This window comes from Bacteroides parvus (assembly GCF_017309675.2).
Lineage (GTDB): Bacteria > Bacteroidota > Bacteroidia > Bacteroidales > Bacteroidaceae > Bacteroides > Bacteroides uniformis.
In genome coordinates this window covers 1,845,491-1,903,161 of the sequence record NZ_CP084680.1, presented here as the reverse complement: position 1 = coordinate 1,903,161, position 57,671 = coordinate 1,845,491, and the positions used below count along the sequence as shown (strand labels likewise).

Genomic DNA, 57,671 nt, shown 5'->3' with positions numbered 1-57,671 from the left:
TTTTCTAAAGACTTGACTCCCATACATTCCATCTCTATCAGCCAACCCGGACGACATACGGGAGCATATACAAACACTCTCGGAGTATCCGGAAAACGCTCGTCATACATTCCTTTGACCACGGTATAGTCTGCAACATCCCGCAGATAAACAATCATCTGTCCTAAATCATCAAACGTACAGCCAGCCTCTTTCAACAAAGCCTCCACATTCTCCCACATACGTTCCGTCTGCTTGCGAATGTCTCCGGGACATACCACCTCACCTTTATTATTGATGCTCGCAGTACCCGAAATAAACACCTGGCGACGGTCGCCATAATCCACATACGTACCTCGCTCGAAACTCACACCGTATTCGTATGTGGGATTCAGATGTGTCGGTGCGTAAAGGTAGTGAATTTGTTCAGATTTCAAACCATCTACAGCATAAGTATCCATCTGAACCGTCACTTTTGGGTCGGCATGACGGCCACCGATACCGGTACTGGAAATATAATGAGTCTTCTCCGTCAAGTCCTGGGTAACAAACACCTCATTACGCGCCTTCACCACTCCGGCATAATTCACATCCACGTTCTGTACAAAGAACCAGGTACGTATGCAATTATCAGCCAGCTTACAGCCCTGTTCCATCAGCTGCATCACATAGTCATTCAACAGCAGACGGGTCTGGTATTCCGAATTGGCAGCACGATTGAAAGAGCCGCCTCCCCAAAGGTGACGGTAGGCGCCATGTCTCACTTCGAACAATCCGTTATGAAGCACCTGTGTTTCCACACCTTTCTGCAGATAGACCCACAGTGCAATCTTTGTACCGTTCAACGGCGGCTGCTCTACCACGGAGAGTGCACAATCCGAACATTCTGCCGAAAGCGCCAGTAGCATATCTGCTTGATTGGCGGCGTCACTTAGAAAGTAGCGTTTAAAGATGGCAACAGCACCTTGTAGTTCACTTTCACGCAGTTGGCAGTAAGTGTCGACCACCGCATTCAGCTGTTCTTCATAAGTCGCTTCCGGTCTGGTGGCATGAATCATTACATGATATTCCGAAACACCCGCTTCTACCTCATATTTAAAGATTTCGGTTAAGGTATTCTCCAATTGATTAGTTTGTTGTTGTTTATTTTTCATATTAAATATCAATTAGTCGTTGTTGTTCAAAAAAGTACCGGTATTACCAGTAAGGCCCATCATTATTACGGCTGTGCACCATCGTCAATCCAGTTGCCAATCAAAGACTGCATATCAGATGAGGTTATCATCTGAGAATGGTCTATACGCCAATCCGAGCTGATGTCCGTACCCAATATGAGATGCAAGACACTTTCTGACGCATTACCGGGCATAACCCTCATTTTACCGTCCACCGTCGTTGAAGCCCGGTTGACCAGATCAGCATGGCTATGTCCTTCCAGCAGATTCAAGCCACCACCCGGAGTGGTGCTAAGACCATGGCAAGCCGTACAAGTGGCATTGAATATTTTTTGTTGAATGGCATTGTACATACTTGCATCAACTGTTCCTGCATCCATAAGTATAGTATCAGCGATTTCAGTACATTCCATTGCCACCAAACTGACAATGCGCTTCCTCAACTTATTGATTACACATAGCTCGACAGTTGTCACCTCATCCGTTATGCCGGACATTGTCAACTGGATTTCATCATTATCCGATTCGGATGCCGGAACAACCTTTGAAACAATGGCATAATCGCTTTCATCATCAAATCCTGCCACTACCACACTATAGTCGCCCGACCACTTATCCACACCACTAATCCGGCCTGTCATCTTCACTGTGCGTCCTTCACCCGTGGCCACAACGGCATTCTCATAAATTCTCCCCTCATCGCATGCATGCAGACCTATAAGAAGCACGGGCAGAAAAAAGAAAAGAATGTATTTTTTCATAGACGAATCCTTTCCTGACTTCATTTAGAATGTATATTGAAGCATCACCGTGGCAGAGTGAGTGGCCAGACCTAAATTATCATTATCACGGTCGAGCTGCGTGTCGTGTCCCCAACGGGCTACATACTGATACATTGCCTGCAATTTCAAGTTGCATCCTCTGAAAAAGTAGTTCATACCTACAGCAGGCATATTCAGGAAACCGTCGTCATCCGTACCGTTACGATTGAAGATATCGTAGCGTGCGGCAAGCTGTAGGCGGGGAGCGACAAAGTAACCACCTTGCACATAACCGCCTAAAAAGCTATACGATTCATTTATCTTTTGCCGTTTGGTGAAACCTACATTCATATAATAAGCTTCAGCCGCCAGATAGAGCTTGTTCTTCAACATAGCAAATTCCAACCCCACACGGGTATCATTGGTACTCTCATTTTCACTCTCCACATTGATAGAACCCGAAAGACCGAATAATATCTTATCCTCGTTCAAACGGTTAGGATTACCTTGTGTGGAAGGCATCACCCCCTTGGGCATATAAGTCAGACGTCCGGCATACAGCAATGAAGGGATATGCCAGTCATCACTCATCGTCTTTGAAGCTGTATTCACGGAAGCTCCGGTTCCATTGAACAAGCCGACTTCATAACCGAACTTATCTGCCACCAGACCGTGAACTTCAACACCCAGGTCAAATCCCGTACCGATATTAGGCGTCACGGCATTCAACGAATAAGGCAAAATTACAGAAGACGTCAGAGAAACCGGCAACTGGGGAAGCAGTGTTTCGCCAAGAGTTGTCAGATAGGCATGCGAGAATGGAGTCTTGAACTTTCCGACACGAATCGCAAATTGTTTTTTCAGCTGTACATCGAACCACGCCTGCTGTAACAGCGCTCCTCCACTTGCAGCAGCATTGATGGACAGATTGAAAGCCACTTTTCCAAAAGCCTTGCCAGTAAAGCCAAGTACGGCATAAGGAATGGAAAAACCCGAATTGGCAATATTATCTTGGTTATAAGCCTTATCCAAGCCTTCATCATCATACCAATTGAAATTAGCACTCGTTTGTACCAACAGATAAGGCTTGAAAACAAAGTCACCTTTCTTTGTTTCAATGGTAAAACCTTCTCTTCCGGCCAATGACACTACACCATTCTCCGTATCTTCCTCATGTTGCGCCATAGCGGTCAAAGGCAAAACAGCCAGCATGGCGACATATAAAAATTTCTTCATAATTACTTTTTATATAAAGCTTATTAGTTCTAAAGTGAATTTAAAAATGCAATCAGGGCATCACGGTCATCCTTGCTCATGTTCTTAAAGAGATTTTTCGATGCTTCTCCCTCTCCCCCATGCCACATTATGGCTTCAACAAGATTGCGGGCACGGCCATCGTGCAAGAAGTAGGTATGTCCGTTTACCTTTTCCTGAAGCCCGATACCCCAAAGCGGAGTAGTGCGCCATTCATTGCCACGCGCCAACCCACTTACATAGTTATCATTCAGACCGACTCCCATAATTTCGGAGCCCATATCATGCAGCAAAAAATCCGAATAGGGGTGAATTGTCTGACTTCCCAACCATGGCAAACGGGTACCGTTCAACAGCACGGAGCCCCGAGGCTTGGTATGCAACGTGGTGACATGGCAAAGATGGCACTTGGCTTTATAGAAATTCTGTTCTCCCCTTATCACCTGCGGGTCATTCACATTACGCCGTGCAGGAACACCAAGACTCTGCATATACAAGTCAACATCTTCCATATCTTCTGTAGAAACATCCAACTGGGCATAAGAAAGCCCCATCATGCTGCCTTGATTCACCTGGGCCTGCCCCTCGCATATCTCTTCCGGATAGCGGCTATTGGTAACACCCATATCACTTGAAAAACCAAGTTCAACAGTCAAATCCGCATGTTGAGCCTTATTTCCCGACAGCCCCAAGCTTCTCACACCACGTTCGGTAATGTAATTGCAACGGCCACTTATACCATACTCCGGATAATTACTTTTTGCAGCAAGCGCTTCAATCTCCGTAGGTTCCAAAGCCATCATTTGCCCCATACCGACATGTCTCAACGGGATACGCACCGTACAGAACATATCTTCAGGCTTTATACTGTCAGCATACCATTCGGATATGGAATAAGCCGGTCTGCAAAGTTCATACTTCTCTCCGTCGGGAAAGGTAAAAGTCTCATAAGTATACTCCACAGAAAGCTTTCCCTCCGGTTTCACTCCATAAATGGCCTGGTCATGGAGAACACGGCCATAATCCTGAAAAAACGCACCATTCTTGCGGCTTATATAAACCAGCATCGAGGAAAACCCGTAACTACCCGATCCGCCTTCACTCCACAGCGTCGGTTTGGTACGGCCGGCATTACGATGACAACTGCCACAAGAATACCCCGCATAGACTGGGCCAAGCCCCCCTCCCATGCCATTGCTACTCGTACGCACATCATCGTAAAGCCCGTCACCATCATTAAAGCGACTGTTGTAAACACCCGACACCCAATCTGCCGGTGAATCATAGGCCTTGGATGAATTCATGAAGATTGTGGACGTTCCGGCAGACAGAGCGTATCCTTCAGGAATCTCTATATCCAACACGTCAATCCCATCATCATCACAAGCAGTCAAACCTGCCGACAAACAAAGGAGAAGACATGAATATCTCATTAAATGATTCATCATCTTTATCTACTTTTTAATAATGGCATATCCAAACATGCCAAAGAAGTAAAGGCAGGATTCTCCAAATCCCCCCCTTTACTTCTTGAGTATTGTTTATAAATAATTCTTATTTAACTGTACGAGGCTTGCCATCCTTGAAAAGCAGGAATTCTAAAGTATGGAATCCGCGTACATTTTGGGCAGATTCAACTTTTGCATCATCATCACCCTCGCTCCATTCCAAATCGCCCCATTTCTGGGAATTCAGAATCTGGACAATGGCGTTCTGGTCCAAAGGCCAACTATCCATATTCGGGTCAAGCCCCAGCTCATCCACCGGCCCAAATAGGAACGCCTCACTTTCCTCCCAAGGTTCACGGGCTGTTATCCAAGCATTGCATGCCGTCTCAAAAGCACTGTTAGAGGGATTGTTGGCAAGAGCCACCACAGCGTCATACAGCGTACTATTCTTCTCCTTCAAATCCTTATAGGTAGGCAAAACCACAACATTGACATAATTTTCAACAATCGGGTCAAGTGCTTCATTGCTGTTAATGGTGCTATTGTCCCTGATATAAGGTTTCAACTCCTTATCCAATACACTTTCCAGTTCTTCACAAGCCTTGATAGCCGCTACCGTTTCCTGACTGTTGATATTATTACGGAAAGGTTGGGGAATAGCCTGAATAGCCGATGCTGCCGTAGTGATAGCTGCCGACACTTTCGTATCCAACTCCGCATTGGCTCCAGCCACCAATTTTGAAATTGACTTGTCGCTCACCTTACCGTCCAAAGAGCCGTAATAGGCATTGCGGATTGAGTAAATATTATTGGTATAATCATCACGGGAATGCCAGCTATACCATGACTCAACAGCATAGAGGGCCTCTGTAACATTGTTTGCCATATATTTATTATATGGATCACCAATCTTCGTCTCACCTACCTCATTGGAGATTTCAACACAACCGTCGATAACCTGCTCTATACAGTTCCAGGCACTTGAAAAGTTATAGGCACCATTATGAGCTTTGAAGGAAGTTGCAAAACTTGCCCCACCCTTATAACTCGTATTCCAAGAATCATAAAGATTGGTGGCATCTGTCTTCAACAAAGCCGCCACATTTCTCATGTAGTTGTGCCAACTTGCTGCATTCCCCGAATTATACTCAATGTCAGCAGGATTAACTGTACTGTTGTCATCATCATCGCTACAAGCAGTAGCCGTAAATGCCAGCCCTAATACCAAAGCTGTCGCATAAAAGAAATTTTTCTTCATTTGTATAAAATTAATTGATTACTATTCATCTACTTCTTGACAAACCAACCGATATAGGCAATACCGATCGAAAACTCATTTTCACTATTATACTTACCAGTTCCAAAAACCTTGTTTGTTCCGATTTGGCGGGTGGTGTAATCAGCCTTTACCACCAGATTAGGCAAGGCATACCAATTCAATCCAGCAGTCCACATGCTTACTTGACAACGTTTCTCCATTATCTGGCTGGCCTCTCCCTTTTCTTGCGGATTATAATATTCATAACGTGCAAAGGGGTAGATAACCGGAACTTTCCTGTTTCCTTTGAAGAAAGCGCTGATATTCAAACCGGCCTCGGCTGCATAACTGACTACATTCTTTGCAATGGGGGTTATACGGCTGTAAGGAGATTTATTCGACAATTTGGTATTTGCCTCACTAAGCTTCGCTGAATTACCCAAATTTCCGTATACCATATTGGCACGGGCAACCACATATTTATTACGGTATTGGGCATCTGCCGTATAGATTCTTACCGGAATCTTACCGGTAGACGAATAAGTATCCGCTTTGTCAGAATTGGAACCGGCATCAGCGCAGTAATAAAACGAAGCGCCTATACGCAACCCCGGAACCCCCTTGTAGTCCAGACGAGCCACATAGCCCGGTGAAGTAAAGTTGTCTTCTTCAAAGATGCCTTGTTTGCCACTTGCTATCCAGGTGTTACGGTCAAAACCATTGGCATTCAGACCGGCCACTATCATGGCTTGATAATCAAAGCTGGCATATCCTTTTCCAAAAGAACCAAAAAACTCGAGTCCGTTTTCATGCCACGTAGAAGGAAGGATGGTTGTCTCTCCTTCCGGCCGATAAGTTCCAAAGAAATTGATTGGTTCATGATGGGCGTTGGTCAATCCTACCGGGACAATGATGTGACCGGCACGTATGTTGAATTGTGGAACAATTAAACGGGTAATGTGGAATTGCTCGATAGCCACTTCGCCACCCTTTTCCACCTCCGTTTCATACTCACCGTTTTCCGTATTCTCAAGTTCATAAGCAGTACCCGTACCACCGGATTCAAACTCGATTTCAGCACCGAGTATCCATTTGGAATTGAACTTGTAATCCAGAGCCAACACGAAACGGGGTATAGAAATTGTATTCCTATGTTTGTCTGGATTGCCTTCAGGCGCACCATAGAAACGGTTAATACCATAATCCTTAAAACTTGCAACCATTTCTCCGTATCCACCGAAACGGAATTTCTTGTAGTTGTCGCCATCATTCGCTACTTTTTCCTTTTTCTCTTTGTCTGTTGAAATTTCCGTACTCTCTGCTGCAGAAGTAACTTTTTCAGGTTCAGCAGCCTGCAAAGCATTGGCAGAAAGCAGAAAACATAAAACGAATAAGCCTGTTAATTTTCTCATCTTTTATCTTAAATTTTATTGGGGCAAAGGTAGAGGTAGTTAAAAAGGAGAACAATACCTAAAAATTACAAAAAGAAGAGAAAGAGTAACCATTAGTAGGTAATGGCAGATTTATAACAACAAATAAAGATGAGAAAGGAGGGTAAGTGGTAAAAAGGACTATTAAACAGACTGTAAGGCTACTTATATTTAAACGCCAGTATATAGTACCCTATAAATGCCACCCCCAACAAAACAAACGAGACAAGGAGCAGGAGTTTGCCGAATGCATAATACAAGCCCCAAACACTGCCCAAAAGCACTAACAACAGAATGATGTTCATCACCCGGGTAAGGCGTATGGCAAACAAATATTGAACAGCCGCATTGCGCTCGGTGACCCGAATAGGGAAATTGATGAAACGGACGGGAAGATACGCCAATCCCCCCATCAAAAGGAAACAGAAAATGGAACAGCCACCCATCACCCAGACGGCGGGCAGCAGGGCACCTTCTCTTTGGGTATACAGCCAGTAAATGCTAATCCACGTAACGAGCACGATAAGCAGGGCCGTACCTTCCAGAATACGGTCAATCACAGTGGGTTGAAAACGGACATTAGGGCAATTCTTGCCGGAATAAGGACCAAGATTAATCATACTATCTGCGATTTAGAATCTGTTATTACGAATCCTCCTCTGCTTTCTCTTCAGACGGAGGAGGATTCTTGGACTTCTTCATCCGCCCACTCTTCCGCAATGCTTCAGCGATAATCCACTGAAGCTGTCCATTGGTACTACGGAACTCGTCGGCTGCCCATTTTTCAATGGCATCCATCGTTGCAGCATCCACACGGAGGACAAAGCTTTTGGTTGAAGTTTCTTTTTTAGCCACTATTTATTTACTATTTAACAATTTACGATTTACGATTGAAGTTACTTTGATATAACCAAGTACCAATCAAAGAGTATTCTGCTTGCCCCGCACGAAGGAGGCAATGTCATCCATAACATATGCTGGGACGGGCGAAGCATGGCTATACTCAAACGGAGTCGCCTTGCCGCTGCCTTCCTGCAACAAGTGATTCAATTTCGGATAAGATTTGAAATATGCATTCTTGCAGCGCAACAAACCGGAACGCCATAAACCGAAGTCTTCCATAGTCACCTGATAATCTCTCTCCCCTTGAAGAACAAATATAGGCAGCTTTAGTTTAGCGGCAACTTCCACCGGTTTGTAAGCATTGGCAAACAGCCAATATGAGCGGGGCTGCCCCAATGGCAAGGAAATCGTTTCATCAAACTCTTCCGTACCAAGCTTTTTGACATTAGCCAACTGTTGTTTCAATTCATCAAGTTGAGCCTTTACATTGACTGAAGAATCCGTCAAAGAAGAGGTATAATAAAACTGTTCCTCAAGAGCATCTTCAAGCGGTCTTGCCAGCCCGGCAAGGATAATGATACCTGCCAAACCTTTCGAACGCCCGGCAATACGGGGAGCCAATGTACCTCCCAGGCTGTGCCCCAACACATACACACTGTCAGGAGCCAGCTCGGGCAAAGCCCTTACCTGCTCCACTATGGCAACGGCATCGTCCACGGCCTCAGTATCATAATCGAGTTCGCGACCGGCAGGAACGCAAGCCACACCATATGCTTTTGTCCGTTTTTCATAACGGACGACGGCAATGCCGCGTTCCGCCAATCCCCAGGCCAGGTCACGGAAAGGCTTGTTGGGACCTATCGTCTCGTCACGGTCGTGAGGACCGGAACCATGTACCAAAATAACACAAGGAACCCTGCATGCATCCGGACCGACTGCCCGCTTGGGCAAAGTCAACGTTCCGGGAAGCTTGTAGCCGTCGGCTCCCAGCGTAATATCCCTTTCATCCATTTTTGTCTTATCATAGGCTACCGGTTGGGCAGTGCTAACAGCAGGTGCAGGGACCAGCCGGATTGTATTCAGTGCCCCGTCAGCATCAAAAGCCACTAGAAAGCGGAGATTATAACGTTCAAATTCCACATCGGAATAATAGATAGTAATTCCCTGGGCAGAATCGGTCTTCCATTCTCCTTTTGATATGGATTTACCAAACATTTTCTCTGCTTGCCGGAAAGAATCATTGAAGAGTGCCGGAGCCAGTTTCTCCTGCAACTCCCGGTTCAATGCCGCATGGATACTGTCATCTTGCCCTGCCACAAACAATTCATAAATGTGCTGCGCGCGCGCAGTATTCGCATCTTGTGCAAAGCCCCCATATACATTGCCCAGCAAGAGCAGTATAAGAGCCCATCGTCCTATAACCCCCATCTCTTTCATCCGTATCCTTTATCAATGGTTCAACGTTCCCGTATTGACTACCGGTTGTGCAGCCTCGTCCGCACAAAGCACTACCAACAGATTGCTGACCATTGCTGCTTTCTTGTCTTCGTCCAGTTCAACAATTTCTTCTTCAGAAAGTTTATGGAGCGCCATTTTTACCATAGAGACTGCCCCTTCCACAATCTTCTCGCGTGCCGTAATGATGGCGGATGCTTGCTGGCGACGCAGCATCACAGCAGCAATTTCGGGTGCATACGCCAGATAGTTGATGCGGGCTTCCACCACTTCCATACCCGCCATGGCCAGACGCTCGTTCAACTTCTGTTCCAACTGCTCATTGATTTCCTCGCCACCGGAGCGAAGCGTCAGTTCCTCCGTATCAGCCTCATTATCATCATAGGCATACTGACCGGCAACTTGACGAAGGGCGGCATCACTCTGTATCTTCACAAAGTTCTCGAACGCATTCATACGGTTGGCCACCGCATTACCAAGGCTCACCTGGTTGGCATTGCCTGCTGTGGGAGTGGATGCAGCCATCGTCTGCGAGTCAATCTCAAACATGGCTTTATAAGTATCTTTCAACTTCCACACCAATACCAATCCTATAAGTATGGGATTGCCAATCTTATCATTCACCTTTATCGGCTCCACATCCAGATTGCGTGCACGAAGCGAAAGCTTCTTCTTATTAAGAAAAGGGTTTACCCAGAAAAAGCCGGTCTCCTTGAACGTCCCTTTATATTTACCAAAGAACACCATAGCACGCGCCTCGTTCGGCTCCAGCTCCATATAGCCGGCAAACATAATAAACCATATCAGACACAGACACACCGAAAGGATCAAGGTAGGCACAGAAATGATAAACCCAAAGATTATCACTGCCGTAAGCACTACCAAATGAAGGAACAAGGCCAAAAAGCCATTCATCTTGAAACCACTGAAACCACACTCTTTTGTTTCCATATTCTATAGATTTAATTGATATCATAATGATATCACAAATATATCAATTAAAATTAGATAAGAACAGAGAAGCAAGGAAGTTAACATATTGTATTAAGGATTATTAAGAACATGTATCCCCAGTACACAAAAATTCCGCTTGAGGGTCATGACTTACCTTCAAGCGGAATTTTCTTTTTCGACTTTGTCAGCAATGTATCAAGGCTGAATGACAAAAGACCGGCGCAGCAAACCAGCAGTCTGCGAGCTACCGCCCACCATAAGTTCATAACTGCCTTCGGAAACGCACATGGTATTGCTTTGCGGATTCCACCACACCAACTCTTTATCGCCCAAATCAAACTCTACATCGACCGTCTTTCCTGCCGGGATATGTACCCGTTTGAAAGCACGCAATGCCTTGCTCGGTCCTTCGACATCATCGTTTTTCTTCAAATAGACCTGCACAACCTCTTCACCGTCACATTTGCCGGTATTGGTTACGGGGACATTCAATCTCAATTTCTCACCGGACTTTATATTATCCGAACCAAGCACCACAGCGCCATAGCAGAAAGAGGTATAGCTCAATCCATGACCGAAGGGGAAAAGCGGTTCCTGGGTCATGTAACGGTAAGTCCGGCCGGTCATATTATAATCCTCAAAATCAGGAAGCTGTGACACATTACGGTAGAAGGTTACCGGCAAGCGTCCTGCCGGATTGTAATCACCGAACAAGACTTCAGCTACAGCCGTACCGCCTGCCTGACCGGGATACCATGCCTGCAGGATAGCTCCACACCTCCCGGTTTCCGGCTCCAAGCCGATAGGAGAACCTGAACAGTTCACCAACACCACCTTTTTACCGGCATGGTGCAAAGCGGCAATCAGTTCCCGCTGGACAGCAGGCAACTCAATATCAGTACGGTCGCCTCCTCTGAATCCGGGAAGCTCAACACCCATCTCCTCGCCTTCGAGGTTCGGAGAGACTCCTCCCACAAAGACCACGACATCAGCATCCTTTACACGCTCCACAGATTTCCTCACATCCACTTCATTCTTAAATCCAAGGTCAAAGTTCAGCTGTGCATCGCTACGGAAATATTCAAAATCCAATTCAACGTCATACGTTTTTCCTGCTTGTACCTGCAAAGTATAAGCACTCTTCTGCCCACCGTGCTGATTGGAGAATCCTCTCACTTCCTCCCCATTTATCCGCAATCTCCCTGAGCCATAAGCATAGATGTCAAAGACCACCTCTCCCGACTGGTCGGGAGTGAATACGCTGTTGTAGGTAGCCGAGAAGTCGGTAAGGTTCACACCCGGAGCAAAAACCGTGGCACCGGATGTACAGAAATGGAAAGGAGTGGTCACTTGGGCAGTAGTGACTGGCTCACCGTCACGAGTCACGTTATTCCAGTAGCGTGCAGTAAATCCGGGTTTCCCGTCGGCAGTCTTGCAACGGTTGAAGACGCTCTGTATCTGAGCTCTCTCCACCCATCCGCAGCCTTGTTCATAAATAAGCCGATCATCACTCCCCAAAGCTTTTCTAATTCCGTCCAGAATGGTAACTGTGTGCGGAGGCATACCGTTATAATTTCCCCACTGCATCACAGAATCATTGGCATTCGGACCCATCACGGCTATAGTCAGCCCTCCACGCTTCAACGGCAAGGTATTATCCTTGTTCATAAGCAGTGTCATTGACTTGCGCGCCATGTCGAGCGCCAGAGAATCGTGTCCGGCAGAAGCCACCACAGAAAAAGGAATGCCAGTCCAGGACACCTTCTCCGGCTCGTCCATTTCACCCAAGGCAAAGCGAGCCGTCAAAAGACGCTTGACTGCTACATCCACTGCTTTTTCATCAATCTTTCCCTGCTTCACCGCTTCTACCAGGGCCTCGTAACTCGAACCGCATTCCAAGTCAGTCCCACTCAGCACCGCAGCCGCCGAAGCGGACTCTGCATCAGGATGCGTCTTATGACCATAGTCTCTGTAAAAATCGGCAATAGCTCCACAGTCCGAAAGGACAATACCATCAAATCCCCACTCATCGCGCAAAATCTGCATCAGCAGGCGGTCGCTACCGCAGCAAGGATCGCCCTCAAAACGGTTGTAGGCACACATCACCTCCTTCACTTTTCCTTCTTTCACCAAAGCTTCGAAAGGAGGAAGATAAGTTTCATACAAATCACGGGGCTTGATATTTTCCGCATTAAACTCATGGCGGTTCCATTCCGGACCTGAGTGTACGGCAAAGTGCTTGGCACAAGCATGCAGCTTGTCATATTTTCCATCGTTCGTACCCTGCAACCCCTTTACAACCATCACTCCCATACGGCTGGTCAGATAAGGGTCTTCCCCATAAGTCTCTATACCCCTTCCCCAACGGGGGTCGCGGTAGATGTTCACCGTAGGCGTCCACATCGTCAATCCTTGATAGCGTTCACGACTTCCCTGAGATGCATAGTAGGCATTCTTGGCACGGGCTTCATCGGATACGGCAGTAAATACCTCGTATACAGTCTCCGGCGAGAAAGATGCCGCCATACCAATCGGTTGGGGAAACACTGTGGCCAGCCCGGCACGCGCCACTCCATGCAACGCTTCATTCCACCAGTTATAGGGTTTGATGCCCAGACGTTCCACCGGTTTGGAGCTGTCCATCATCAAGGACACCTTCTCTTCGAGCGTCAGTTCCTTCAGCAAAAGTCCGGCACGCTCTTCTGCCGGCAGAGATGCATTCTTGTAAGTAGCCTGCCCGCATCCCGACAATAGGAAGAGTGGCAATAGGTAAAGAAGTTTCTGTTTCATCATGGTTTTATATTAATCGTTGTTACAATCGCTTGTATCACAAAGATAAATATTTTCTCCCAATTGCCAACACGCAATAAACTTCTTATTATAATCTTCTCTGAATATCCTCGTTACTGTTCCGCTGCCCCTTGCTACGTATATCTCCACCGAAAGTATAGGATACACCGATACGGAAACTGGTAAAGGAGAACTGGTTATCTGCAATTATCTTCAGCCCGTTGGACATGGTTTCCAATTTGGAATGGCTGACAAACAGATTGTTGACATTCAGGCTGAGGTTGAGCTTATTGTCCAACAACCGGTAAAGCATACCTGCACTGACGCTGTAAGTGGGACTCATCAGATAGATGCCCTGATACTGACGGGAAGAATAGGAACCGGACAACGTGGCCAGAAGAGTCTTCTTTTCATTGAAGAAGAAAGTGTTGCGCAGACTGGCGTCATAAGCCCATCCTTTCTCCTCGGGAGAGGTGGTGACAGCGCTGGAGGTAGTCCGGCGATAGCTCACTCCATGCTGGGCGTAAGCTTGCAGCCATTTGGTACGGAAAGTGTACGAATTGTTAAGCCCGAAAGCATGCGTCTTCATGAAATTCTCCCAAAGGAAAGAAGTCACATTCGTTTCGGCATCCAAGTCCACAACCTGGAAGAATACATCGTCCGAATAAGAATAATAAGCGGAAACATTGAAGTTGTTCTTCAACGTATATCCCAGTTCTGCATTGTAAGTGTAGCTGGGTTTCAAGTCCTCACGTCCGCAGGCATACGTATATTTGTTCTGATAGAACGGAAAAGGATTGACCATATTCTGCGACGGACGGGAGATGCGGTTGGAGAAACTGAAGTTCAGCGCATGCCCGTCTGTAGGCGAATAAAGCAGATAGACAGTAGGGAACAAGCGCGTATAGTCGTGCTTGTCCTCCGTATCCTTCGCTTCGGAAATACCGGTAGTGCGGGTGTGCTCCATACGCAAGCCCAACTGCATGGAAAAACGTTCGGAATATTCACGGCTATAATCAGCATATAAGGCATAGATTTGCTCCTTGTAACGGAAATAATCATCCTGCACCAGCGTAGGGTCCGACGTATCGTAATTGATACCGTTGCGAGTGTTGGTAAAGGAGACCTTGGCACCTGCCGTTATCTTGTACTTTTCAAAAGGAAGGATGAAATCAAGAGCGGAGGAGACTACATCCACCTTGCGATGTTGCAGATAGTTGTAGTCGAAGTTTGTACCCGGAATCTCCGTACCGTCAGGCAGGAGGGTTTTCGAGAGAAAGCCCATATTTTCGTCCCGGTTGTCACGCAGGTAATCCACATCCCAAGTCATTTTCTTGCCTTTGTCATCCCAGACCTTATCGGTATGAAAATTCAGATTGAGGCGGTCGGAACCGGTATCCTTGTCACTGTTGGAGTACAGCAGAGAATCCAGTACGGCGGTAGAGGCATCGTAAACTTCCGTCCATGAAAGGGCGTTGCCCGGTTTGGGAGCACTGTGATTATAGATGGCCTGCATACCTGCACTCCAGTCCCGTTCCAACGATACATCCACACCTCCCTGAAGGTAGAAGCTATTCATGTAATTGGTGTAGTCGGCACGGCTGTTCCAGGTGTTCTGCGGAAAATAGCGGTAATTCTTCTCACGCGTCTCATAGTTGCCCTGCGTAGTACCCCCGTTGAGAAAGGATGACACGCGCCCATTGCTGAGGTTCAGGCTTACCCCGCCATATCCGTAATTGTCCTTTTCACCAGCGCTGTAGGAAGCGGAAGCCGTACCACCCACGTAATCTTTGGGACGTGACTTCAAGCGAATATTGATGATGCCTGCATTTCCGGCGGCATCGTACTTGGACGGAGGCGTGGTAATCACCTCCACCTTCAGTATCTGGGAGGCGTCATAGGAACGGAGGTAATCTATCAGTTCATCTCCCGACAGCTTCGTCTCACGGTCGTTGATATAAACCCTGATGCCCCCTTTACCTATAATACCAATGCTGTTTTGTCCAACCTGCAGACCGGGCACTTCACGCAGAAGGTCGAGTGCACTGCCACCGGCAGAGGCTATGGTATTATGTGCATCGAACACTACCCTATCTACCAGACGCTTGATAACAGGACGCGCGGCCGTAACGGTCACTTCGTCCAGCAAGGCGGAAGAAGATTTCAATGTCAATTCGCCAACGTTTTTGTTTCCTCGCAGCACAACGGGAACGTAGAGGTCTTCGCTGCCGATAAGGGTAATGTGCAACAAGTATTCTCCCAGTGGCTGGTCAAAGGAAAAACAACCTTGCGTGTCGGTCAGCATACCGGTAATATAGGCACTGTCTTTTGCCTGCTTCAGCAGCACATTCGCCACCTCTACCGGTTGGCGGTTCTCGTCCTGCACACAACCGGAAAGCCGGTAAGTCTGGGCGGAAAGGAAAGTGGCCATACTTGCCAAGGCCATCCATACCATCACTTTTTTTCTAACGTTGTTCAGTAGATTTTCTTTCATTATGCGTTTGATTTCAATGTTTTACTCTTTGTATTTCGCTGAAACAAAGATAGAGGTAAAACATGCCTCAAACGGTCTATATCGGGGAATAAAAAGTCTATATCCCAAAACTACAAATCACTACATATCAACACTTTAATTTTACAAAAGTCTATATTATGCCTTTTCCGGTCTATATGCTGCCTATAAACTCTACGATGCCTTCCTTCTCCCCCATCCCCAGCTTCTTGCGGATATTCGTCTTTCGCTGGTAAATGGTGGGAATACTTTGTTGTGTCACCACACTAATCTCCTTCGTCGAGAAGTCCGCACAGAGCAGGCAGCAAAGCTGCTTTTCTTTGTCAATGAGCACATCGCCAAAACAGCTGTCCATCTTTGTGTAGAAGTTATCATAAATCCGGTCTATGATAGGATACAAGTCCTCCCATACCAGCAAACTCTCTACCGGCAGTTCATGGCTGGTAATACCCGAAATGCGGCGAAGCAGCTCCTGATTCTGTGAGGTAGGTTGTTTAGCCACCAGCCGTATCATGCCTAATTGCTGCAACAGTATTTTCCGAAAAAACTGCCCGTCTTCCCCTTTCGACTGGTTCCTGGTCACATCTTCCAGCAACCGGGTCAGTGTTTCCGCCCGTTCTTCCGCTTCAATCAGCCTATTACGCCGGTTACGGATATAAAGGGACACACCGCCACCTGCAAGCACCAGTACCAACAGTGCCAGCAACAAATTCAACTGTGCCTGCTTCCGTTCCACCGTCAGAATCAAGTTGGCTTGCGAAAGCGTCTCCTTCGACTCGTCCTTACGCCGGACGGTACTCTGCAGCGCAGCAAGAGCATTGGCAACAGAATCATTATAGCGCGCCACGTCCAGCACATCAAACGTACGGTGACGTGTATAATCTATCAGTGCCCTATATACCGCCACCATATTCTCTTCCGTCAGAAACCGGTTCCGACCCTCGCCACGTTTCCTCTCCTTATTCAAATAGTATTCCGCCGAATCAAGCAACCCTTCTTTCAAGAACACTTCCACTTTCACCAGATCTCCCATACGCAGCTGCACCGGGTCGACGACATACTGCTCCATACGACGAATAGTAGCTATTGCACCGGAAGGTTCATCAAAAGAGTAAGCCTGCATCTGGGCATAGTTACGCAAATAATGCACTATCTTACTGGTATCTCCTGCCTCCACTGCCAGTTCTATGCTGCGCTCCATGTAATAGGATGCAGAATCATTCTTGTTCAGCCCCATGGCAATTCCCATAGAGAAGAAGCTTCCGGCTCTTGCGTCCAAAGCTATGGCGGTACGGAAAGTTTCTATCGCTTTCTCATAATCTTTCCAGACATACACATACCAGTATGCCTTATCAATCAGCATATCAGCCATTCTTCCCGTGTCCTGCAGCGCCTTGGCCAAAGCTACGCCGCTGTCAATGGCAGCTATACACCGTTCGTGCTCTTTCAGCCAATACCAGTACCAGGCTTTCAACTGATAGGAAAACAGATTCTTCGCCGTGTCGTTGCGGAAGACGTAATAATCGGAAGCAGGCAATATCAAGGAATCTTCCGCCATCGAGTTGTGCCGCTTATAGTGCACATAAGCATTCAGCCATCCATACAACAGCCTCTCCTCATCCGAAAGTTGCGATGGCCTCTCTATCTGTACCAGCAAGGCATACACGCTGTCCACATTCATATTCACCTGCTTTTCTGCCAGATGTAACAGATGTGCCTCATTCATCTGCCGGCAGGCAACAAGGCACAGCAACGCAAACAATAGTCCAAGGAAAGGTAATCTATTCATAATATAGGAGATATAGTTTTTTCTATCATTTGTCTGCAACCGCAGTTTCCAGTTGCTTCAGCGCCTGCTCCAGCACCGAACGCGGACAGCCGACATTCAGCCGCATAAATCCCTTGCCCGGTTCACCGAACATGGTGCCGTCATTCAGTGCCAGATGTGCCTTGTCTACAAATAGTCCCACCAGTTTCTCCTGAGTCAGTCCCAATCCCCGGCAGTCCAGATAAATCAGGTAAGAAGCCTGCGGATGTATCATGCCGATGCCCGGAATATGCTCGCGCAGGTAGTTCTCCGTGAAATCGATATTGCCCTTTATATAGTCCAGCAGCTGTTCCAACCATTCCTCACCATGCATATAGGCAGCAGCCGCACCGATATAGGCCAGCATATGCCCTTCGCTGAACTCGCCCGCTTCCATGAACTCCTGAAAACGGTGGCGGATGTCCTCATTGAGGATAATGGCGTACGAACTTCCCAATCCCGGCATATTGAATGTTTTGCTGGGTGCCATGAAGGTGAGGGAATTCTGCGCAGCAGCCCCCGAAACAGTAGCAAAAGGATGGTGTTTGTAAGGCGGCAGAGTCAAGTCGGCATGAATTTCATCGGAGATGACAAACGTATGGTTTTCCATACAAATATCAGCAATCCGGCGTAATTCGTCCATCGTCCATACACGCCCGCCCGGGTTATGGGGATTGCAGAGAATCAATACTTTGCATCCTTGTATATCCTTACGGAAACGCTCAAAGTCAATCTGATACTGTCCGTCTTTCAGGTCGAGCGGAGAGTAAACCACTTCGCGCTTCATGCGTTGCGTCACCAGGAAGAAGGGATGATAAACGGGAGTCATCACCATTACCCGGTCGCCGGGATTGGTGAAGCATTGCAATGCGAAGGCTTGACCGCGGACAATGCCGGGTACAAAAGTCAGCATCTCGCGAGTGACGTCCCAACCGTGGCGACGACTGAGCCAGCTACAAATGGAAGTATACCATTCCTCACACGCAGACGTATAGCCCAGCACTTCATGTTCAAGACGCTTCCGCAAGGCTTCCATCACAAACGGGGGCGTGCGGAAATCCATATCCGCCACCCACATGGGGAGGAGATCATCGCGTCCCCATACACTCTTCACACCGTCCCATTTCACGGAGTCGGTACCACGGCGCTCTATTACTTCATCAAAATTGTAAGTCATTTGCTTGTTTTTTTATTGTAGTTTCACTAATTCAACGCATCAATTTGTCTTGTTTTTATACCGCCCGAGAGAGAATTTACAACTATCTGATTATCAACATGTATAAATACATCCTATTTCTGTCGTATACTGAGCCCTATTCAGTCGTATACTGAGATAGGTTCAGTATACGACTGAATAGGGCTCAGTATACAATCCATTACCGCCACCTTATTTTTGTAAATAATAATCATATCGGGAAAAATATAAATACCGCCACATCCCACACTGCATGAGACAAGATAATAGCGGCAAAGCCGTTCGGAAAGAAACGGTAAAGCGCCCCCCATGCCGCCCCCACCACCAGAGCCGCCATGACCAGCATGAAGTTGCAGGAACCGGCATGCACCAGTGCATAAATCAAAGTAGCCACCACAAAACCCGCATTCGGATTCCAGCGTTTGGAAAGCGTGCGTTGCACATAGCCGCGCCAGAAAATCTCTTCCGCCGGCCCTATCAGCAACAGCAGCAATGCTGCCAGCAGCCAAGGAGACTCTCCCTCTTTCATCCCATAAATGGAGTCCACCTGCGGACGGGCAAAATCGAACATCCAAGATGACACCTTGTCTCCCAACCAGAAAACGCCCCACAAAGCAACAGCAATGCCAAGTCCCAGCAAGACATTCGGCAAGCTCCACTTCACCTCCCGCCACCAGCCGGGATTGAACAAGGTGGCAAACACGGACAGTGTGAGCGCAGAACCGGTCATCATCCACCAGAAATTCACGAAAGGAGCCGTCCAAGGCGAAAACATGACCGTCCACAGCACGGCAGCCAGCAGAATGGTAAAAATCAGCTTCTTCATGACAGCAGACCAGCTACAACGAACGACAACGTGAACAGCAGACTGAACAACAACTGGAGTTTTGCAGTCATCTCATCCAGACCGGCTATGGCACTTTCTCCCTTTCCGGGAAAACGGGACACCACCCGTACATTGCCTATGGCAGGAACCAGTGCCGGCATCACCAGCAGGGTCCATAAAGGAAGAGTTCCCGCAGCTATCAAGCCGGCTATCCAGCCAAAAGGAAAAAGGACTTCGGCACAATAAACGTACATCGACGCCTTTCCTCCCAGCTTCATGGCCAGTGTCTGAATCTCTGCACGGGCATCGGTACGCATATCCCGTGTATTATTGGCATGCAGAATGGCCACCGTAATCAGTCCCACCGGCAGAGCTATCCACAAGACATTCCAGTCAACTACTCCCGTAGCCACATAGCAGGTGCCCAACGTCGGCAGCAAGGCATACGCCAAAAAGATGACGACATCGCCCAACGCACGATACTTGAGCGGTGGATAAAGCAACGAGCAAGCTGCACCGCCTATACCTATATACAACAGCGGCAAGCCGGTACGCCACAACAAGCCGATACCCGCAACAAGAGCTACTGCCAGCAATGCCATCGACAAGCGGTATATCTCGCGCGGGGTAAACATCCCATCAGTCAGAGTCTTGGCGCCAAAGGTATCCCTTGCATCGACCTTATGCTTATAGTCAAAATAATCACTCCAGGTATTCCCGGCAGCGTGAAACACAATGATGTTCAACAATGCCCAGATACCGTTCACCCAGTTTATGTCCTGCCGCATCCAATACAGATATGCCAACGTCACCACCACCGGCATCGAAGAGGCGGGGAATGACCACGGACGCACCGCTATCATCCAATCTTTCAAAGAATGTTTCTTCATTTGTTATTTATCATTTATTTGTGCGCAAAAGTACGAAATATCTTCGCTTTTTTAAGTAATTTCGCGCACAAGATAAAAGAACCCCTTATGATAAAAGCTCTGTTTTTTGACATCGACGGAACCTTGGTCAGCTTCAAGACCCACGAAATTCCCGTTTCCACTATTGAAGCGTTGACTGCCGCCAAAGCCAAAGGCATACATATCTTCATTTCTACCGGACGTCCACGCGTCATCATCAACAACTTGTCCGCCTTGCAAGAACGGAATCTGATAGACGGCTACATCACGATGAACGGCGCCTATTGCTTTGTAGAAGACACCGTTATCTACAAAAGCCCCATACCGACAGCGGAAGTGGATGCCTTGACAGCTTTCTGCCACGAACGCAACATCCCATGCATCCTGGTGGGAGAGCACGACATCTGCGTGAACCAGCCCGGCGAAGTAGTGGAGGAAATCTTCCATCGCCAACTGAAAGTGGACCCCATCGAAGCAAAGCCCTATACCGACAGCCATGCCGACAAAGCCTTCTTCCAGCTGACTCCCTTTATCAACGCCGAGGAAGAAGCAATCATCCTGCCCTCCGTCCCTCACTGCGAGATGGGCCGCTGGCATCCTGCCTTCGTAGACGTGACAGCCAAAGGAAACACCAAGCAAAACGGTATCGACCAGATTATCCGCCACTTCGGCATCAAGCTGGAAGAGACCATGGCCTTCGGCGACGGAGGAAATGACATCAGCATGTTGCGCCATGCCGGTATCGGTGTAGCCATGGGCAATGCCAATAACGACGTAAAAGCTGCCAGTAACTACACAACCACTTCTGTTGATGAAGACGGCATCGCCAACGCCCTGAAATATTTCGGCATAGTCGGGAATCCATCATAAATCTGAAATCTTTTGAGCTTCGTTCCCGATACACAAAACAAAGAGTTTCAAGATGCCTTGAACCTCATTCAGTATACCTGTCAGTCCGTATTCCTGACGGGCAAAGCAGGTACGGGCAAATCGACCTTCCTGAAATATATCTGCGCGAATACGAAGAAAAAGCATGTAGTGCTTGCCCCTACCGGCATAGCCGCCATCAATGCCGGAGGCAGTACCCTGCACAGCTTCTTCAAACTGCCTTTCTACCCCCTGCTGCCCGATGACCCGAACTTCAGCCTTCAACGGGGACGCATCCACGAATTTTTCAAATACACCAAACCCCACCGCAAACTACTAGAAGAACTGGAACTGGTCATCATCGACGAGATTTCCATGGTACGCGCCGACATCATCGACGCCGTAGACCGCATCCTGCGCGTCTATTCCCGCAACCTGCGCGAACCCTTCGGCGGCAAACAGATACTATTGGTGGGCGATGTGTTCCAGTTGGAACCCGTCGTCAAAGGAGATGAACGGGAGATACTGAACCGATTCTACCCTACCCCTTATTTCTTCTCTGCCAGGGTATTCGGCCAGATAGACCTTGTCTCCATCGAACTGCAGAAAGTATACCGTCAAACAGACAGCAAGTTCATCCATGTGCTGGACCACATCCGCAACAATACCGTCGGCTCTACCGAACTTCAGCTGCTCAACACCCGCTATGGCACCCAAATAGAGCAATCGGAAGCCGACATGTACATCACCCTCGCCACCCGCCGTGACAATGTGGACTACATCAACGACAAGAAACTGGCGGAACTTCCCGGTGACCCGGTCACCTTCTACGGCGAAATCATGGGAGACTTTCCCGAAAGCAGCCTCCCCACCTCGCAGGAACTGGTACTGAAACCGGGCGCACAAATCATCTTCATCAAGAATGACTTCGACCGCCGCTGGGTGAACGGCACCATCGGCGTCATCAGCGGCTTCGACCCTATTGAAGAGACCCTCTACGTCATCACCGACGACGGCAAGGAATGTGACGTCAAACGAGAGTCGTGGCGAAACATCCGCTACAAATACAACGAAGAAAAGAAACAGATTGAAGAGGAAGAACTGGGAATCTTTACACAATATCCCGTGCGCCTGGCATGGGCCATCACCGTACACAAGAGCCAAGGGCTGACCTTCAGCCGGGTAGTCATCGACTTTACCGGCGGCGTGTTTGCCGGTGGGCAGGCATACGTAGCCCTCAGCCGCTGCACCTCGCTGGAAGGCATCCAGCTGAAAAAGCCCATCAGCCGTGCCGATGTATTCGTGCGTCCGGAGATTGTCAGCTTCTCCGAACGCTTCAACAACCGCACCGCCATCGACCGTGCCTTGAAGCAAGCACAGGCAGACGTTCAATACGTTGCCGCCGCCAAAGCCTTCGACAAAGGGGACTTCGGCACTTTCCTGGATGAGTTTTTCAAAGCCATCCATTCCCGCTACGACATCGAGAAACCGAACGTGCAGCGCCTCATCCGCCGGAAGCTGAACATCATCAACCGTCTGAAAGAGGAAAACCGTGCACTGAAACAAGCAGCATTGGAGAAAGAGAAAGCCCTCGTGAAGTATGCCCGCGAATACATCCTTATGGGTGACGAATGCCTGAAGCATGACATGAAGGAGGCGGCCATGAAAAACTATGAGAAAGCCGTCACCCTCTGTCCCAAATTCAAAGAGGCCTGGAAGAAGATAAAGAAACTGGAGAAAGAGATGCTAAAAAGGTGAATTGCTTGTTTATAAGCCGATTATTATCTATTTTTGCATGTAATATAAAACTCAAATCCATTTCTGCCATGCTTCTGAAACTTTATGAAAAAAATAACAATCCCGCCGACCTGCAGCAGGTGGTCGACCTACTGAATGACGGTGGTATCCTTATCTACCCTACCGACACCATGTATGCCATCGGCTGCCACGGACTGAAGGAGCGCGCCATCGAGCGCATCTGCCGCCTCAAGAATATCGACCCCAAGAAGAACAATCTTTCCATCATCTGCTACGACTTGAGCAAGGTCAGCGAATACGCCAAAGTGGACAACAGCACCTTCAAGTTGATGAAGCGTAATCTGCCCGGAGCTTTCACCTTCATTCTGAACGGCACCACCCGCCTGCCCAAGATATTCCGTAACCGTAAGGAGGTCGGCATCCGTATGCCGGACAATTCCATCATTCAGGAAATAGCCCGCCTGCTGGATGCTCCCATCATGACAACTACATTGCCGCATGATGACAATGAGGACATTGAATACTGCACAGACCCGGAACTGATTGACGAGAAATTCGGTGATATTGTCGATTTGGTAATAGACGGCGGTATCGGCGGTACGGAAGGCTCTACCGTAGTGGATTGCACCAATGGGGAGCCGGAAATCATACGCCAGGGGGTAGGCTGGCTGGACGAAGGATAAATATTGAATTCCGGCCACAATTTCCAAACCTTTTCAACTTCTTTTATGTTTCTTTACTAAGAAATACAGGAACTTTATGAGCACAAAAGAACAATACTGGAAATATTCATTGATAGCTATCATTATCGGGCTGGGAATCATTCTTTTCAGACAAATAGCCCCATTCATGGGCGGTCTGCTGGGAGCCTTGACTATCTATATCCTGGTGAGAAAGCAGATGATGTATCTTTCCGACAAGCGGAAAATGAAGCGCAGCATAGCTGCCACCCTCATTACAGCAGAGGCCATTCTCTGCTTTCTGGTTCCGCTTGGGCTGGTGGTATGGTTGGCTGTGGTCAATCTTCAAAACATCAATCTGGACCCGCAAGCCATTATAGCTCCTTTCGAAGAAGCGGCCAACATCATTAAAGCCAAAACCGGCTACTATATCTTGGGGAAAGACACGGTGGCATACGTCATTTCAATTCTTCCCCGCATCGGGCAAGCCATCATGGGAGGTATCAGCAGTTTTGCCGTCAACATCTTCGTACTGGTCTTTGTACTCTACTTCATGCTGATAGGGGGCAAAAAGATGGAACAGTACGTCAACGACCTACTGCCGTTCAACGATGACAATACACAAAACGTCATCCACGAAATCAACATGATTGTCCGCTCCAATGCCATCGGCATCCCCTTACTCGCCGTCATACAAGGAGGAGTAGCCATGATAGGCTACTGGATTTTCGGTGCTCCCAACATATTGTTCGCCGGTTTCCTGACCTGCTTCGCCAGCATCATCCCAATGGTAGGAACAGCGCTGGTATGGTTTCCGATAGCTGTCTACATGGCATTGATAGGCAACTGGGTTCAAGCTATCGGGCTGGCCATCTATGGCGGTGCAGTCATTTCACAGCTCGACAACCTGATACGCTTCATCATCCAGAAGAAAATGGCAGACATTCATCCGCTTATCACTGTCTTCGGAGTTGTAATCGGCTTGTCCCTTTTCGGATTCATGGGTGTCATCTTCGGGCCACTGCTCTTGTCACTATTCTTTCTGTTCGTGGATATGTTTAAAAGAGGGTATTTGGATACAAGGGGGAAGATGACGGAATAAGTACTTCATTTTTCATATTTCACCATTTTCCTCAACGGAGCCAACAACCTTTCCAATACATTCTTGTCAGCAAGGATAATGTCTGCCGTACCTTTCAACTCACGCGAAACAGGCAGCTGCTTGCCGTAGTTGGTCTGCATGCCGTCAAGCAAAGTTATTTCTACTATATACATTCCCTCTTCCGTTGGAGCAGGAGAGATACTTGCAACCTGCCCTTTTACATAGCCAAACTCCTGGTCAGGATAATTATTCAGACGTATATGCACCCGCTGTCCCACATGTACCTTACCCGAACCCTGCAAAGGAAGTAGAGCCTTACCTAACACCCTTGAACTGTCGGATGGCTGAATCGTGAAAACCGTTTCACCGGCTTTCACATTCTGGTTACGACTCCAAACCGTCATAAAAGTAACCTTCCCCCTGACCGGACTTTTCAATAAATAAGAGTGCTCCCATTCACTCAATTGCGCGGCTAACTGCTCTATGGCATTCTTTAAATCAGTCCGGCGACTCTGTTCCTCATCGTATGCTTGCTTACGTATATCCAACATATTCTCCTCATGTTGCACCAACTGCATTTCTGCCTGAAGCAAACTCATACGTACCTCTTCTTTAGAACGCAAACTTTGCAAATATCTGCTTCCAGACTCCTCAAATTCCGCAGCAATCATAGCCTTACGCACATATAGAATAGAATCACGGGTATACATACTTTCGACAAGCTTTATATCCTTATCAATCAACTCATACTCCCGCTCTGCCAACCGAAGATAGGAGCGTTGTCCACCCAGTTGTTTTTCCTGAAAACGAAGTTTCCGAGCGTAATAGTCCAACTCCATAAAACGTGCATATTCTGTAAGTGAAGTAATGAAAGCTGCAAAAACCGATTGCAGTTCCCCCAACTGCCAGCGCCTACCGGCAAAAAACTCCACCCCTTCCCGCCAGTCATAATCTTGCGCTTCCCAGGCTTTCATCCTCTCCTTAAGAAAACGCACATCTTCAGAAGACGCAGCATTGCCAATCACTCCTAAATCCGCATCCGCACTCACCAGACTCCCATTCTTCACATAAAGTGTATCCAGCTTCCCCGTAGCATGTGACAGCACAAAGGCGGGGGGCTCTTCCGTAGCCAGAGTCACCTCTGCCGCCAAGGTGTCCGGATACCTGAATATCCAACAACCAACCAGTACCATCAACAGAATCACTGCCAAGACAGTAATCCCACACCTCACCACCCAAGGAGAAATGTGGTTCATCACCTCCTGTACTTCTTCACTGCGAAGTTCTATATCCTTATATATCTTCTCTTCCTCCATTCATTAGCTACCCAATTCCAGCTGATTCTTAACCAGCCGATAATACATTCCTTTCCGCTCCGTCAGTTCCCGATGGGTACCTTCTTCCGCAATGCATCCCCTATCCAGCACCACAATCTTGTCGGCATCCTTCACCGTACTGAGCCTATGCGCCACTACCACTACGGTTTTCCCTTTATAGAATTCATGCAGATGTTCCATAATCTCCTTTTCATTATTCGCATCCAAGGCATTGGTAGCTTCGTCGAAGAAAAGAAATTCCGGATTTTTATATACGGCACGCGCTATCAGCAAACGTTGTTTCTGCCCCTGACTGATGCCGTTTCCCTCCATACCGATTTTGGTGTTATACCCCAATGGAAGCGAGTCTATGAAATCACGGATATTGGCCACCGCCACGGCATGGCGCAGCCGCTCCACATCGATCTGCTCCTCTCCCACAGCAATATTCTGCGCAATGGTTTCCGAAAAAATAAAGCCGTCCTGCATCACGGCTCCCGTCTTGGCACGCCACAAATGAGGATTTATGTTCTCCAACGAAGCATCCCCTACCTTCATGCTTCCTTTATTGGGCGAATAGAAACCTAGCATCAGTTTCACCAGAGTGGTCTTTCCACTCCCGCTCGCACCTACAATAGCTGTCACTTTATGTTCGGGAATCACCAAAGAGACATTATCCAGCACATAGTCTCTATCCGCTCCATCGTAACTGAAGCACACATTTTCCATTCTTAGCTCCCGCTTCTCAGGCAAAACAGACAATTTAGAAGCGATATCCTGCTCCTCGTCCGGCTTCCCATGTACCTCATTCAGCCGTTCCAGACTTATCTTGGCATCCTGAAACTGTTGCGCAAATCCTATAAAAGAAGAAACCGGCGCACTGAGCTGGCCGATGATATAAGTCAGAGACATCATCATACCCAGTGTCATCTGACCGTCTACCACTGCTTTTGCCGCTATAAAGGAGATTATAATATTCGTGGTCTGATTGAAAAATACAGAACCTACTTGTTGTACTTGCCCCAAAGCCAACCCTTTTACGCTGATTTTAAACAGTTTCACCTGAATACGCTCCCACTGCCAGCGCTTCTGTGTCTCGCAGTTGTTCAACTTAATCTCCTGCATAGCGGTCACCATCTGTACAAGGTTACTCTCCTCATCCGCAGCTTGTTCAAACCGTTTAAAATCCAATTCGCGACGATATTTCATAAAAAAAAGGATCCAAGCTACATACAATGAGTTCCCAATAAGGAAGATTACCAATATAGTCAAATTATAGTAAGCCAATACACCTGCAAATATAAAAAAAGTCACAAAAGAGAAAGCCGTGGATATGGATGAACCCATTAGGAAAGATCTTATCCGTCCATGATCCCTGATTCGCTGCATGATATCTCCCACAAATTTCACATCGAAAAAGTGTAATGGAAGTTTCATCAGTTTTATCAAAAAATCAGATATTAACGATATAGAAATACGTGCATTTACATGAAGCAATATCCAGCTTCGAATAAATTCGACTGAAAGTAAAGAAGTAGAAAGAACCACTTGTGAAATTAGTATCAAGGTTATGAAATTCAAATTACCGTCCCGAATACCTACATCCACCAAAGTCTGAGTCAAAAAAGGGAAGATAAGCTGTAATAAAGCAACTATCAACATCCCTAATACTAATTGTAACAACTGCTTTTTATAGGAAGTCAGGTATTTTATAAAGAACATCAACTTATGTCCTTGCCCAACTTCAGGCTCATCATCTTTTTCAAAGAAACGTGCTCCCGGCTCTAAAGCCAATACTATTCCGAGTTCTCTTGAGTCAGATTCTGCAGATAACCAATATCGTTTAATTTCCGCTTCCGAGTAAACAAGCAAACTACTGGCTGGATCTGCTATTTGAAAAAGGCATCTGCCTCTCTGCTTTTTTATGCCATAACAAACCACAAAATGATTCTGATTCCAATATAAAATGCAAGGTAAAGGCACATCTTTCTTCAACTGTTCCAATGTAATGCGTAGACCGACAGTACGAAGTCCTATAGACTCAGCCGCATCACTAAGTCCCATCAATGAAACACCTTCCCGCGATAGAAAAGAATATTCACGAAGAGTCTGTAGAGAATAATTTTTCCCATAATATTTTGCAATCATACGTAAGCACGCAGGACCACAATCCATTTTATCCAACTGCTTATAGTATGGAAAAGTTCTCATTCTATTTCGGATTCAATCTGTCTACATCAATAGAAACAACCTCTATCGAAGGAAGCCCCTCCCGATAAGCACCTATGATATACAATTTACCATCGGCATAACAAAATCCCGGTTTCTTTATACCATACGTAAAATAGCATGTATTCACTTCATTGGTCTCAATATTATAAATCTGTAAAACATTCGCATCATAAATATAAATCAAAACTCCGTTAAGAGCCACTTCCGGTGCGTACACCACCTCTTTCAAGTTACATAATGTTTTCCATTCGCCACTCAATAAATTAAAACTTCTTATAGTCCACTTCGAATCCGTGCTATTTCCACCTATCAAATAAACTGTATGTCCCGCCAAAACGCCCTTCAGATTATCCATCCATTCTTTGGGAATTTTTATTCCTGCGTCGTACCAAACACCGGTTTTCAAATCGAGCATATGCACCTTATCGGAATATTTATTCTTTTTAACCGTACCACCCATCACATACAAGCAATCATTATAAATAAACGTAATGGGGTTAACAGCCTGATGTGGAATACGCTTGTCCACATACACCGTATCTTTCTCTATATCATATACTTCAAGCTGAGGAGACGTAAATTCCAATCTACGATTAGTAGAAAAATACTTGCCTCCCAATATGAACAATTTGTTTTTATAACAATGCACAGCATGACCAATACGGGCCTTAAAAGAATGCCTGCACTTTTTCCAAGCATCCCGAGCAATGTCATATATAAACATTTTCTTCACCAAGTTATCATAACGTGTAACTCCTATACCCTTACCGCATATAGCATAAGATTCCTCTCCCGAAACAACATAAATTTTTCCATCACACGCAAGTACGGCAGAAGAATAAAGCCCTTGCGGCAAGTTATTCAAAAATTCATACTCACCGAAAGTACGCCTAGATTCTCCCTTCACTACCACTTCCTGCAGCGACTGGGAATAGCTATACAGCTTAACTATGTATCCAGAAGCCTCTAATTCTTTCAAAGTATATTTCATAGGCATATAGCCAACGTAAGAGAAGACAAGAGTATCATTCAGAATCCCCTGATTCCAATCACCAAGTTTAAATTTGCCCGAATCATCCGTTATGGCAATTCCAGTTGAATCACGTTGCAAATAGATATTGACCCCAGATAGCGGGGATTTATCTCTCCCGTCAACAACACATCCCCTAACCTGAGAATTTAAAGAAGAAGTACAGCAAAGGGAAAAAAGAAAAAGAAATATATATAATTTCATATAGCCAACGTATTCAACAACATATAAACGTTTTCTCTAACTTGTACACATCATGTCGGATCCATACTAAAACAACTATCCATGCCCATATCAAAGCATGCATCAGGGCTATAAAAACAACCTACAAAATCATTATAAGGAGTGCAACCATCCCATTCACAAGCAGGTGCACAATTTCCATCACAACGATTACAATCCGATGAGCATCCCCACATGGACGGACAAACGTAGGTCGGACAATCCATTCTTACACAAGTTTCACCAGCCCTTATAAGTTTCAACTCATTAGACTCCAATCTTTGCAATCTTGCATCTAAATTCAATTCTTCTTCAAATTCTACTTTAGTAGTATTCAAAGAGATAATTTCCATCTTCTCTTTCATAAATCTTCCTATTTTTAATAAACATTATTTATATAATTCTCAAAAAGTTCTTTTAGTTGCCTATATGATTTAAAACTATAAGGTAAGCATCCCTTCAGTTTCTCATATAATATATAATCATCTTGTTTTATTACGTCATATGGATTACAACCTTCTAATTTCTGCACAATTCTATCTGCATGAAACTTCAAATAGAATATAAAAATTATCATATTAATTATGTTACAACTTTTTCTTTTTGCATCAAAACATGAAATTGGCTCTATTTGCAACTGAGTTTCAATACGAGCTTTCAACTCATCAATCAGGACATACTTTAATGCTTTACGTCTCTCTATAGCCTCTCTAATAAAACCTTTCAAATCAGCTATTAGCTTTTTATTATCATATATAACTACCACATTTAGAATAAAAGCAACTGGCATATTGTGATGGTTCATCAGAAATCGCTGCTCGCTCCAACGCAAACCATCTCTACTAAATCCAAAAATACTGACCTTAATTCCTCTATGGGAAAAAGAGACTAAGAAGTTTTTATGACAATCCTCTTGTTGAAATAGGATATCAACATCACTATCAGCTCTATAAGTTCCTATAGCAACAGAACCACCAACCCCAATAGAAGCATCAGGATAGGCTTTATGCAAATAATCTACTACTTCACTCAATACTTTTCTCTGCATTAATTAACCTCCAACAATATTACACCATTATTTGCATACTTTTCAAGATAAAGATTCCGCATACACTTAAATATAACTTCACAGCGACACAATTTTTCAAATGTAAAATCCGATTTTAGCAAATTTTTCAGTTCGCATATATGAGACTCCAAAAAAACATTATCGGCATTCCATGTACAAAATGAAATTATTTCAGCTTCTACAATTCCCAAACGAATATCCATTTCTGCATTTTCTAAACTTTCAAGCAATTTAAAAAAACCAACAGTTACAGAAAAAAATTCTTTAGGAAGATACTTTTCTTCTCTGCATTTATCCGACTGTAAATACTTCAACACTATATCTTCAGTTTTCATCAATACCTTTCTTTATTTTTTCATTATAAATATACTTTATTTCGGCATTGAACAGACGAGGATAATCATTGCATGTACCTGATTGTAAATTTCCGGTTGTTCGTATGGCGTTTGCCAAACATCCTCCACCGCAAAACAACACATATTTACATTTAATACAAGAAAATTTACTAACTCTCGAATCAAACCATTTATCCGCAAACGTATCCTCCAATACAAAATCTGGCATATAGTGTCCCACTCTATATTCCCGTTGTCCCACAACATCCCAGCAAGAATAAATGTCACCCAAAGGATCAAATATAATCATACCAGATTGCGCACCGCAAAAATGACTTTTATAAGGAGTAGATTTCCCCAAAAGCATATTTGTCAACACCGACCTCACGCTATAATCCTGACACATAACTTTACCACATCCTTGTTTTTCCAATCCTTTTTGTAGATAAGTGCAGAAGAAACTACTTTGCGTAAACATCTCTTTCGAATATTCTCCATTTTCTCCTTTTATTGGAACTTCCTTTCTCAAGAGAGCATAATAAGCTTTAAAATTTTGGTATTGAAGCCACCCCTTTTCTTTGAAATAATCCAATAATTCATCAGCCCGTTCCATCGTATAAGGGTCTGTATTTATACGAATTGAAACCGAAATTCCAAGTTTGAGTAAACTATCTACGTTTGAAGTGATTTTAGCAAAAGAATCCTTATTCCTATAATGTGGTTTTCTCTCATTATGTATATCCTCTACTCCATCTATTGTTATTTGAAAAGAAAATATTTTAGAATTTTCTTCTAAATAATCCATATATTTATCCAAGTCATATCCATTAGATGTTACAGAAAACACATATCCCAGTTCTTTACCTTTCTGCACAATATACTCAAGCATTTCATAATTTTCAACCAAGAAAGGTTCTCCACCATACAAATGGATAGTTTTTCTACCAGTTTTATCCTTATCCTTTTCTATTATTATTTCATAGGCCTTATCTACTTGTTCCTTGGTTATCCTGCATTTGGGTAAACACGCGCATCCATTCAATATTGGGTCTTCATAACAATACACGCATCTCAGATTGCAATCATACGAAATTATAAAATGAAAACCGAAATTCTTCAAACGGACTTCATCATAAATTTTATCTAAAAGCCGTTTCACTAATTCCCTTTCATCTTCTTTCGACAAAGAGGTTATATACCCCCGCTTCACAAGCTTCTTCTTTGTTTCATCTGAAATATCACAATCGCTACCTTCATTCTTGAGATACTAGTATACATTCTGATTTACAATATCAAAAGCATGAGTATAACTGTTCAACAAAGCATAACGCCCTGTATCATCATCTACTTTTACTATTATATTATATGACGACGTTCTCATATTTCCATATCTTTACAAGTCAAAGTTACCAAAAGCATAAGCCCCTTCACCATTTCTTATTTCAAGCAAAAAAACACCAGAAGAACCTTGCGGTAATTGGATATTTTTCAATATAGGCGATACAACATTCTCGGAAGAAGAATAGATAACATCTCCATTTTGAGAGATTATAATTTCTATTTCACCGATAGCTTCATAGAAATCCAACTCTATAGAATGGCTTTCACTCAAAAATGCAGAGAAAGGAACGAGCATAGGTATAGAACGAGGCTCCTTTTCCCGACCATTTGGCATTGTAAAAGGTTCATCTGTGACAAACAGCTTTATTTCCACTCGCTCCACAGGCCCCGAATCAGTAGCTATTGCAGTTATTGACAACAAACCGCATAGGCTTAAAAGACACAAAAATCTCTTTAGTTTCATAGCATAAGAATTTCATTGTTATGCCATAAAGATAATGCAAAAAGAAGAAATATAGACAATAAATATATGGACAATCTACATACACAATAAAACACTATATATCAGAATATTGCGCATCATTATTCATCTTTTATAATGGACAAATAGATGGGATTTGAACTGAAGAACGCCTCCAAATCATCTTGTTTACCCAAATGAAGCCTTTCTTTTAGCCTTTGTTTCTTCCTATAAATAGAGTTTTCTTCGCAATCAAAAGCAAGAAGCAGTTCTGTTGTAGAAAAACCTAATTTTATCAAAACAGATAACAAGAGATTATTTTCATTCAAATTATAATCTTTCCGCAGACGAGTAACAAAATTGCCGGACAATAAATCCACATATTCAAAAACATTCAATTTGTCTTGCCGGGTCATATTTTCCACAAGTAACAAGCCTTGTTTCAATTGGCCCAAAATATATGGAGCACTTACAGCAGAATTTTCACGGATTTCTTTATTCTCATTCATCAATATTTGCATTTTCTGATTTAATTTCCCAATCTTTTCTTTTGTATTTTCCACCGACAGCGCTTCCTTTTGTCTCAGTTCCTCTATTTGATGAATATATTGCCTAATTGCCAGTTCATTCTCTCTATACACCTTCAACTCCCTCTCCATACGCACTTTAAGGCGTTTCTTATATATTTTCCTATATTGCTTCTTTATCCCCCAATATAATACTATGCCCAAGCCTATCAATAGCAAGCACATGCATATCCATACATATTGCTGGATTTGTTTTTCTTGCGCAAGCAACCTATTTTCCATCATTAATTTGTCAGCCTCATATTTCCGCTGTAAAGTAAGAATTCTATTCTGCAAATCTATCTCCCGACTAATTCTCAACAATGAATCAGATTTTTCCTTATAGGCAAGTGCCCTAACATAATCAGTACGCTTTTTTTCCAACAAATAGAGATAATTATAAGCGCCAGATTGTGTATAGTCGTCTTTTGAAGCTAAAACCTTTTTCAAATACTTTTCTGCCTTTTCTAATTGACCAAGTTGCAGATAAGTATCTCCCAACGACATACAATAACAATAAGCGAGATGGGGAATTCGTTCATTTTTGACCGCCGAACAAAAATAGGTAATTGCCTCAGAATAGTTTTTTCTCTTTTTCTCCTGCTCACCCATAAAATGTAGCAGAGAAGAAAATACCGGAGACAAACTATCCCCTTTTAATAATGAGATTCCAGTCTTTGCATACCAAGTTGCACTATCACAATTTTGCTTAATCTCATAAATCCAAGCTATATTCCGATAACTATATACTATTTTCAAAGTATCACTCGTTTTCATACTATAAAAAATAGACCTTCGATAATTATTAAGCGCCATATCATACATCTTCCGATCACTATTCAAAGAACCCATATACTGCTGAATTAAAGCCAGCATCTTATACTCTTTGGTCTTCTCCAACGCTGCATAGGCATCCAAATAGGCTTTCATAGCCATCGCTTCATTTTTTTGCAAATCCAGTACCTTACCATAATAGAGAAAAGCCTTTCCTATTTTTACTTTATCATCACCCTCTAAATAGTAATCTACCGCATTTTTTATCAACGAATCCGACTGCAAACTATCCAGATAGTTTTTATCACGTGCTTGTGTCAACAACAATGCATAATCTGCCCGCTGCTTTCCACGAAGCTTCTCTGGATGAGGAATTTGCTCCAACAGCAGCAATGCACTGTCAGGATATACATCCATATACCTCTCTACCTTATCAAAAGCATTGGATACGTTCTTCTCTACGCAAGAACCTAACAGTACGCAAACGGACAAAAGCCCAAGATATAACAGTTTTTTCATATGAACATGTTCTTTACCAGATTATCATTGCGTATACACAGAATCCTTTTGGAGATAAATATTCACACCAGCCAACGGCAATCCTTTTTCCCCATCAGTCACAATGCCATTTGTCTGCGCATTAGAAATAACTGTACAGCAGAATATTATGAACAGCACTATACATCACTTCATAATTCATGTATATATAATTAAACTTTGGATGAGAATAAGCTTTTTTACGGCCCCTCCCTTCAAAGATACAAAAAAACGCTTCAATAATGTACAAAAACAAGATAAATGTGACAAACAAAACAAATAGCTCAGAGCTTGTTTCCCCTTACATAGGCTTCCTTTCCATTTTCTGTACGGAGTTATCAGCGCCTATCGACCGTGATACGCTCTGCCAACGGCCGTCAACCACTCGACTAACGACCGTCAACAAGGTGCCTCATAGCCGTTGAACACCTATTACACTCATGGTTTCCCCATATTGTACACCTATCTTATTCCTATTATGAGCCCAGCTGCAGTCTATCGGTAAACAGTCTTTTACGAAGTTAATACCTTGTTTACACGAAACTCATATCGTGTAAACAAGATATTTGCAAATTGCTGTACATTCTATTAATAAACTAACAAACAAGATATTAACTTACTTTCCGGCGTATTTTCGCTGTGGAAGCAAAAGTTGCTTCCACCTTTTTGAGTTGCTTCCACAGCACTTGTAATGCCGATGAATAAAGGGATGCAGGAAGTGGGTGGAAGTGTGGAAGCAGAAATGATAAAACTAAGCAGAGATAATTTCCCCTTAAAAGCAATAAAACTCCAGAATCTGCTAGAGCAAAGCATCCTGCTTTCCCGGACCTTTTATAAAATTGTGCCAGTAAAGCTGACGACTGCTTCTCGCAAAGACGGGAATCATGTACCTGCTCCATCCAGCAGACGATCTCTCTCCAAACATCTACCGAAAGATGTGACAAGACTTCTGTCGGGGCTCCCCCCTTCTCCACCTTACGGAAGATTTCGACCAAAGCACACAACAAGCTGGACATTATCTGTTTACAACGGGAATGGGAACGGGATTCCCGGTTTCTGAAACGTAGCAGGAAATAGTACCCCAGCCACAAATAAACGGCGGTGACTTCTGCATGGATTTTCTCTATCTCTTCCGATGCACAACCAAGGCAGCATCAATTTCTTCCAGAATCGCATCCGTATCATCTTCTATGTAGTATTTCTGCGCAAGACACTCTATCACGCACCCCCATTTCGCTATATCCACACACTCTTGCGTACGCCCCATCCATACATGGGCTTCCTCCAACATCCGGAATGCTTTTTCTCCACATTCCGGAGCATCATAAAACCGATACTGACGAAACAACAGAAGAGACTGACATAATAGCTCATCCAAAGAGTACTCCGCACTTTCCATATTTAAAATTCAAGTATCCATTCAGGTTACAAAATCGAGCAAAAGTAATCATTTTCCAAGATAATCATGCCGTTCCGAAGTACAAAAAGAAAGCGCAACTTGTTTTTCATAATCAAACAAGCTGCGCTAATCCATATTATACAATAATTATCTGCTTACTTCAGCAAACTTTCCGCATCCAGGTGCTCCGCCTCAATATCCTTGAAGTAGCGGTAAGTACCCACCTTCAATTCTTCGGTAGCCGCATCGTCACAAACGATGATACCCTTTTCGTGCATCTGCAAGGCGCTGATGGTCCACATCTGCATCACGGGACCCTCGACTGCATGATAGAGGGCACGTGCCTTGTTGTGTCCGTTTACGATAATCATTACCTCGCGGGCGCTGAGCACAGTACCCACACCGACGGTCAGGGCAGTCTTGGGAACCTTGTTCACGTCGTTGTCAAAGAAACGGGAGTTGGCAATGATGGTATCGGTAGTCAATGTCTTCTGGCGGGTGCGTGACGCAAGGGAAGAACCTGGCTCGTTGAAAGCAATATGTCCGTCGGGGCCGATACCGCCCATGAAGAGGTCAATGCCGCCGTAGGACTTGATTTTCTCTTCATAGCGTGTACACTCGGCATCCAGGTCGGCAGCGTTGCCGTTCAGGATATTGGTGTTCTCCGGCTTGATGTCTATATGGCTGAAGAAGTTGTTCCACATAAAGGAATAGTAGCTTTCGGGATGTTCCTTGGGCAAACCTACATACTCGTCCATATTGAAAGTCACTACGTTCTGGAAAGACACGATGCCTTTCTTGTTCAGGTCGATAAGTTCCTTGTACATGCCCAACGGAGAAGAACCGGTGGGGCATCCCAATACAAACGGTTTTTCAGGTGTCGGATGAGCGGCCTTGATTTTGGCAGCCACATAATGTGCCGCCCACTTTGATACGGACTGATAATCCGATTGAATGATAAGTCTCATTGTGATTGTTTTTATTAGGTTAATAAATTAGGGGTAATTCAACTTTAATTACTTCTATCCTTCTTCAAACGCTCTGCCATGGCACGTGCCAGGTTTTCGCATTGTTCGTAAGTAATGTCCTTCATGGCCTGCTTCATCTCTACCGGGTCGCCCACAATCTCGAACTTGCTCTTTTCGGCAAACTCGCCCATACGCTTCACGGCAGCACCTGCCCAGCAGAAGGATCCGAAGTATCCCAGATAACGTCCCTTCACTTCGCGTACCAGAATCTTGGAAAGCAAGGATTCTATCTCAGGATAAATCTGGTTGCTGTAGGTGGGGCTGCCGATGATAAGTCCGCGATACTTGAAGATATCGGCAATGATATAAGAAGGATTGCTCTTGCTCACATTGTGCATCACGATGTTCTTGATGCCTTGTGCAGAAAGTTCCGCCGCAATGGCTTCCGCCATCTGCTCCGTGTTGCCGTACATGGAACCGTAAGCAATGACCACACCTTCGTCAGCAGCGTAACGGCTCAACTTGTCGTAGATGCCGATAACCTTGGCTATGTTTTCCGTCCACACCGGTCCGTGCGTGGAGCAGATAGTGGAAACGGGCAGACCGCCCAGCTTAGCCAACGCCTTCTGCACTGGAGAGCCGTACTTGCCTACGATGTTAGAATAGTAGCGAACCATCTCATCCCAGTATCTGTCCAGATTGATGCGGGTATCCAGGAACCCTCCGTCCAACGTGCCGAAACAGCCGAAACCGTCACCGGCGAAAAGAACTCCTTCCGTTTCGTCAAAAGTCATCATCGTCTCGGGCCAGTGCACCATCGGGGTCATATAGAAACGGAGTTTATGATGTCCCAAAGCCAGAAAATCCTCGTCCTTCACCATGTACTGTTCGCCCGTCACGCCATAAAAGCCCTCTATCATGCCGAAAGTCTGCTTGTTGCCCACGATGATGATGTCGGGGTAATGCTGCTTTATCAGACGGATAGAACCCGAATGGTCCGGTTCCATGTGGTTGATGATGAGATATTGGATGGGGCGCTCGCCGATGATACTCTTTATCTTGCGCAGATACACCTCGAAGTAGCAGATGTCTACCGTATCGACCAAAGCGACCATTTCGTCGTCTATCAGGTAAGAGTTGTAGGAAACCCCATACGGCAACGGCCACATACCTTCAAACAAATGCTTATTGCGGTCATTCACTCCCACGTAGTGGATTTTTCCTTTTATCACTGTTTTTGGGTTCATAATTATTCTTTATTTAGATTGATTCCATATTTAAAGTTGCGGCAAAAATAATTCTTTTTTCTCACATTTCATACTTCTTTCCCTGATATGCACCGAGTTCTTTCATTCTTTTTTGAACCCGATGATTAAATTCATAATTTTTCAGTCCCCAGTCAGGTGCAATGAGCAGTTCCTTAGGAGACTGGGAGACGAAACGCTCCAGCACCAAGTCCGGCCGCAGATGCTCGATATAGTCTATCACGAGGTCGATATATTCCTCCACATCAAACAGATGAAAATCTTCAGGATACTGCCGGTACTCCAGAGCCATGCGGGTACCCCTTATCAGTTGCAACTGGTGCATCTTCAAGGTAGTGAGTGGCAGGCGGGACAATACACCGGCTTGTGCTACGATACTTTCGTGCGTCTCGCCCGGCAGTCCGAGGATGACATGCCCACCGGTCAGGATTCCGCGTGAAGCGGTTCTTTCCACCGCATCGGCGGCGGCATGGAAAGTATGCCCGCGGTTGATGCGGCAAAGTGTCTTGTCGTCGGTACTCTCTATGCCGTACTCCACTAAGAGGAATGTATGCCGGTTCATCTCCTCCAGATAGTCCAGCAAGCTGTCGGGCATACAGTCCGGACGGGTGCCGATAACCAGGCCCACCACTCCGTCTGCCGACAAGGCCTCCTCGTATTTCCGCTTCAGGTCTTCCAATTCGCCATACGTATTGGTATAGGCCTGGAAATAGGCGAGATACTTCATCTCCGGATATTTGTGTGCAAAGAACTGCTTGCCCTCTTCCAGCTGGCGGGTAATGGATTTCTCCGTACGGCAATAATCGGGGTTGAAGGTCTGGTTGTTGCAATAGGTGCAACCGCCGACTCCTTTGTTTCCATCCCGGTTGGGGCACGTAAAACCGGCATGCAGCGATATTTTCTGTACCTTATAGGGAAAATATCGCTTCAGAAAAAAAGGGAACTCATTATAGAGCGTAGATTTGGTTTCCATACATATTCCTTATGTAAGTGGCAAATATAGGATTTTTCCGTGGGATGAACCTGCAAAAACAAGAATACTTTCCACTTGATTTGTTAACGAACATAAAACAAAGAATTTCCGCCTGCACTAAAAAATGTTTCATCTACTGATATATAACTAATTAATTGAGAAAGAGTACATCCAAGCTCAATTAAATTAAACACAATTTAGTGATTAGACACTCTTTTTACACACAATTTCCTCAGTTTATACTCCTCAAGAATGAAATAAATTCATAGCTTTGCATACAACCTTAATGAATCAACCTATAAATACTATAACACCATGGCAACAATCGCATTGGACATAGGCGGCACAAAAATAGCCAGCGCCATTTTCTTTCCGGACGGAAGCATGATGTTTAACCGCAAACGGCTCCTGAAAGGAAGAACCGGTCACGAAGTGGGCAAGCTCGCCGCGGATATCCTCGCCAAACTTCTTACCGTAGCACGCAGAAGCCGTATACACATCGACGGAATAGGTGTCTGCATCCCCGGTATCGTTTACTCCCAAACCAACCGGGTATGGGCCCCCAACATACCGGGCTGGGATAACTACCCCCTCTATGAGGAGCTGCGCAGTGTAACGCCTCCGGGCATCGAGATATACATCGACAGCGACCGTACCTGCTATATGTATGGAGAGATGTGGCAAGGTGCCGCCAAAGAATGTCACAGTGCCATATTCATTGCCGTGGGAACCGGTATCGGTGCCGGCATCATCATCGACGGGCACGTGTTGCACGGAGCCAACGACATTATCGGCGCCACCGGCTGGATGGCCCTGCAACCTCCCTACCGGGAAGAGTATGACGCATGCGGATGTTTCGAATATTACGCTTCCGGCAATGGTATCGGGGCACGGGTACGCGATGCCGTACGCGCCAACAAGGCATACAAAGGGAAACTGCGCCAGAAACCCATCTGCCGCATATCGGCCTATGATGTGTTCAGTGCCTATAATGAAAAAGACCCTATCGCCATCTCCGTATTGCACAAAGCCGTCGAGATGTGGGGCATGGCTTCCGCAAATCTGGTCAGCCTGCTCAACCCGCAGAAGATAATTTGGGGCGGAGGCGTCTTCGGCCCTGCCGGTATCTTTATAGATGACATTTATAAGGAAGCCTGCAAATGGGCGCAGCCGCTCAGCATCAAGCAGGTGGAATTTGTACCTTCTCAGTTGTCCGGTAATGCCGGACTGATAGGAGCAGCGTTTCTTGCCATCAAAAATCACTTGTATGAGTAACAGTTATCACAAGAATCTCGTATTCACGGCAGCGTGCATCGGGATGTGTTTCTTCGGAGTCTCCATGATTACATTGGGAGCAGTGTTGCCATCCCTCATAGCCAAGCTGAATCTGAGCGGGTTGCAGACAACCTCACTGGCCACTTTCCTGCCGCTGGGCATGCTGGCCGGTTCCCTGATTTTCGGTCCCATCGTAGACCGGTTCGGACATAAAGCCCTGCTGGTGCCCAGCTGCATCATCGTACTGCTGGGGATGGAAGGACTTGCCTTCTTTGAAAGTGTGCCATTACTGCAAGCTTCCATCGTCGGCATCGGCTTGGGCGGAGGCATCCTCAACGGAGAAACCAATGCATTGGTATCCGATATCTCGGGAGAATCCGAGAAAGGGTCGCGTCTCAGCTTTCTGGGCATGTTCTACGGACTGGGCGCATTGGGCATACCGATGTTGCTGGGCTCCCTTTCCAAGCATTATTCATTCGAAACCATCTTGCTGGGAATTGGTGTAGTGATGCTTGCGGGCATTATATTCTGCATCCCCGTACGCTTCCCCGCCCCTAAGCAGGCACAAGGTTTCCCGGTAAAAGAGGGATTGGGACTGCTGAAAGAAAGCAGCTTACTGCTACTCAGCTTCATTCTTTTTTTCCAAAGCGGCATTGAGGGTGTCTGCAACAATTGGTCCACAAGTTACTTTGGGCAGATGACGGATATTCCGGCCAATCAGGCATTGATTGCACTGACCTGCATGGTAGCGGGACTGACCGTGGCACGTATGGTGCAGGTTGCGATATTCAAGAAGATAAAACCGGAAACCGTACTGCCCTACAGCCTTACGCTCACTGCCATAGGATTCTGTTTCCTTATGTTCTCGCCGGGTTTTGCACGCGCAGCAGTCGGCATGGTGCTGGTAGGTATGGGGCTGTCGGCCACGTATCCCGTGATACTCAGCATTCTTGGAAGCCGGTACCCGTCCTTATCGGGAACAGCATTCAGCGTGGCGCTTGCCATAGCCCTCATTGGCCAGACTGCAATGAATGGCCTGATGGGAATGGTTTCCCAATACACCAATGGCATCGGGCTTTATCCTTATCTGATGATTGCCTCACTTGCCGTCATGCTCCTTTTGTATAAACGCTCACTCAAATAAATTTATTAACTTCTTAAAAAACAAAAAAGTTATGTTAGCACTCGAATGGTTAAAGAATGCCCATGGCATTATGGAAAAGCTGGAAGCTACCCAGTTGGAAAACATCAAAAAAGCAGCCACTGTTATGGCAGACTCCATCGAAGCCGGTCGTTGGGTCCACACGTTTGGTTGCGGCCACGCAACGATTCCCGTAGAAGAAATGTATCCGCGTATCGGCAGCTTTGTAGGATTCCACCCGCTTTGCGAATTGCCTCTGACATTCTTCACGCAGATTATCGGCCAGATGGGTATTCATCAGTTCCTCTTCCTGGAACGGGCAGAAGGCTACGGCCAGGAAATTATGAAGAACTATGATTTTGATTCCAAAGACTGTATGTGGATTTTCTCACATACCGGTATCAATGCCGTCAATATAGACATGGCATTGGAAGCCAAGAAGCGCGGCATGAAAGTTATTGTATACGGTTCGGCCAGCGAAACGGGCGACAAGGCCAGCCGCCACTCCAGCGGAAAGAACCTCTTCCAGTTGGCAGATATCGTAGTGGATTCCTGCGTTCCCCTGGTAGACGCCTCCGTACCTTTGAAGAACCACTTCGACAAGGTAGGTCCGTTGTCTACATTGAGTTTCGTCACCATGGTATGGATGACCATCACTACCGTTGCCGAAATCCTTGCCGACCGTGGCGTACACTTGTACATCCATCCGTCGCACAACGTTCCGGGTGACACAACCGCCCACGAACGACTGGATGCAGCCATTGCAGAATATCAAAGAAAAGTCAAGTGCTTGTAACGAAAGATATTCCAATCATCATCTCATCCAATCATCATCTATGAGTGACGGACGTCCGTCCCTGCTTCGCCCCCAAGGAGCAGGACGGGCTTTTTCTGTTCAAAAAGAATAAAATCGGCCCACTGCTTCGATAAATCTTCCCTTTGTTGTATATTTGTTCCCCAGAAAAAAGATGGAAACAGATAAGCATAAAAGATAGATATGAAACAGATAAGCATCGCACTTCTCCTCTGCCTCTGTACGCTGGCAGGTTTCGCCCAAGGTGGCAAGGCGCTCGATTTGAAAGAAATCATATCGGGCAAGTTCACTCCGAAGAACATTTCCGGCGTTATCCCCATCCCGGGAGACGGAGAACATTATTCGCAAATGAATGCGGACAGGACACAAATCATCAAATACTCCTTCAAAACGGGAAAACCCGTGGAAGTGCTGTTTGATGCCGCTACCGCACGCGAATGCACGTTCAAGACATTTGACAGCTACAGCTTTGCTCCGGACGGCAGCAAACTGCTCATTGCCACCGAAACAACTCCCATCTACCGCCATTCCTATACGGCTGTGCATTACATCTACAGCCTGAAGCGCAATCTGGACGGTAAAATCAACAATATTGTGGAAAAACTTTCGGACGGCGGCCCGCAGCAGGTGCCCGTATTTTCACCGGACGGCAACCAGGTGGCTTTTGTACGCGACAACAATATCTTCCTTGTGAAACTGCTCTATGGCAACAGCGAAAGCCAGGTGACGGAAGACGGAAAACAGAACGAGGTGCTGAACGGCATCCCCGATTGGGTTTACGAAGAGGAGTTCTCCTTCAACCGTGCGCTGGAATTCAGTGCCGACAGCCAGATGCTGGCTTTCATCCGCTTCGACGAGAAAGATGTTCCCTCCTACTCTTTCCCTCTTTTTGCCGGACAAGCCCCCCACTTCACCCCTTTCGAGAAGTATCCGGGAGAGTATACTTACAAATATCCTAAAACGGGAGAAGTAAATTCCAAAGTGTCCGTACACACCTTCGATATCAAGTCGAAAGTGACCCGCAAGATAAACGTGCCGGTAGATGCAGACGGCTATATTCCCCGCATCCGCTTTACCCAAGACCCCAACAAGCTTGCCGTCATGACACTGAACCGCCATCAGAACCGGTTCGACCTATACTTTGCCGACCCTCGCAGCACGGTAGCCAAACTGGCTCTGCGTGATGAAAGCGATACCTATATCCGCGAGAATGTATTCGACAACATCGTCTTCTATCCGGAAAATTTCAGCTTTGTCAGCGAAAAGAGCGGATACAACCATCTGTACTGGTATAGCATAGGTGGCAATCTGCTGAAACAAGTGACAGCCGGACCATATGAAGTGCAGGAGTTCCTGGGTTATGACCCCGAAGAAGGAAGCTTCTACTTCAGCAGCAACGAGGAAAGCCCCATGCGCAGTGCCATCTACAAGATTGACCGGAAAGGCAAAAAGACCAGGCTATCGTCACAAGCCGGAACAAACAGTGCGCAGTTCAGTACGAACATGAAGTACTATATGAACCGTTATTCCAATCTGGATACTCCGACCGTCATTACACTGAACGACAATACGGGCAAGACTCTTGCCACCCTGATGGACAATGCGGCATTGAAGCAGGAAATCAGTGGCTATGACATGCCACGGAAGGAATTCTTCACTTTCCAGACTTCCGACGGAACCACATTGAATGGCTGGATGATGAAACCTGCCGACTTCTCCGCCGGCAAGAAATACCCGGTACTGATGTACCAGTACAGCGGCCCCGGTTCACAGCAAGTGCTTGACAAGTTCAGTGTAAGCTGGGAAACCTACATGGCATCGCAAGGTTATATCGTGGTCTGCGTAGACGGGCGTGGCACCGGAGGACGTGGTGCCGAATTCGCCAAATGCACCTATCTGAACCTGGGTATCAAGGAAGCCAAAGACCAGGTGGAAACCGCCCTCTACATGGGCAACCAGCCTTATGTGGACAAAAACCGCATCGGAATCTGGGGATGGAGTTACGGTGGATACATGACCATTATGAGTATGAGTGAAGGAACACCGGTATTCAAGGCCGGAGTAGCCGTAGCTGCCGTTACCGACTGGAACTACTACGACACCGTTTACGGCGAACGCTTTATGCGCACACCGAAAGAAAACGCCGAAGGCTATAAGGCCAGTTCCGCCTTTACCCGTGCCGACAAGTTGCACGGCAACCTGCTGCTAGTACACGGCATGGCAGACGACAATGTACACTTCCAGAACTGTGCCGAATATGCCGAACAACTGGTACAGCTCGGCAAACAGTTCGATATGCAGGTTTACACCAACCGCAACCACAGTATCTACGGAGGAAATACCCGGTTACACCTATATACGCGGTTGACCAACTTTTTCAACAAAGAATTGAAATAATGCCTGAAAGAGTACGTAAGCCTGAATGGCTCAAAATAAGCATCGGTGCCAACGAGCGCTATACCGAGACCAAACGCATTGTCGAGTCGCATTGCCTCCATACCATCTGCAGCAGCGGCCGTTGCCCCAATATGGGGGAATGTTGGGGGAAAGGCACCGCAACCTTCATGATTGGGGGAAATATCTGCACCCGGTGCTGTAAGTTCTGCAACACAGCAAGCGGGAAGCCCTTGCCGCTGGATGCCGATGAGCCTACACATGTGGCAGAATCCATCGCCTTGATGAAACTCTCCCATGCAGTCGTCACCTCTGTAGACCGTGACGACCTGCCCGACTTAGGCGCATCGCACTGGGTACGTACCATCCGGGAAATCAAGCGGCTCAATCCGGACACCACCGTCGAAGTGCTGATTCCCGACTTCCAGGGAAGAAAGGAGCTCGTGGCACAAGTTATCGATGCACAACCGGAAATCATTTCGCACAACATGGAGACTGTCCGCCGCATCAGCCCCCTCGTGCGCAGTGCCGCCAAGTATGAGACAAGCCTGGAAGTGTTGCGGCAGATTGCAGAAAGCAATACCACCACCAAGTCCGGCATTATGGTGGGATTGGGCGAAACTCCGGAAGAAGTGGAAGAACTGATGGACGACCTTCGCCAAGTGGGCTGTCACATACTGACCATAGGGCAATACCTTCAACCCACACACAAACATTATCCGGTAGCGGCATATATTACTCCCGAACAATTTGCACTCTACAAAGAGAAAGGATTGGAAAAAGGGTTTCAGCAAGTGGAAAGCGCCCCATTGGTACGCTCCTCCTATCATGCAGAAAAACAGATTCATTTTATACAAAAAAGAAGTAAAACAGGAAACATTTAAATCTCCCAGTTGTTATGATGTAAACGACAAAATCATAATACGGATAATGAATCATCAAAGAATTCTATCATCAAGATTCAATATGTCGCTGGGATTCATCCCCGTTATAATATCCATCATATTATGCGAGTTTATAACGCAGGACATGTCCATCTACATCGGTACAGGTGTAGGACTCTTCTTTAGCATCTATTCGGTGAGGCATAGAGGGACTCATGTTCCACAAATCATACTTTACTGCACTACCGGAATGTTACTGCTATTATCGGTAACAACCCTATTCCTCGTAAACTACTGTCCACGTTTTATGCTTCCGTTCACACTGGAAATCAGCGCTATTATTCCCCCATTCGTCATCTACCTCAATAGGAGAAAATTTCTGGACTACCACATGTCTCAGACACAGAAATGCTGCAAGCAGCTTTTTGCACAAGGGGCAGAAGCCGCCATCGTATCCTCACGCGTAATCCTTATCATAAGCCTGCTGCATTTTCTGATTATCTCCTTGGCGATTCTGGTCAGTTACCCTTTGGGAGACACTACCCGCCACATTCTGTTTTATGTGGCGCCTCCCCTCGTCTTTATATTAGGCATTCTGTTCAACCAATTCGGTATCTTCTATTTCAATATAGTGATGAACCACACGGTTTTCGTACCGATAGTCAACACCAAAGGAGATGTCATGGGGAAAGCCATCGCTTCAGAAGCCATCAACCGGAAAAACGACTATATCAATCCGGTCATCCGGATTGCCGTTGCCTCACACGGCATGCTGTTTCTCCTCCCCCGCCCCAAATGCAACGTTTTCGAGAAAGACAAAATCGACTTACTGATGGAGGGTTATCTGATATATGGAGAAACATTGGAACAAGGCGCACACAGAATTTTACGGCAAACGCTTCCCACCGCCCCATTAGACCATTTGCACTTCAACTTCATGTATCATTTTGAGAATGAAGCCACCGACCGCCTGGTCTATCTCTTCACGCTAGACCTGGACGATGACTCCATCTTATGCAATAAGAATTTCAAGGGTGGAAAGCTATGGACGTTCCAGCAAATGGAACACAACCTGGGACGGAACTTCTTCAGCAGTTGCCTGGAATATGAATTCGAGCACCTGGAAGCTATTATTTATACAAGAGAAAAATACAAGGAATCTTAGAAAGGTCGGGAGTCTTTCCCTGCCACTCCCTCACTGTCTTGGTTTTGATATACTCCCCTTCACAAGTAATGTTCGCCGCAATGCAGAGCTTGGTCTGCGGACGGCAGTTATGAAGAATATCCTCTATCATCTTATTATTGCGGTAAGGCGTTTCAATGAAAAGCTGGGTCTGATGTTCATTATAGACGCGTTGTTCCAGCATTTTCAGCTTTTTGGCACGCTCTGCCGGTTCAATGGGAAGATAACCGTGGAAGGCAAAGCTCTGACCGTTGAAACCGGAACCCATAACAGAGAGGATAATAGAAGAGGGTCCCACCAAGGGGACCACTCTCAAGTTTTTCCGTTGTGCAATAGCCACCACGTCCGCTCCCGGATCGGCCACAGCCGGACAACCGGCTTCGGAGATTACGCCCATCGGCTGCCCCTCCACCAGCGGCTTCAGATAGCCGGAGATGTCTTCGGGCGACGTATGCTTGTTCAACGTATAGAATGTCAGCGCATCAATATCTATTCCCTTGTCCACCTTCTTCAGAAACCGGCGTGCCGAACGCACATCCTCCACGATGAAATGGCGGATTCCCAGTATTATCTCCTCATTATAAGGAGGCAACACCGTTTCAATAGGCGTATCGCCCAAGGTGACAGGCAAAAGATAAAGTGCGATTTCCATTAGCCGTAGATGATATTTCCGTTTTCGTCCTTATACTCATCCAAACCCTTCTCATAGGTAGCCATGGCGCGAAGACTCATACCTACGCTAGAAAAACCTCCATCGTGGAACAAGTTCTGCATGGTAACCTTGCGGGTGAGGTCGGAAAACATGACGATACAGTAGTCGGCACATTCATCGGCAGAAGCATTACCAAGCGGAGACATGCGGTTGGCGAAGTCGAACAGCTTGTCCATACCTTTCACACCGGAACCGGCAGTGGTCATCGTAGGAGACTGGGAAATGGTGTTGACACGTACATGGTGTTCGCGTCCGTAGATGTAACCGAAACTGCGGGCGATAGATTCCAGCAGTGCCTTGGCATCTGCCATATCGTTGTAACCGTAAAACGTACGTTGCGCAGCCACATAACTCAGAGCCAGGATTGAACCGTAGTCGGCAATGGCGTTGAGCTTCTTGGCAGCTTGTATCATCTTGTGGAAAGAGACAGCGGAAATATCCAGCGTCTTTTCCAACATATCGTAATCCAAATCATCATATGTACGTTTCTTACGCACATTAGGAGACATACCAATGGAGTGCAGCACGAAGTCGACCGGGCCACCCAATACTTCCATAGAGCGTTTGAATACATTTTCCAAATCTTCTACACTTGTAGCATCTGCGGGAATCACCTCGCAGTTCAGTTTCTCCGAAAGAGCGGACACTTCGCCCATACGTACGGCAACCGGCGTATTCGACAAAGTGATGGTTGCACCTTCTTCTACTGCTTTTTCTGCTACTTTCCAGGCAATGGACTGCTCATTCAGAGCACCGAAAATAATGCCTCTTTTTCCTTTCAACAAATTGTAATTCATACCTATTTTTAGTAAAATTCGGCTGCAAAGATAGGAAGTTTTTGCATAAAAAGCCCGAAAGTGTGCAAAGAAAAGGGAAGAACGGCAAAAAATACAGCAATCACCCACTGCAAAACTACTGCAACACTTGTGCAGTGCCACTGCAATACTGTTGCAGTCACGCTGCACCCCATCTGCAGTACTACTGCAAAGCGCATACAGCAGGAATGCAGTAATAATGCACTGATTATCAGCCCAGGGCTTGCTATTCTGCAAATACCTGATGAAACCCGAGACAGCATTTGAACATGAGCGCAAAAAGCCCTATATTTGCAGCAAACTAAAAAATAGAGAAAGCAATGAAGAAGTTGATTATATTTGACCTGGACGGAACTTTACTGAATACAATAGCCGATTTGGCACAAAGTACAAACCATGCCCTGCAAGCGCTCGGCTATCCCACCCACCCGGAATCGGCCTATAACTTCATGGTTGGCAACGGAATCAACAAACTGTTCGAGCGCGCCCTCCCGGAAGGGGAAAAGAGCGAAGAAAACGTCCTGCGTGTCCGCAAGGAGTTTGTGCCTTATTATGACGTGCACAATGCAGATAAAAGCCGCCCTTACCCCGGCATCCCCGAACTGCTGGAACAGTTACAAAAGAAAGGTATGGTACTGGCAGTGGCTTCCAACAAATATCAATCGGCTACCGTAAAATTGATTTCACATTATTTCCCCAATATACATTTTACCGCCGTCTTCGGACAGCGGGAAGGGGTCAACGTGAAGCCCGACCCAACAGTGGTGCATGACATTCTGGACATCACCCGGATATCCCGTGAAGACGTACTATATGTAGGAGACTCCGGAGTGGATATGCAGACGGCCGCCAATGCCGGAGTCACCGCCTGCGGAGTCACTTGGGGATTCCGTCCCCGTACAGAACTGGAAGAGTTTCATCCGGCACATATCGTAGACAATGCTACGGACATTGCCGTTATCTCCGCTCTTTGAGAGGGCACTCCCTCCCCGAGGTGATAAGGAACAGGAAGTGATGACAACAACTATCACCCAAGATATGTAGGGTCAGAACAATTCCCACATCACACCTTTATCTCCCCCCATCACAAGATAGGCATGCCCGTAAATTTTCAGAATATAACCAATATAACTATCAATCCTCCACATCTTTTCCCCATAAATCAATATCAGATGGAGCTTTCCATAAGCTCCATCCGACCAATAGTCCTATTGCCAATAAAAAAATCAAATATATCATTATAGTCCGGTTTGTTTCAATGTTTTATAATAACACTGCGAACGGTATGAAAGTTCACTCCACCCGAATTTGGAGAAAAAGGCACGTACACGAGGATTAGTTTCCTCCCCCGACTCTCTTAATCGAAATACATGCAGATACAATAAATTTACAAATCGAATCTTTCTTCATGCAATCATTCATTTTTTGTATTAGAACAGTTTTATTTCCCAAAACAAAAGTAATGCTTTCTTTCCAAACGGATATGTAGTTTTCAACGTAGAAGATGTGTTATTTGGTTTTCGTGTACGAAAACGAGCAATTTTGTGCACGATAACGACCAATTTCGTCCAAAATTGTTCCATTTACTAATAATTATGCTTTTCAAGTTTGATTAATTGAGAAAAGGTCTTATTTTTGACCCGGTTTTTAATTCATACTATTGCAAAAACAAGCTCAATTACCTAATTAAATCACAAGAGAATGGAACAAGTTTTCGGCTATATCATCGGCTTAGGAGCAGCAGTGATGATGCCTATAATCTTTACAATTTTGGGAGTATGCATCGGTATTAAATTCAGTAAGGCATTAAAGAGCGGTCTGCTGGTAGGTGTCGGGTTCGTAGGTCTGTCAGTTGTCACTGCATTGTTGACCAGCAGCCTCGGTCCTGCTCTGAGCCAAGTCGTTGAAATTTATGGTCTTCAGCTGAAAGTATTCGACATGGGATGGCCAGCAGCTGCTGCTGTAGCCTATAACACATCGGTAGGTGCATTCATCATTCCGGTATGTTTGGGAGTAAATCTTCTGATGTTATTAACGAAAACGACCCGTACGGTCAATATCGACCTTTGGAACTACTGGCATTTCGCATTTATCGGCGCAGTCGTTTATTTTGCCAGCGACAATATCTGGTGGGGCTTCTTCGCCGCTATCATCTGCTACATCATTACCCTGATTATGGCCGACTATACCGCCGACAAATTCCAAGGATTCTACGACAAGATGGAGGGTATCTCCATTCCCCAGCCTTTCTGCGCAGGTTTCGTACCATTTGCCGTAGTCATCAATAAAGCATTGGACAAAATCCCCGGTTTTGACAAATTGAACATCGATGCGGAAGGCATGAAGAAGAAATTCGGTTTGCTGGGTGAGCCTCTGTTCTTGGGTATTCTGGTTGGTTGCGGTATCGGTGCCTTGTCTTGCAAGAACAGCCAGGAACTGGTAGACAAGATACCTTATATATTAGGTTTGGGTATCAAGATGGGCGCCGTAATGGAACTGATTCCGCGTATCACCGCTTTGTTCATCGAAGGTTTGAAACCTATTTCCGATGCTACCCGCGAGCTGATTGCCAAGAAATTCAAAGGTGCTGTCGGCCTGAATATCGGTATGAGCCCCGCATTGGTTATCGGCCATCCTGCAACGCTGGTGGTTTCCCTGCTGCTGATTCCCGTAACCATACTGCTGGCTGTCATCCTGCCGGGTAACCAGTTCCTGCCTTTGGCGTCGCTGGCCGGAATGTTCTACCTCTTCCCGCTGGTACTGCCCATCACGAAAGGAAATGTAGTAAAGACATTCATCATCGGACTCGTTGTACTGACCATCGGTCTTTATTTCGTAACAGACCTCGCCCCCTATTTCACACAAGCAGCCCACGATGTATACGAGAAGACACAAGACGCTGCCGTGAATATCCCTGCCGGCTTTGAAGGCGGCGCACTGGACTTTGCATCCAGCCCCTTCGCTTGGGTCATTTTCCACCTGACCTACTCGTTGAAATGGATAGGCTCCGGTATCCTTGTATTATGCACATTGTTCCTGATGATTATGAACCGTCGTGCCATTATCAAATACCAGAAATCAATCAAAAATTAAAAGTTAAATAGTAACGGATTATGAAAAAGTTAGTACTTGCATTTATGATGGGAGCAGCTGCCATGGCAGCCAATGCCCAAGTGAATTACAAAGTGCAGACCGCCTGCCATCCGCAGGACGTGAAGCATTATGACACGGAACTTCTACGCAGCAGATTCATGATGGACAAAGTCATGGCTCCGGATGAAATCAACGTAACCTACACCCTCTACGACCGGTTGATTTACGGTGGCGCCATGCCGGTGAACAAGACATTGAAATTGGAAGTGTTCCGTGAACTGGGTCCGGAAATCACTTACTTCCTCGAACGCCGCGAACTGGGTGTCATCAATACCGGCGGTGACGGAGTGGTTACTGTAGACGGCAAGGAATACCCCATGAAGTATAAGGAAGCCCTTTACGTAGGCTGCGGAAATAAGGAAGTAACCTTCAAGAGCAACGACGCTACCAATCCCGCCAAGTTCTACATCAACTCGGCTCCGGCCTACAAGCCCTATGTTACTCAGCTGATTACTACCGATGCCAAGCTTCAGAAAGCCAACCCCAAGAAATATGCACTGGGCATCTCCGACCATTATGGAAAAATGGAGGACAGTAACGACCGCATCGTAAACCAGCTGATTGTGAAAGATGTACTGGAAAGAGTGAAAGACGGTGGTACCAACCAGTTGCAGATGGGACTCACGGAACTGGCTCCCGGTTCTGTATGGAATACCATGCCTGCCCACACACACACTCGCCGCATGGAAGCTTACTACTACTTCAACCTGAAACCCGGCAACGCTATCTGTCACTTGATGGGCGAACCGCAGGAAGAACGTCTGATATGGCTGCACAACGAACAAGCCATCACTTCTCCCGAATGGTCTATCCACGCTGCTGCCGGAACCAGCAACTATACTTTCATTTGGGGTATGGGCGGTGAAAACCTGAAATACAGCGACAAAGACGAAATCAAATACATCGATATGAAATAAAGTTGCCCTGTAGCGCCCGATAGGCATGGACTTAAATAATCCATGCCTATTTTTGTCATTTTCAGCATCCTAATTTACCCAATATTACACCTCGAACAATACACAAACCTACATTTGTATCAAAATATAAATCTATTATCATGAGTACATTTCAAAACACCGCAGGGCGGATGACCAATTACCGTTGGATTATCTGCGCCATGCTATTCTTCGCGACAACCGTCAACTACCTCGACCGCCAGGTTCTTTCATTGACCTGGAAAGATTTTATCTCCCCCGAATTCCACTGGACCGATACACACTACGGCTACATCACGGCCATCTTTTCCATCGTCTATGCCTTAGGCAATCTGTTTGCCGGACGTTTCATCGACTGGATGGGAACGAAGAAAGGATATTTATGGGCCATCGCCGTATGGTCCACCGGCGCCTGTATGCACGCCCTTTGCGGACTTGCCACAGAAGTGACCCTCGGCATTGAAAATGCCGCCAACATGATTAGTGCTACCGGTGCATTGGCCTCTACCATAGCCATCACCAGTGTTTACTACTTCATTGCCGCCCGTATCATACTGGGCATCGGTGAAGCAGGAAACTTTCCTGCCGCCATCAAGGTTACCGCCGAATATTTTCCCAAGAAAGACCGTGCCTTCTCCACTTCCATCTTCAATGCCGGCTCTACCATCGGAGCACTGATAGCCCCATTGTGTATCCCTACCCTGGCCCGCTACTTCCAACGCATGGGCGTGGGCAACGGCTGGGAAATGGCTTTTATCGTTATCGGCGGATTGGGTTTCATCTGGATGGGACTATGGATGTTCATGTACAAGAAACCTGATGAAAATCCACACGTAAACGCAGCTGAGCTGGCATATATAGAACAAGACAAAGAGGAGGATAAAAAGGCGACTACTCCGGCAACCAAGGACGAAAAGAGCATTTCTTTCCTGCAATGTTTCAAATATCCGCAGACTTGGGCTGTATTTTTCGGCAAATTCATGACTGACGGTGTATGGTGGTTCTTCCTCTTCTGGGCACCCGCATACATTTCGGACGTTTACGGATTCTCCTCAGATACTCCCACGGCACAGATGCTTATCTTTGTGCTCTATGCCATCACGATGTTGTCCGTCTATGGCGGAAAATTGCCCACCATCATTATCAACAAGACCGGCAAGAACCCCTACGCCGCACGCATGCAGGCCATGTTCATCTTTGCACTGTTCCCGCTATTGGCATTGTTTGCACAGCCATTGGGCAACAAGGAAGTATTTGGCGAACAAGCCTATTGGTTCCCGATTATCATCATAGGTATTGCAGGCGCTGCCCATCAGTCCTGGTCGGCCAACATCTATTCTGTGGTAGGTGATATGTTTCCCAAGAGCACCATTGCCACCATTGTGGGAATCGGAGGTATGGCGGGCGGTATCAGCTCATTCCTCATCAACATGAGTTCCGGTTTGCTGTTCGACTATGCCGACAAGACACAAATGGTATTTCTCGGATTTCAGGGCAAGCCTGCCGGATATTTCATCATCTTCTGTATATGTGCAGTGTCCTACCTGATAGGCTGGTGCATCATGAAGGCACTGGTTCCGAAGTACAAACCGATTATAGTGGACTAATCAGAAGTCTCTTTATAGATATTCAAAATCATGCGGAGTTTGCAAACTGCATTACATGCCTTGCAAACTCCGCACAAAAAAGCCCTTTCTCACGAAATGGCTTTTCTTTGTTCAATTACAGTCAAAAACAAAAAACTGTAAATGGAACACAATTTAAGATGAAAAAAAGGGAAGTCTCACGACTTCCACAATTCTTCTAACCTTAAATCTAAATCTCTATGAAAAAAACGTAATGCAAAGATAATGGTTTATCCCACACAGCGTTATTAATAAACTCTATAAAGAAGCAGAGAATATTTAAGATTTACTAATAAGACGGTTACGAATGGCAAACTACAGACAAGAGCTCGGCATAAATAGGGTTAAGTTTCAATAGTTGCGGCACTCCTGTCATAAACATCTGCTTGCGGGCACGAGTAAGGGCAACATTCAATTTCCGGTCAATCCGAGTACCGTTTTCCTCCGTCATATTTGCCAGAAACTTCAACTGATAAGCCCGGTTCACACAGAAAGAGTAGATAATGACATCCCGTTCGCTACCTTGGAAGCGCTCCACGGTGTCTACCAATATATCCTCCAAAGGAGCAATACCCAAAGCGGCAATCTCTTTCTTAATCAAGGCTATCTGACTGCGATAAGGAGTGATGACACCTAAAGTGACAGCCGGGTTGAAACCGGAAACAGCCGCATACTGCCGATAGATAGCCGCTGCCAACCGTGCCACAATCCGCGCCTCCGAATGGTTCATCTTGGCCGACTGTGCCGGCGGTTCGACTGCGGAAGGCAGAAAAGCGACACGACGAGTGAGCAAGCCGGCAAACTCACAATCACACAATTCAGGAGCAAGGGTCAGCTCACCCTGCTGGTGCGGCAAGCCAACCGGCTCCAGCAGACCACCGTAAAAAGCACGATTAGGAAACAAAGCTACCTCGATATTCATGCGTCCCTGACGACAGAGCATGTCATAGGAGGGATGAGGGATAAGGGATGAAGGATGAGAGGTTGATGTCTGGCGATTGGCGCTCTCCCTGGAGAGGTTTCTATAAAGGCGTTCGAAAAGGGAATCTTTCAAATTATACAATCCGATGGCCTGCAAAGCTTCGTCACACACTTCCGCCTGCTCGGACGATTGCAAGACCACTGCGGGCAGCTGCTTATGGTCACCTATCAAAATAAATTTGCCGATGGCATCCGCGCCTGCAGGATTACGGGTACAGAGTAATCCCAGCAGTTGTGGTTCCAAAATTTGAGTAGCCTCATCCACAATCGCTACATCAAAAGTCTTCAACCGGAAAAGCTCGGTCTTGGAAGAAAGCGTGGCAACCGTACCGACAAAAACACGGCAACGGGCAATGCGCTCTTGCACCTGCCGCCGAGTGGCACAAGGTTCCAGCACATTCTCAATCAGATACGGGCGGAATGACTCATCACAAGACAACTCACTGCCTAAACGGATAAAGTCTATTTCAGGCTCAATGGAGGTCAGCGCCTTACTGATTTCATCTACGGCACGATTGGTATACGAAAGCAGCAAAATCTGTTTCCCCTCCCGGTAAAAGGCTTCTACCATGCCCCGTAGCGCGCGGGAGGTCTTACCGGTACCCGGAGGACCGATTAAAAGGAAATAGTCGCGGGCAGCCTGCGCTTTCAGAGTAATCCGCGAAAAATCATCCGGAGCGGTCGCAATAGCGGCATCCAAAGAAGCATCGAATTCGGGAGGGCGCTGCCCCAACAACAAGTCACGTCGTCTTTGGGTGGCAGAAAGAAAAGCGGAAAGTCCCAGATACATGCTACGAAAGGAGGTGTCCATATAGTCGTGCTCTATGGCATAAAGGCTAGCAGCAGGCAATACACCCGCATTCTGCTGAGTGGCACGAAGACGGATGCAGACTTCGTCATCGGATATGCGCTCTATATTACCTTTGAATACCATCTTGTTGGTAACGTTGTCGGTATCCGTATTCCGTTCGTAAAGAACCACCGCATCACCCTGACGGAAATTGGGCAAACTCCCCCCTACTCCCGGCTCCGCGGAGTATTCCCTCCCCCTCCCTACCGGGGAGGGGGTACGGGGGGAGAGGCTTAAATACGGTTTATGCGCATCTGCCGCATGATTCTCGCAAATAGCCAAATCGTACAGAATTTCACCTGCCTCACATTTCTCAGCCAGTGTGGAAAGCCAGAGGGCGGCAGCGCCGGTACGTCCTTCATAATCCACATCTCCAGATTTGGAGGTATAGAGTTCCTTGGTTATAAAATTATAGAGCGTATAAAAATAGCTTTGTTCCAACGACGAAAGCGAACGGATGCGTTGCGCTACGGCATCGATGGAAGGGTAAAGGAAACGTTTCCACAAGGTATTGTCCAAACCGCGCTCGTTCAAGGTGTCCGGATGAATGTCTTTCAGGCGCTCTGCCGTATACTGCGGGCTGTTCCGTAACTGGATGCCATATTCATTGGCTACAATCCGGTTACGCACATCCATCACACGGCGCACCATTGCCCACGAAGGACGTGCCGGATAAAGCAACGGATAACGGGTATAGAGCAGGTAGGCCTTTACACGTCGATGGTCCATTCCCATAGAATACTCCAACACAGCCTGATAGAGCAACATCTGTACCTTATTGTTTTCTTTAGGCTCCACCTTACCACGGATGGAATACTCGTCCGCCTTACCGGACTTCATTTCAATGAACGAGGTCATATCCCGCTGCATGTAGTCCAGACGCCCTTGCAAACCCAATGCTTCACAGATGTAAGAGGGTTCCAGCACGGCATCAGTCCTATCGAGTTCATAGCCGGATGCACGGAATGTTTCTGTCACCGTCCGGCGGATATTGTCGAAATGGCACTTGCAATCGGAAAAGAATTCGGCTTCCTTCTCCCGGTCGCGCAGGTCGGCACATGCTGCCAGCTCAATGGGATAAGAACGGAAGGCCTTCTTCATGCATGCCAAATAATCGGGTGCCTCCTTAGCATGAATCCACTCGTCCAGAAAGAGGTTGGCAATATTACCCAGCAGTAACGGACGGGTATTGTCCGGCGACTGGAGCCGTGCCAGGATATAGTTGGCAGGATGATGTCCGTAATCCTTAAAGCATTCGGCAAGCGAACTGATGTCTATCAAGTAATCGGGCTCAAGTATAATAAAGGAGGGAGTAAGTATGCCGGCTTCGTCCACCGTAACATCCAGCAGATTGACCTGGGCATGCCGCCACAGAATCCGGCAGGTTTCTGCAAACTCTTCATTAATCTGAGGTACATTG

General features: G+C 46.2%; 46 protein-coding genes (2 of these 46 running past the window's edge). 14 read left to right on the top strand and 32 right to left on the bottom strand.

Annotation, left to right across the window (positions count from 1 at the left end):
• From JXR92_RS07555 to JXR92_RS07480, 16 genes are all read right to left on the bottom strand, one after another.
• Positions 1-1,133, bottom strand: the 5' portion of a protein-coding gene (locus JXR92_RS07555; RefSeq protein WP_005835334.1) for a Rid family hydrolase. The gene continues 22 nt to the left of window position 1, outside the view; the window shows 1,133 of its 1,155 coding nt (coding positions 1-1,133); its start codon is at positions 1,131-1,133; the stop codon falls past the left edge of the window.
• 65 nt (positions 1,134-1,198) lie between these two features.
• Positions 1,199-1,915: a hypothetical protein gene (locus JXR92_RS07550; RefSeq protein WP_008665536.1), complete on the bottom strand. Its 717-nt coding sequence runs from the start codon at positions 1,913-1,915 to the stop codon at positions 1,199-1,201.
• A 24-nt stretch (positions 1,916-1,939) separates the two neighbouring features.
• Positions 1,940-3,151, bottom strand: a complete 1,212-nt coding sequence (locus tag JXR92_RS07545; protein WP_087332953.1) for a porin — start codon at positions 3,149-3,151, stop codon at positions 1,940-1,942.
• A gap of 29 nt (positions 3,152-3,180) precedes the next feature.
• Positions 3,181-4,614, bottom strand: a complete 1,434-nt coding sequence (locus JXR92_RS07540; RefSeq protein WP_034523352.1) for a di-heme oxidoredictase family protein — start codon at positions 4,612-4,614, stop codon at positions 3,181-3,183.
• Positions 4,615-4,723: 109 nt separating this feature from the next.
• Positions 4,724-5,875 carry an imelysin family protein gene (locus JXR92_RS07535; RefSeq protein ID WP_117680609.1) on the bottom strand — a complete coding sequence of 384 codons (1,152 nt, stop codon included), beginning with the start codon at positions 5,873-5,875 and terminating at the stop codon, positions 4,724-4,726.
• Between the two features lie 29 nt (positions 5,876-5,904).
• On the bottom strand, positions 5,905-7,287 hold the full coding sequence (locus JXR92_RS07530; protein WP_005823799.1) for a hypothetical protein: 1,383 nt from the start codon (positions 7,285-7,287) through the stop codon (positions 5,905-5,907).
• Between the two features lie 179 nt (positions 7,288-7,466).
• Positions 7,467-7,925: a hypothetical protein gene (locus JXR92_RS07525; protein ID WP_009037112.1), complete on the bottom strand. Its 459-nt coding sequence runs from the start codon at positions 7,923-7,925 to the stop codon at positions 7,467-7,469.
• Positions 7,926-7,950: 25 nt separating this feature from the next.
• Positions 7,951-8,160 carry a type II toxin-antitoxin system antitoxin gene (locus JXR92_RS07520; RefSeq protein ID WP_005835322.1) on the bottom strand — a complete coding sequence of 70 codons (210 nt, stop codon included), beginning with the start codon at positions 8,158-8,160 and terminating at the stop codon, positions 7,951-7,953.
• A 66-nt stretch (positions 8,161-8,226) separates the two neighbouring features.
• Positions 8,227-9,585 (bottom strand): alpha/beta hydrolase, encoded by a 1,359-nt coding sequence (locus JXR92_RS07515; protein ID WP_138345055.1) that lies wholly within the window; start codon positions 9,583-9,585, stop codon positions 8,227-8,229.
• A 12-nt stretch (positions 9,586-9,597) separates the two neighbouring features.
• A complete protein-coding gene (locus tag JXR92_RS07510; RefSeq protein WP_138345053.1) occupies positions 9,598-10,554 on the bottom strand; it encodes an SPFH domain-containing protein in 957 nt (318 codons plus the stop codon).
• A 198-nt stretch (positions 10,555-10,752) separates the two neighbouring features.
• Entirely contained in the window at positions 10,753-13,347 is a 2,595-nt protein-coding gene (xyl3A, locus tag JXR92_RS07505; protein WP_138345158.1) for a xylan 1,4-beta-xylosidase, read from the bottom strand.
• 88 nt (positions 13,348-13,435) lie between these two features.
• Entirely contained in the window at positions 13,436-15,841 is a 2,406-nt protein-coding gene (locus JXR92_RS07500) for a TonB-dependent receptor domain-containing protein (RefSeq protein WP_138345051.1), read from the bottom strand.
• 172 nt (positions 15,842-16,013) lie between these two features.
• The gene (locus JXR92_RS07495) at positions 16,014-17,648 is read right to left on the bottom strand and encodes a helix-turn-helix transcriptional regulator (RefSeq protein WP_138345049.1); all 1,635 of its coding nucleotides are present in this window, start codon (positions 17,646-17,648) and stop codon (positions 16,014-16,016) included.
• Positions 17,649-17,673: 25 nt separating this feature from the next.
• Complete coding sequence (locus JXR92_RS07490; protein WP_138345047.1) at positions 17,674-18,843, bottom strand: MalY/PatB family protein; 1,170 nt, start codon at positions 18,841-18,843, stop codon at positions 17,674-17,676.
• Between the two features lie 229 nt (positions 18,844-19,072).
• On the bottom strand, positions 19,073-19,687 hold the full coding sequence (locus JXR92_RS07485) for a CPBP family intramembrane glutamic endopeptidase (protein ID WP_138345045.1): 615 nt from the start codon (positions 19,685-19,687) through the stop codon (positions 19,073-19,075).
• Entirely contained in the window at positions 19,684-20,577 is an 894-nt protein-coding gene (locus JXR92_RS07480) for a prenyltransferase (RefSeq protein WP_022401746.1), read from the bottom strand. Before JXR92_RS07480 ends, JXR92_RS07485 begins: the two co-directional genes overlap by 4 nt.
• An 87-nt stretch (positions 20,578-20,664) precedes the next feature.
• Here JXR92_RS07480 and JXR92_RS07475 point away from each other — a divergent pair, with 87 nt between their 5' ends.
• From JXR92_RS07475 to JXR92_RS07460, 4 genes are all read left to right on the top strand, one after another.
• Complete coding sequence (locus JXR92_RS07475; RefSeq protein WP_034525323.1) at positions 20,665-21,465, top strand: Cof-type HAD-IIB family hydrolase; 801 nt, start codon at positions 20,665-20,667, stop codon at positions 21,463-21,465.
• Positions 21,466-21,477: 12 nt separating this feature from the next.
• Positions 21,478-23,220, top strand: a complete 1,743-nt coding sequence (locus JXR92_RS07470; RefSeq protein WP_138345043.1) for an ATP-dependent DNA helicase — start codon at positions 21,478-21,480, stop codon at positions 23,218-23,220.
• Positions 23,221-23,288: 68 nt separating this feature from the next.
• Complete coding sequence (locus JXR92_RS07465) at positions 23,289-23,903, top strand: L-threonylcarbamoyladenylate synthase (protein ID WP_138345042.1); 615 nt, start codon at positions 23,289-23,291, stop codon at positions 23,901-23,903.
• 76 nt (positions 23,904-23,979) lie between these two features.
• Positions 23,980-25,002, top strand: coding sequence for an AI-2E family transporter (locus tag JXR92_RS07460; RefSeq protein ID WP_131225832.1), 1,023 nt, complete (start codon positions 23,980-23,982; stop codon positions 25,000-25,002).
• A gap of 5 nt (positions 25,003-25,007) precedes the next feature.
• Here JXR92_RS07460 and JXR92_RS07455 read toward each other — a convergent pair whose 3' ends face one another.
• The 13 genes from JXR92_RS07455 to mnmL all read right to left on the bottom strand — a co-directional run bounded on the left by JXR92_RS07455 (position 25,008) and on the right by mnmL (position 39,489).
• Positions 25,008-26,318: an HlyD family secretion protein gene (locus tag JXR92_RS07455; protein WP_138345041.1), complete on the bottom strand. Its 1,311-nt coding sequence runs from the start codon at positions 26,316-26,318 to the stop codon at positions 25,008-25,010.
• A 3-nt stretch (positions 26,319-26,321) separates the two neighbouring features.
• On the bottom strand, positions 26,322-28,529 hold the full coding sequence (locus tag JXR92_RS07450) for a peptidase domain-containing ABC transporter (RefSeq protein ID WP_138345040.1): 2,208 nt from the start codon (positions 28,527-28,529) through the stop codon (positions 26,322-26,324).
• A 1-nt stretch (position 28,530) separates the two neighbouring features.
• Positions 28,531-29,784, bottom strand: coding sequence for a Kelch repeat-containing protein (locus JXR92_RS07445; protein ID WP_138345038.1), 1,254 nt, complete (start codon positions 29,782-29,784; stop codon positions 28,531-28,533).
• 50 nt (positions 29,785-29,834) lie between these two features.
• Positions 29,835-30,167, bottom strand: a complete 333-nt coding sequence (locus JXR92_RS07440) for a hypothetical protein (protein ID WP_131225827.1) — start codon at positions 30,165-30,167, stop codon at positions 29,835-29,837.
• A 14-nt stretch (positions 30,168-30,181) separates the two neighbouring features.
• A complete protein-coding gene (locus tag JXR92_RS07435; protein ID WP_165491388.1) occupies positions 30,182-30,835 on the bottom strand; it encodes a nucleotidyltransferase domain-containing protein in 654 nt (217 codons plus the stop codon).
• Positions 30,836-30,849: 14 nt separating this feature from the next.
• Positions 30,850-31,206, bottom strand: a complete 357-nt coding sequence (locus JXR92_RS07430; protein ID WP_131225823.1) for a hypothetical protein — start codon at positions 31,204-31,206, stop codon at positions 30,850-30,852.
• The gene (locus JXR92_RS07425) at positions 31,196-32,392 is read right to left on the bottom strand and encodes a radical SAM/SPASM domain-containing protein (RefSeq protein ID WP_226791306.1); all 1,197 of its coding nucleotides are present in this window, start codon (positions 32,390-32,392) and stop codon (positions 31,196-31,198) included. The genes JXR92_RS07430 and JXR92_RS07425 overlap by 11 nt, the downstream gene beginning before the upstream one ends.
• Before the next feature lie 207 nt (positions 32,393-32,599).
• The gene (locus JXR92_RS07420) at positions 32,600-33,010 is read right to left on the bottom strand and encodes a DUF3244 domain-containing protein (protein ID WP_226791305.1); all 411 of its coding nucleotides are present in this window, start codon (positions 33,008-33,010) and stop codon (positions 32,600-32,602) included.
• Between the two features lie 119 nt (positions 33,011-33,129).
• Positions 33,130-34,866: a hypothetical protein gene (locus tag JXR92_RS07415; RefSeq protein ID WP_138345893.1), complete on the bottom strand. Its 1,737-nt coding sequence runs from the start codon at positions 34,864-34,866 to the stop codon at positions 33,130-33,132.
• Between the two features lie 1,141 nt (positions 34,867-36,007).
• Positions 36,008-36,283, bottom strand: a complete 276-nt coding sequence (locus JXR92_RS07410; protein ID WP_226791304.1) for a hypothetical protein — start codon at positions 36,281-36,283, stop codon at positions 36,008-36,010.
• A gap of 155 nt (positions 36,284-36,438) precedes the next feature.
• Positions 36,439-37,251, bottom strand: a complete 813-nt coding sequence (gene nagB, locus JXR92_RS07405; protein ID WP_131225819.1) for a glucosamine-6-phosphate deaminase — start codon at positions 37,249-37,251, stop codon at positions 36,439-36,441.
• A 44-nt stretch (positions 37,252-37,295) separates the two neighbouring features.
• Positions 37,296-38,498 (bottom strand): FprA family A-type flavoprotein, encoded by a 1,203-nt coding sequence (locus JXR92_RS07400; RefSeq protein WP_131225817.1) that lies wholly within the window; start codon positions 38,496-38,498, stop codon positions 37,296-37,298.
• A gap of 61 nt (positions 38,499-38,559) precedes the next feature.
• Positions 38,560-39,489 (bottom strand): tRNA modification radical SAM protein MnmL/YtqA, encoded by a 930-nt coding sequence (mnmL, locus tag JXR92_RS07395; protein ID WP_138345891.1) that lies wholly within the window; start codon positions 39,487-39,489, stop codon positions 38,560-38,562.
• A 315-nt stretch (positions 39,490-39,804) separates the two neighbouring features.
• Here mnmL and JXR92_RS07390 point away from each other — a divergent pair, with 315 nt between their 5' ends.
• The 6 genes from JXR92_RS07390 to JXR92_RS07365 all read left to right on the top strand — a co-directional run bounded on the left by JXR92_RS07390 (position 39,805) and on the right by JXR92_RS07365 (position 47,162).
• On the top strand, positions 39,805-40,764 hold the full coding sequence (locus JXR92_RS07390; RefSeq protein ID WP_117599342.1) for an ROK family protein: 960 nt from the start codon (positions 39,805-39,807) through the stop codon (positions 40,762-40,764).
• Positions 40,757-41,908 (top strand): MFS transporter, encoded by a 1,152-nt coding sequence (locus tag JXR92_RS07385; RefSeq protein WP_117599341.1) that lies wholly within the window; start codon positions 40,757-40,759, stop codon positions 41,906-41,908. The genes JXR92_RS07390 and JXR92_RS07385 overlap by 8 nt, the downstream gene beginning before the upstream one ends.
• 31 nt (positions 41,909-41,939) lie before the next feature.
• Positions 41,940-42,701, top strand: coding sequence for a sugar isomerase domain-containing protein (locus JXR92_RS07380; protein WP_005823892.1), 762 nt, complete (start codon positions 41,940-41,942; stop codon positions 42,699-42,701).
• A 201-nt stretch (positions 42,702-42,902) separates the two neighbouring features.
• Entirely contained in the window at positions 42,903-45,116 is a 2,214-nt protein-coding gene (locus tag JXR92_RS07375) for a S9 family peptidase (RefSeq protein WP_117599339.1), read from the top strand.
• The gene (gene lipA, locus JXR92_RS07370) at positions 45,116-45,997 is read left to right on the top strand and encodes a lipoyl synthase (RefSeq protein ID WP_117599338.1); all 882 of its coding nucleotides are present in this window, start codon (positions 45,116-45,118) and stop codon (positions 45,995-45,997) included. The genes JXR92_RS07375 and lipA overlap by 1 nt, the downstream gene beginning before the upstream one ends.
• A gap of 46 nt (positions 45,998-46,043) precedes the next feature.
• Complete coding sequence (locus tag JXR92_RS07365; RefSeq protein WP_117599450.1) at positions 46,044-47,162, top strand: hypothetical protein; 1,119 nt, start codon at positions 46,044-46,046, stop codon at positions 47,160-47,162.
• Here JXR92_RS07365 and JXR92_RS07360 read toward each other — a convergent pair.
• Together JXR92_RS07360 and JXR92_RS07355 are read right to left on the bottom strand one after the other, a co-directional pair.
• Positions 47,128-47,832, bottom strand: coding sequence for an SAM-dependent methyltransferase (locus JXR92_RS07360; RefSeq protein ID WP_117964837.1), 705 nt, complete (start codon positions 47,830-47,832; stop codon positions 47,128-47,130). The genes JXR92_RS07365 and JXR92_RS07360 overlap by 35 nt on opposite strands.
• Positions 47,832-48,689, bottom strand: a complete 858-nt coding sequence (locus tag JXR92_RS07355) for an enoyl-ACP reductase FabI (RefSeq protein ID WP_117964839.1) — start codon at positions 48,687-48,689, stop codon at positions 47,832-47,834. Before JXR92_RS07355 ends, JXR92_RS07360 begins: the two co-directional genes overlap by 1 nt.
• A gap of 338 nt (positions 48,690-49,027) precedes the next feature.
• On the opposite strand from JXR92_RS07355, the gene JXR92_RS07350 reads away from it, so the two are divergent.
• The 4 genes from JXR92_RS07350 (at position 49,028) to JXR92_RS07335 (ending at position 54,402) form a co-directional block, all read left to right on the top strand.
• Positions 49,028-49,681 carry an HAD family hydrolase gene (locus tag JXR92_RS07350; RefSeq protein ID WP_119961803.1) on the top strand — a complete coding sequence of 218 codons (654 nt, stop codon included), beginning with the start codon at positions 49,028-49,030 and terminating at the stop codon, positions 49,679-49,681.
• Between the two features lie 727 nt (positions 49,682-50,408).
• The gene (locus JXR92_RS07345) at positions 50,409-51,800 is read left to right on the top strand and encodes a PTS galactitol transporter subunit IIC (RefSeq protein WP_117599335.1); all 1,392 of its coding nucleotides are present in this window, start codon (positions 50,409-50,411) and stop codon (positions 51,798-51,800) included.
• 20 nt (positions 51,801-51,820) lie between these two features.
• Positions 51,821-52,777 carry a 5-dehydro-4-deoxy-D-glucuronate isomerase gene (gene kduI, locus JXR92_RS07340; RefSeq protein ID WP_005823932.1) on the top strand — a complete coding sequence of 319 codons (957 nt, stop codon included), beginning with the start codon at positions 51,821-51,823 and terminating at the stop codon, positions 52,775-52,777.
• 140 nt (positions 52,778-52,917) lie between these two features.
• Entirely contained in the window at positions 52,918-54,402 is a 1,485-nt protein-coding gene (locus tag JXR92_RS07335) for an MFS transporter (RefSeq protein ID WP_117599334.1), read from the top strand.
• A gap of 319 nt (positions 54,403-54,721) precedes the next feature.
• Here the strand turns inward: JXR92_RS07335 and JXR92_RS07330 are convergent, their stop codons facing one another.
• Positions 54,722-57,671, bottom strand: partial view of a DEAD/DEAH box helicase gene (locus JXR92_RS07330; RefSeq protein ID WP_138345889.1) — the 3' portion only. It continues 515 nt past the right edge of the window; only the last 2,950 of its 3,465 coding nucleotides appear in the window; its start codon lies off the right edge, out of view; it ends in the stop codon at positions 54,722-54,724.

Excerpts from the sequence above, each read along its gene's own strand:
- JXR92_RS07550 (WP_008665536.1), bottom strand. The coding sequence starts at position 1,915 with ATGAAAAAATACATTCTTTTCTTTTTTCTGCCCGTGCTTCTTATAGGT.
- JXR92_RS07545 (WP_087332953.1), bottom strand. The coding sequence starts at position 3,151 with ATGAAGAAATTTTTATATGTCGCCATGCTGGCTGTTTTGCCTTTGACC.
- JXR92_RS07540 (WP_034523352.1), bottom strand. The coding sequence starts at position 4,614 with ATGAATCATTTAATGAGATATTCATGTCTTCTCCTTTGTTTGTCGGCA.
- JXR92_RS07535 (WP_117680609.1), bottom strand. The coding sequence starts at position 5,875 with ATGAAGAAAAATTTCTTTTATGCGACAGCTTTGGTATTAGGGCTGGCA.
- JXR92_RS07530 (WP_005823799.1), bottom strand. The coding sequence starts at position 7,287 with ATGAGAAAATTAACAGGCTTATTCGTTTTATGTTTTCTGCTTTCTGCC.
- JXR92_RS07525 (WP_009037112.1), bottom strand. The coding sequence starts at position 7,925 with ATGATTAATCTTGGTCCTTATTCCGGCAAGAATTGCCCTAATGTCCGT.
- JXR92_RS07515 (WP_138345055.1), bottom strand. The coding sequence starts at position 9,585 with ATGAAAGAGATGGGGGTTATAGGACGATGGGCTCTTATACTGCTCTTG.
- JXR92_RS07510 (WP_138345053.1), bottom strand. The coding sequence starts at position 10,554 with ATGGAAACAAAAGAGTGTGGTTTCAGTGGTTTCAAGATGAATGGCTTT.
- xyl3A (WP_138345158.1), bottom strand. The coding sequence starts at position 13,347 with ATGAAACAGAAACTTCTTTACCTATTGCCACTCTTCCTATTGTCGGGA.
- JXR92_RS07500 (WP_138345051.1), bottom strand. The coding sequence starts at position 15,841 with ATGAAAGAAAATCTACTGAACAACGTTAGAAAAAAAGTGATGGTATGG.
- JXR92_RS07495 (WP_138345049.1), bottom strand. The coding sequence starts at position 17,648 with ATGAATAGATTACCTTTCCTTGGACTATTGTTTGCGTTGCTGTGCCTT.
- JXR92_RS07490 (WP_138345047.1), bottom strand. The coding sequence starts at position 18,843 with ATGACTTACAATTTTGATGAAGTAATAGAGCGCCGTGGTACCGACTCC.
- JXR92_RS07485 (WP_138345045.1), bottom strand. The coding sequence starts at position 19,687 with ATGAAGAAGCTGATTTTTACCATTCTGCTGGCTGCCGTGCTGTGGACG.
- JXR92_RS07480 (WP_022401746.1), bottom strand. The coding sequence starts at position 20,577 with ATGAAGAAACATTCTTTGAAAGATTGGATGATAGCGGTGCGTCCGTGG.
- JXR92_RS07475 (WP_034525323.1), top strand. The coding sequence starts at position 20,665 with ATGATAAAAGCTCTGTTTTTTGACATCGACGGAACCTTGGTCAGCTTC.
- JXR92_RS07465 (WP_138345042.1), top strand. The coding sequence starts at position 23,289 with ATGCTTCTGAAACTTTATGAAAAAAATAACAATCCCGCCGACCTGCAG.
- JXR92_RS07460 (WP_131225832.1), top strand. The coding sequence starts at position 23,980 with ATGAGCACAAAAGAACAATACTGGAAATATTCATTGATAGCTATCATT.
- JXR92_RS07455 (WP_138345041.1), bottom strand. The coding sequence starts at position 26,318 with ATGGAGGAAGAGAAGATATATAAGGATATAGAACTTCGCAGTGAAGAA.
- JXR92_RS07450 (WP_138345040.1), bottom strand. The coding sequence starts at position 28,529 with ATGAGAACTTTTCCATACTATAAGCAGTTGGATAAAATGGATTGTGGT.
- JXR92_RS07445 (WP_138345038.1), bottom strand. The coding sequence starts at position 29,784 with ATGAAATTATATATATTTCTTTTTCTTTTTTCCCTTTGCTGTACTTCT.
- JXR92_RS07440 (WP_131225827.1), bottom strand. The coding sequence starts at position 30,167 with ATGAAAGAGAAGATGGAAATTATCTCTTTGAATACTACTAAAGTAGAA.
- JXR92_RS07430 (WP_131225823.1), bottom strand. The coding sequence starts at position 31,206 with ATGAAAACTGAAGATATAGTGTTGAAGTATTTACAGTCGGATAAATGC.
- JXR92_RS07420 (WP_226791305.1), bottom strand. The coding sequence starts at position 33,010 with ATGAAACTAAAGAGATTTTTGTGTCTTTTAAGCCTATGCGGTTTGTTG.
- JXR92_RS07415 (WP_138345893.1), bottom strand. The coding sequence starts at position 34,866 with ATGAAAAAACTGTTATATCTTGGGCTTTTGTCCGTTTGCGTACTGTTA.
- JXR92_RS07410 (WP_226791304.1), bottom strand. The coding sequence starts at position 36,283 with ATGGAAAGTGCGGAGTACTCTTTGGATGAGCTATTATGTCAGTCTCTT.
- nagB (WP_131225819.1), bottom strand. The coding sequence starts at position 37,251 with ATGAGACTTATCATTCAATCGGATTATCAGTCCGTATCAAAGTGGGCG.
- JXR92_RS07400 (WP_131225817.1), bottom strand. The coding sequence starts at position 38,498 with ATGAACCCAAAAACAGTGATAAAAGGAAAAATCCACTACGTGGGAGTG.
- mnmL (WP_138345891.1), bottom strand. The coding sequence starts at position 39,489 with ATGGAAACCAAATCTACGCTCTATAATGAGTTCCCTTTTTTTCTGAAG.
- JXR92_RS07390 (WP_117599342.1), top strand. The coding sequence starts at position 39,805 with ATGGCAACAATCGCATTGGACATAGGCGGCACAAAAATAGCCAGCGCC.
- JXR92_RS07385 (WP_117599341.1), top strand. The coding sequence starts at position 40,757 with ATGAGTAACAGTTATCACAAGAATCTCGTATTCACGGCAGCGTGCATC.
- JXR92_RS07380 (WP_005823892.1), top strand. The coding sequence starts at position 41,940 with ATGTTAGCACTCGAATGGTTAAAGAATGCCCATGGCATTATGGAAAAG.
- JXR92_RS07375 (WP_117599339.1), top strand. The coding sequence starts at position 42,903 with ATGAAACAGATAAGCATCGCACTTCTCCTCTGCCTCTGTACGCTGGCA.
- lipA (WP_117599338.1), top strand. The coding sequence starts at position 45,116 with ATGCCTGAAAGAGTACGTAAGCCTGAATGGCTCAAAATAAGCATCGGT.
- JXR92_RS07365 (WP_117599450.1), top strand. The coding sequence starts at position 46,044 with ATGAATCATCAAAGAATTCTATCATCAAGATTCAATATGTCGCTGGGA.
- JXR92_RS07360 (WP_117964837.1), bottom strand. The coding sequence starts at position 47,832 with ATGGAAATCGCACTTTATCTTTTGCCTGTCACCTTGGGCGATACGCCT.
- JXR92_RS07355 (WP_117964839.1), bottom strand. The coding sequence starts at position 48,689 with ATGAATTACAATTTGTTGAAAGGAAAAAGAGGCATTATTTTCGGTGCT.
- JXR92_RS07350 (WP_119961803.1), top strand. The coding sequence starts at position 49,028 with ATGAAGAAGTTGATTATATTTGACCTGGACGGAACTTTACTGAATACA.
- JXR92_RS07345 (WP_117599335.1), top strand. The coding sequence starts at position 50,409 with ATGGAACAAGTTTTCGGCTATATCATCGGCTTAGGAGCAGCAGTGATG.
- kduI (WP_005823932.1), top strand. The coding sequence starts at position 51,821 with ATGAAAAAGTTAGTACTTGCATTTATGATGGGAGCAGCTGCCATGGCA.
- JXR92_RS07335 (WP_117599334.1), top strand. The coding sequence starts at position 52,918 with ATGAGTACATTTCAAAACACCGCAGGGCGGATGACCAATTACCGTTGG.